This is a genomic window from Streptomyces sp. CT34 (assembly GCF_000805335.1).
GTDB lineage: Bacteria > Actinomycetota > Actinomycetes > Streptomycetales > Streptomycetaceae > Streptomyces.
On the sequence record NZ_KN708638.1, the window covers coordinates 2,086,402 to 2,142,712 of the forward strand.

Genomic DNA, 56,311 nt, shown 5'->3' on the forward strand with positions numbered 1-56,311 from the left:
GGGGGGGGGGCGCCCCGCCGGGCCGGGGCCGCGGGGCCCGCCGCCGAGGACGCGGTACGGGACGCCGTGGTGGTCGACGGGTATCCCTGGGCGGATCTGGCGCCCGAGGCCGTCGGGCTGGCGTTGGGCGCGTTCACCGCGGCCGGCGGCGATCCCGCCCGAGCGATGCTGACCGCGGTCAACATGGGGCGCGACGCGGACACCACCGGGGCGATCGCCGGCGCCCTGGCGGGGGCGCTGCGCGGGGCCGCGGCGATCCCCGCCGGCTGGGCCGCCGCGATCGGCCCGGCGCGCGGCAGCTGCCTGCCGTCGGGGGCGGGGTACCACGTGCTGGACGTAGCGGAGTTGCTGGTGGCGGCGGGTGGCGCGGTGGCGCTCACCGGGACCCGGGTGAGCGCCGGATGACGGGCGTCGGCGGTGCCCGGGTTCCGGTGCCGGGTGCCGGGGCCGGTGCCGCGGTGCCCACCCGCTCGCGGGTGGCGGGGCTGCTGCTCGGCCTGGCCGCCGGGGACGCCGCCGGGTGGCCCGCGGCGCGGCACCGGGCGGCCCTGCTGCCGGCCTGGACCCGGCGGCTGGCCCGCGAGCTGGACGACGTCGCCGAGCGGACCGCGACCACCGCGCTCCCGGTGCCGTTCGCGCTCAACCAGCGGCCCGCGCCGCTGCTGCTGGGCCCGTCCGACGATGCCGAATGGGCCGCGTTCACCGCGGAGTCGGTGCTCGCCGCGGGCGCCGGCCCCGGGCGGGCCCGCCGGGTCCGGGCCGCCCTCGACCGCGCCTGGCGGGCGCTGGCCGCGGAGCTGGAAGAAGCGGCACAGGCAGCAGAGGCGGCGGAGGGGACGGAAGGCGCGGCCGGCGCGGCCGGCGCGGCGCCCCCGCTGCGCGCCCGGATCTCGGTCCGCGCCGGGCTGGCCAACCTCGCCGCCGGGCTGCGTCCGCCCGCGGCGGGGCACGACAACCCGCACTTCTTCGACGACGCGGCCTGCGTCCGGGCCGCCGTGCTGGCCGCCGTCCACCCCGGCGAGCCGGTCGCCGCCGCCACGCTGGCCGAGTACGACGCGCGCCACACCCAGGACGGCGACGGGGTGCACGGCGCGCGGGCGCTGGCCGCCGCGGTCGCCGCCGCGCTGGGCGGGACGCCGGCCGCCGGCTGCGTCGCCGCGGCGCTCGCCCAGCTGCCGGAGGACACCGAGATCGGCCGCGCCGCCCGGCACGCGGTCCGGCTCGCGCGGCGCGCCGATGCGCCGCCCGGCCGCCCCGGTGCGGCGTTCGCGCTGGTGCCCGCGCTGGAGCACGAGATCGTCGACCACATCTACAGCTACGGCGTCGCCGCCGCCGACACCGTCCCCGTGGCGCTGGCGCTCGTCCTGGCGGCGGACGGGCGGATCACCGAGGCGGTACCGGCCGCCGTCTGCCTCTCCCGGGTCGCCGACTCCGCGCCCGCGCTGACCGGGGCGCTGGCCGGGGCGCTCGGCGGCGCCGGCGCCGTCCCCCGCGCCTGGCGCGACTCCTGCCGGGTGCTCGCCGGCTGCGCACTGCCGCGGCTGGCCGGGACGGACCTGGTGGCGCTGGCCGGCCGGCTCGCCGCGCGTGCCGCACCGGAGCCCGCGCGGGCGGCCGTCCCGGGCCCCCACCCGGCCGCCCCGCCCACCCCCACCGTGGAAGGACTCACCCGCACATGACGGACACGACGGACACCACGCCCGCCACGGCCCCGGCGCCCGGCCGGGAGCCCGCGGACCCGGCCGCCGCCCCGGGCGCCCCGGAGCCCCCGGGGCCGCGTGCCGCGGACGCCGGGCCCGACGTCGCGCCCCTGGAGGACCGGGCGGCCGGCGCCCTGGTCGGGGCCGCGGTCGGCGATGCGCTGGGCGGGCCGGTGGAGGGCTGGACGCCGGAGCAGATCGTGGCCCGGCACGGCGGCCGGGTCGAGGGGATCGTCGGGCCGTTCCACGAGGACTGGCGCACCGCCCGGCCGATCGCGCCGTACCACAAGGGCGACGGCCACGTCACCGACGACACCCTGATGACCCATGCCCTGGTCCGCGTCTACGAGACGGTGCGCGACCACCTCGACGCCTACGACGTCGCCGACCACCTGGTCCCGGACCTGATCGGCGTCCCCCGCTGGATCCCCGAACTGGAGGCCGAGGCGCTGCCGTTGCAGCGGATCTTCCTCGCCGAGAAGTGGATCGTGGCGCGGCTGCACTACGGGCACGCCGATCCGCGGGAGGCCGGTGTCGGCAACATCGTCAACTGCGGTGCGGCGATGTACATGGCGCCGGTCGGCATCGTCAACGCCGGCAACCCCGACCGGGCCTACGCCGAGGCGATCGACATCTCCGGTGCCCACCAGTGCTCTTACGGGCGGGAGGCGGCGGGCGTCTTCGCCGCCGCGGTGGCCGCCGCGTTCCTGCCGGACGCCACCCCCGCCTCGGTCGTCGGGCACGCGCTGCGGCTGGCGAAGGACGGTACCCGCGCGGCGATCGAGGCGGTCTGCGACGTCGCCGCGCCGCACACCGACTACGAGTCCGCGCTGGTGCCGCTGCGGGCGGCGGTCGCGCCGTTCGACACGGTCGGCCCGGACTACCGCAACCCCTCGCTGGGCGCCCGCCGCCCCTCCCGGCTGCACGCCGTCGAGGAACTCCCCATCGCGCTGGGCATGTTGCTGGTCGCCGACGGCGACTTCCGCGGCACCGTCCTCGGCTCGGTCAACTACGGCCGGGACGGCGACTCGATCGCCACGATGAGCGGTGCGCTCGCCGGTGCGCTGTCCGGCGCGTCCGCGGTACCGGAGGAGTGGAGCGGCGAGGTGGCCCGCGCCAGCCGGCTCGATCTGCACGCGCCGGCGACCGCGCTGGCCGCCGTCGCCCGCGAGGTCTTCGCCCGCGACCAGGCCCGCAACCTCCGGCACGAGCAGGCGTTCGGCGCGATCGCGGCCCGGGCGACGCGGGCGGAGGTGAGCGGGCGGTGACGGACGGTGGGGCGGGCGCGGCCGGCCCCATCGGCTCCGGGCCGGGGCTCCGGATCACCTGGGTGCAGCCCGAGGACCTGCTCGGGCACGAGCTGCGGCAGGCGGCCGAGGACGGGCGGGACGCGGCCGGGATCGCGCGCCGGTGGCGGGCGGCGGGCGGTGCGCCGGCCCCCGCGCGGGCGGGCGCCTCCCCGGGCCCGGCGGACCCCGCGCTGCGCGCCCTCGCCGGCCGGCTGCTCGACGAACTCGCGCTGCTGCCCTGCCCGTCGGCCGCCGACGAGCCGACCGACCTGGACGCGATCACGGCACTTTGCCCCCAACTCTCCGGGCCGGCGGAGGAGTTGCCACCGGAGATGCCGCCGGATCCGCCGGATCCGCCGGAGCTCGCTGACCTGACGGACCGTCTGGAAGCCGCCTGGCTCGGCCGGGCGGCCGGCTGCCTGCTCGGCAAACCCGTCGAGAAGCTGCCGCTCGCCGGCATCCGGGAGATCGCCCGGTCGACCGGGAACTGGCCGCTGGCCTCGTGGTTCACCGGGAAGGGGCTCGATCCGGCGGTCGCCGCCCGGTACCCGTGGAACCGCCGCAGCCGGGCCACCTCGCTCGCCGAGAACATCGACGGCATGCCCGAGGACGACGACCTCGACCATCCGCTGCTCGGCCTGCTCCTCCTCGAACGCCACGGGCCCGGCTTCGGCACCGCCGACGTGGCGCGGCTGTGGCTGGACGAGCTGCCCGCGGGCCGTACCTTCACCGCGGAGCGCGTCGCGTACCGCAACCTGCTGGACGGTATCGAGCCGCCCGCGACCGCCCGCCACCGCAACCCGTTCCGGGAGTGGATCGGCGCCCGGATCCGGGCGGACGTCCACGGCTGGACGCGGCCGGGCGACCCGGCGGGCGCCGCCGCCCAGGTCTGGCGGGACGCCACGCTCAGCCACACCGCGAACGGGGTGTACGACGCGATGTTCGTGGCCGCCGCGCTGGCCGCGGCGGGCGGCGGCAGCGACGTGCACGGCGCGCTGCGGGCCGGACTCGCGGTGATCCCCCCGGGGTCCCGGCTCGCCGCGGCGGTGCGCTGCGGCATCGCGGCGGCACACGACGAGCCGACCGGCGGCGCCGCCGGGTTCGCGGCCGTCGTGGACCGGCTGCACGACGCCTACGGGCACCACCACTGGGTGCACGCGGTGCCGAACGCGGCGCTGCTGGCCGCCGCGCTCACCCATGCCGACGGGGACTTCACCGGCTCCATCTGCCGTGCGGTGTCCGGTGGTTGGGACACCGACTCGAACGGCGCCACCGCCGGTTCGCTCGCCGGACTGCTCGCCGGCTCCCCCGCCGCGCTGCCCGCCCACTGGACCGCGCCGCTGCGCAACCGGCTCGCCACCGCGGTCGGCGGACAGGCCGGCATCGGCTTCGACACCCTCGCGCGCCGCACCGCCGCGCTCGCCGTACGCCACCGCGTCCCGCGGCACTCCCGCGGCCCCGCACGCCCGCGCTCCCCCCGTCACGCCCACCGACCGAAGGCCCCCGCACCATGACCGACCCGTTCCTCGCCGGCGGTGCGTCCGGGCCCGCCCCGGCCACCGCCGACGCGCCCGCCCCCGGCCCCCTGGCCGGACTGCGGGTGCTCGACCTGGCCACCCTGTTCGCCGGCCCGCTCGCCGCCACCCTGCTCGGGGACTTCGGCGCCGAGGTGATCAAGATCGAGCATCCGCGCCGGCCCGACCCGTCGCGCGGCCACGGCCCCGCCAAGGACGGCGTCGGACTGTGGTGGAAGCTGCTCGGCCGCAACAAGCGCGCCATGACGCTCGATCTGTCCCGGCCCGCCGGGCGCGACGTACTGCTCCGGCTCGCCGCCGGCGCCGATGTCGTCGTCGAGAACTTCCGCCCCGGCACGCTGGAGAAGTGGGACCTGGGCTGGGCAGAGCTGTCCGCCGCCAACCCGCGGCTGGTGCTCGCCCGGGTCACCGGCTTCGGCCAGTTCGGGCCGTACGCCCGGCGCCCCGGATTCGGCACCCTCGCCGAGGCGATGAGCGGATTCGCCGCGCTCACCGGCGAGCCGGACGGCCCGCCGACCCTGCCGCCGTTCGGCCTCGCCGACGCGATCGCCGCACTGACCACGGCGTACGCCGTGCTGGCCGCGCTGCGCGGCCGGGACGCCACCGGCCGCGGCCAGGTCGTCGACCTGGCGATCATCGAGCCGATGCTGACCGTCCTCGGCCCGCAGCCCCTCTGGTACGACCAGCTCGGCCACATCCAGCCGCGCACCGGCAACCGCTCCGCCAACAACGCGCCGCGCAACACCTACCGCACCGCCGACGGATCCTGGGTCGCGGTCTCCACCTCCGCCCAGTCCGTCGCCGAGCGGGTGCTGCGGCTGGTCGGCCGGCCCGAACTCGCCGCCGAGCCCTGGTTCGCGACCGGCGCCGGACGGGCCCGGCACGCCGACGAGCTGGACGCCGCGGTCGGCGGCTGGATCGCCCGGCGCGACCGGGCCGAGGTGCTGGCCGCCTTCGAGCGGGCGGAGGCGGCCGTCGCACCGGTCTACGACATCCGCGATGTGCTGGCGGACCCGCAGTACCGGGCGCTCGGCACGCTCACCGAGATCCCGGACGACGAGCTCGGCACCGTACGGATGCAGAACGTCCTCTTCCGGCTCTCCGAGACACCGGGCGCCATCCGCTGGGCGGGCCGCCCGCACGGCGCGGACACCGACGAGGTGCTGACCGGCCTCGGCATGACCGCCCCGGAGATCGCCGAGCTGCGCGCGGCGGGCGCGCTGTGAGGCCGCTGCCGGACCCCGGCGTCCCTCCGCTGACCTGGCTGTACGCGCCCGGCGACCGCCCTGACCTGGTCGCCGGGGCGCTCGTCTCCGGGGCCGGCGTGATCATCGTCGACCTGGAGGACGCGGTCGCCCCGGACCGCAAGGACTACGCGCTGGGCGCCACCGCCGAGCTGCTCAGCGATCCCGCGCCCGGCCCGGCCCCGGTGCACGTCCGGGTCAACGCGCTGGACGGCCCGCGCGCCGCGGCCGAGCTCCGCACCCTGGCCGGGCTGCCGGGGCTGGCCGGGCTGCGGCTGCCCAAGGTGCACGGTCCGGCGGACGTGCTGCGGGCGGCGGCCTGGGCGACGGGTCGGGCGCGGCCGGCCGAGCCGGCCGCCGCGGCAGCCGTGGGGACCACCCCGCCCGGCGCCACCGCCACCCGCACCCCGCCGGCCACCGCACCGGCGCCGGTCCCCGCGCTGTACGCCCTGCTCGAATCCGCGCTCGGCGTCGAGCACGCCTACGCCATCGCCACCGCGCACCCGGCGGTGCGCGGGATCGCGCTCGGCGAGGCCGATCTCCGCGCCGAACTGGGGGTGCGGGACGAGGCGGGGCTGGACTGGCCGCGCGGCCGGGCGGTGGTCGCGGCCCGTGCGGCGGGTCTGGGACCGCCGCCCCAGTCGGTGCATCCGGACGTCCGCGATCTCGACGGGCTGGCGCGGTCCTGCGCCCGGGGCCGGGCGCTGGGGTTCCTGGGCCGGGCCGCGATCCACCCCCGCCAGCTGCCGGTCATCGAGGCGGCGTACCGCCCTACACCGGAGGAGACCGAGGCGGCGGCGGAGATCGTCCGGGCCGCCGCGGCGTGGCCCGGGGCGCTGGCGCTCACGGACGGCCGGTTCGTGGACCCGGCCGTGGTGGCGGGCGCGCGGCGGGTGCTGGCCCTGGCCGGGCACATGACGAGGCGCCGGACGGACCCGGTGTGAACGAGTCCGGCCGGCGCGGTGACCGGACGACGGCCCCGAGCCGCCGCCGGCGACCCCACTCGTCAGGGGTCGGTCAGGACTTCTTGGTACCGCCGCCGCTTTCGGCGCGCCTGCCGGAGTCCTCCGCCGGTTCCCCGCCGCCCTGGGCCGCGGCGTTCCCCGCCCTGCCGTCCCCGGCATCGCCGCCGGTGCCCTTGGCGTCCTCGCCGCGCTCGGCCGGAGCGGTCTTCGCGGCCCCAACGCCGGCGGCGGCCTCGGCGCTTCCCTCGCTCTCCTCGCCCGCGGCGAGCTGCGCGCCCGGCTCGACGACCGCTTCGCGGCCCGGGGCCCTCTTCGCCGAGATCACCAGGTAGGCCACGGCCAGCAGGAAGACGATGCCCGAGGTCCAGTCGTTCAGCCGCAGGCCCAGGATGTGGTGCGCCTCGTCGACGCGCATGTACTCGATCCAGGCGCGGCCCACGCAGTAGGCGGCGACATAGAGGGCGAAGGCGCGGCCGTGGCCGAGCCGGAAGCGCCGGTCCGCCCAGATCACCAGCGCGGCGACGCCGATGCACCACAGGGACTCGTAGAGGAACGTGGGGTGGTAGGTGCCGCCGACGCGTCCGATGGCCGGGTCGGAGCTGATCTTCAGCGCCCACGGGACGTCGGTCGGCTTGCCGTACAGCTCCTGGTTGAACCAGTTGCCCCAGCGACCGATGGCCTGGCCCAGGGCGAGGCCCGGTGCCAGCGCGTCGGCGTAGGCGGGCATCGGGATGCCGCGGCGGCGGCAGCCGATCCAGGCGCCGACCGCGCCGAGGGCGACGGCGCCCCAGATGCCGAGGCCGCCCTGCCACACCTTGAGGGCGTCGAGGGGATGGCCGTTCTTGCCGAAGTACGGCTCGTACGTCGTGATGACGTGGTAGAGACGGCCGCCGACCAGTCCGAAGGGCACCGCCCAGACGGCGATGTCGGCGACGGTGCCGGAGCGGCCACCGCGCCGCACCCAGCGCTTGTTGCCGAGCCAGACGCCGACGAACACGCCGATGATGATGCAGAACGCGTAGCCACGCAGCGGGATCGGGCCGAGATGGACGACACCGGTCGAGGGGCTGGGAATGAATGCGAGGTCCATGGCAGGGTCGACGCTACCGCGCCGGGCAGGGTTGACGACAACCTGCCCGGCAACGGCTGCGTAACGTCCCCGCCGGGGCAGCGGCCCGTACACACCACCCGGGGCTAGCTCTTGCCGGACTGCTTGCCCTTGTTCGCGTCCTGGACCATCTGCTTCAGGCGGGCGGGGGTGACCTGGCCGTTCTTCTCGTTGGCGAGGTCCTTGCCGTTGAGCAGGACGGTCGGGGTGCCGTGGAAGCCGGCCTCGGTGAAGGCGGCGTGGGACTTCCGCACGAAGCCGTCGTACGTGCCGTCGTTCACGCACTTGGTGAACCGGGGGGTGACCAGTCCCGGCACCTTGCCGGCCAGCTGGATCAGGTACTTCTTGTCGCTGAAGCGGTCCTGCTGCTCCGGCGGCTGGTGGGAGTAGAGGACGTCGTGGAAGTCGCGGAACTTAGTCGCGTCCTGGGCGCAGAGGGCGGCGTTGGCGGCGGTCAGCGAGCCCGTGCCACCGGTGTTGCCGTCGATGAGGGTGGCGAGGTGGTACTCGGTCCTGAGCTGCCCGGAGTCCTCCAGCTCGTGGATCACCGGGCGGAAGCCGGTCTCGAACTGCTGGCAGGCCGGGCAGCGGAAGTCCTCCCAGACGACGAGGGTGGAGCGGGCCTTTGCCTCGCCTACCGGGATGGCGGGTTTGTCGCCGTCGCTGGCCTGCTTGGGCAGGGCGACCTCGTTGTCCGCGACGCTGCCGGACCCGCCGCCGGAGGAGACCCAGACCGCGATACCGCCGGCGACCACCAGCACCGCCACCACCGATCCGGCGACGATCGTCTGGCGGATCCGCCGGGTGCGGGTCTTCTCCTTGGCGCGCTGGGCCTGCAGCCGCTCGCGGGCGCTGCTCGTTTTGTCATGGTTCTCGTTCACGCCCCTGGACAACGAAGCGGAGGGGCGCTGCCGCACCCCTCCGCCGCGATGTTCGCCCCATCGGGGGATCTGCCCCCCGTGGGCGAGCCGCTACCGCCCGTTGCGGCGGACGCCCTCGCCCAGCCGTCCCGCCAGGGTGCGGACCGCCGTGAGCCCGGCGTCGAGGTCGCCCTCCGCGGCCAGCAGGCACTTGACGAAGGCCGAGCCGACGATCACCCCGTCCGCGAACCGGGCCACCTCGGCGGCCTGTTCGGCGTTGGAGACGCCGAGCCCCACGCAGACGGGGAGGCCGCGACGGGCACCGGGGGTGGCGCGGGTGCGGGCCACCAGGTCCTCGGCCTCGCGGCCGACGGACTCGCGGGTGCCGGTGACGCCCATGAGGGAAGCGGCGTAGACGAAGCCGCTGCCGGCCTCGGTGATCTTGGCGAGCCGCTCGTCCCGGCTGCTCGGGGCGACCACGAAGACGGTGGCCAGCCCGTGCTGCTCGGCGGCCTTCCGCCACACCTCGGACTCCTCGACCGGCAGGTCCGGCAGGATGCAGCCGGCGCCGCCCGCCTCGGCGAGATCGGCGGCGAACCGCTCGACGCCGTAGCGGTCGACCGGGTTCCAGTACGTCATGCAGAGCACCGGTGCGCCGGTGGCGGCGTGCACCTCGCGGACCGTGCGGATCACGTCGACGATCCTGATGCCGCCGCGCAGCGCGATGTCGTCGGCGGTCTGGATCACCGGGCCGTCCAGGACCGGGTCGCTGTGCGGGAGGCCGACCTCGACGATGTCGCAGCCGCCGTCGAGCATCTCGGTCATCGCCCGGACACCGCCGTCGACGGTGGGGAAGCCGGCCGGGAGGTAGCCGACCAGCGCCGCCCGGTCCTCCTTGCGGGCCTGGGCCAGCACGGACGTCAGCAGTTCGATGTTGCCCGCCATCACTTCTCCCCCTCGCCGGCCCGAGCCGGCTCGTCCGCGGTGTCGTACAGCCCGAAGTAGCGGGCGGCGGTGTCCATGTCCTTGTCGCCGCGGCCGGAGAGGTTCACCAACAGCAGCCCGTCGGGCCCCAGTTCGCGGCCGACGTCCAGGGCGCCGGCCAGCGCGTGGGCGCTCTCGATGGCCGGGATGATGCCCTCGGTCCGCGACAGCAGCCGCAGTGCCTGCATGGCCGCGTCGTCGGTGACCGCGCGGTACTCGGCGCGGCCGGCGTCCTTGAGGTAGGCGTGCTCGGGGCCGATGCCCGGGTAGTCCAGGCCGGCGGAGATCGAGTACGGCTCGGTGATCTGGCCGTCCTCGTCCTGGAGGACGTAGGAGCGCGAACCGTGCAGGATGCCGGGGGTGCCCTCGGTGAGGGTGGCGGCGTGCTCGCCGGTCTCGATGCCGTGGCCGCCGGGCTCGCAGCCGATCAGCCGGACGCCGGTGTCGGGCAGGAAGGCGTGGAACAGGCCGATGGCGTTGGAGCCGCCGCCGACGCAGGCCAGGGCGGCGTCCGGCAGCCGGCCGGCGCGCTGAAGGATCTGGCGGCGGGCCTCGACGCCGATGACCCGGTGGAAGTCGCGGACCAGGGCCGGGAAGGGGTGCGGTCCGGCGACCGTGCCGAAGAGGTAGTGGGTGCGGTCGACGTTGGCGACCCAGTCGCGGAACGCCTCGTTGATGGCGTCCTTGAGGGTGCGGCTGCCGGACGTCACGGCGATGACCTCGGCGCCGAGCATCCGCATCCGGGCGACGTTCAGCGCCTGCCGCTTCGTGTCGATCTCGCCCATGTAGATGGTGCATTCGAGGCCGAAGAGGGCGCAGGCGGTGGCGGTGGCGACGCCGTGCTGGCCGGCGCCGGTCTCGGCGATGACCCGGGTCTTGCCCATCCGCTTGGTGAGCAGCGCCTGACCCAGCACGTTGTTGATCTTGTGCGAGCCGGTGTGGTTGAGGTCCTCGCGCTTGAGGAACACCCGGGCCCCGCCGGCGTGTTCGGCGAACCGCGGCACCTCGGTGAGCGCGCTGGGGCGCCCGGTGTAGTTGACCATCAGGTCGTCGAGCTCGGCGGCGAACGCCGGGTCGGCCTTGGCCTTTTCGTACTCGGCGGCGACCTCGTCGACCGCGGCGACCAGCGCCTCGGGGATGAACTTGCCACCGAAGGCACCGAAGTAGCCCTGGACGCTGGGCACTTGGCCTTCCGGATCGGGAAGGAAGAAACGGGAACTGCCGGAGGACATCTGAGCACTCCTCGACCGGGGCCTACCGCCCCGGAGGTCCGGTATGTCGGGATGACGTGACGGGTGCTGCGCGCGGTGGCGCGCCGCCCCTACGGGGACGGACGCGTCAGCGCGCGGTCCCCGGGCGCCATCGCATCCCGTTGATCTGGCCCGGTTCGGAGCCGATGTGGTAGCGGACCCGGCGTCCGCGGACCCGCCGTGCCGGCGCCCGGCAGCCGCGGTGCCACGAGGGCAGCGCGGAGAACTCGGCCTCGGGGCGGCGGACGGCGGTCATCTCGGCGGTCCCTGTCTCCTCGGTCCGGCCGGTCAGTCCCGGCCGTGCCGGATCGCCGGGTGGGAGCCCGCCGCGACCAGGTCGGCGACCGCGGTCCTGGGGTCCTTGCCGGTGACCAGCGACTCGCCCACCAGCACGGCGTCGGCGCCCTCGTTGGCGTACGCGATCAGGTCGTGCGGCCCGCGCACCCCGGACTCGGCGACCTTGACGATGTGGTCGGGGATCTCGGGGGCGACCCGGGCGAAGGTGTTCCGGTCGACCTCAAGGGTCTTCAGGTTGCGGGCGTTGACCCCGATGATCCGGGCGCCGGCGTCCACCGCGCGGGCGACCTCTTCCTCGTCGTGCGCCTCGACCAGCGGCGTCAGCCCGATCGACTCGGCCCGCTCGATGAGCGAGACCAGCGCCTCCTGCTCCAGCGCGGCGACGATCAGCAGCACCAGGTCGGCACCGTAGGCGCGGGCCTCCCACAGCTGGTAGGCGGTGACGATGAAGTCCTTGCGCAGGATGGGGATGTCGACCTTGGCGCGGACCGCCTCCAGGTCGGCCAGCGAGCCTCCGAACCGGCGCTGCTCGGTGAGCACGGAGATGACCGCGGCGCCGCCCGCTTCGTAGTCGGCGGCCAGGCCCGCGGGGTCGGCGATCGCGGCGAGCGCGCCCTTGGACGGGCTGGAGCGCTTGACCTCGCAGATCACCGTGACGCTCTCGCCCTTCAGGGCGGCGACACCGTCCTTCGCCGGGCGCGCCTTGCGGGCCCGCTCCTTGAGCTCGTCGAGGCTGACGCGCGCCTGCCGCTCTGCGAGGTCGGCGCGGACTCCGTCGATGATCTCATCGAGCACGCTCACGCGAGCGGCCTCCTTCTTGAACGGTGGAGGGGACAGTGACCTGCGGGACTCAACCGCTGTCCCAGCTGGTTCTCCGATGGTATCCGTCGCGGGGGGCAGGTCCCGCATCCGGTGGACCGCGGTCCCACTACCTGGACATCTCCGGGATTCGCGGGGATTTGTCCCGGTGTGCGGATCACGGGTGCAGCCCGGCGCCGAAGGGGAGGTTGCGGACCGCGGTGAAGGCCAGCAGCAGCCCGCCCAGCGCCCACCAGTGGACGGGGCGCGGGCGCGGCCCGGCGGTCCGGCGTCCGCGTGCGGCGCGGGTGAGCCAGACCAGCCAGAAGAGTGCGAAGGCGGCGTAGCCGGCCACCGCGAGGGCGTTGGCCGCCAGGGCCGCGGCGAGGTCTCCGTGCGCCACGGCGTAGGCGCTGCGCAGGCCGCCGCAGGCCGGGCAGTAGACGCCGGTGAGGTGCAGCAGCGGGCAGACGGGATAGTGACCGGGTTCGTTGGGGTCGACGGTGCCGACCCCGGCGAAGGCGGCGGTGAGCGTCGCAAGGGTGGTCACCGGCGCGGCAAGACGGCGCAGCGGGCCGCGGCATCCGTCCGACCGCGCCGGGACCACAGGATCGCTCACGGTGCCGATGCTGCTACCGAATGCGCGAAGGCGCAGCTTCTCGGCCGCCATACGGGGGGCGGGCACGGGCGGCCGGTACGCCGTGGGCGGGCGTACGGGCCGGGAAGCGGCGCCTTCGTGGGGTGTCGAGCGGGGGTCAGCTCTCCTGCGGCTGCGCCTTGACCACCGGATTGGCCGCGCGCTTGGGCGCCTGGCCGAGGCCGGCCGCGCGCATCACGCCACCCACCACGGCACCGGCGCCGATCAGCACGATGCCCGCCCAGAAACCGGGCACGTTCGCCATCACCATGAAGGCTCCCGCGACGCAGAAGCCGATGAACGAGATGATGACGCCGGTCCAGGCGGCGGGGGTGTGTCCGTGGCCACTGCTCGACATTGAGTGCTCCTCGTTACTCGGTCGCGCCGGGGTACGGGCGCGGAAATCTCGTCGTCCATTGTCACCGATGGCGTACGGACCCCTTTTACCGGGTGGGGTCCTCACCGCGGTCCAGGGACTTCCAGATCTCCTCCGGGCGGTCCAGGTCCGGCGGCGCCGGGGCGCGCCGCGGTCCGCGGGCGCCGCCGGGGGTGCGCTCGTAACGGCCCGACATCGCCGGCCAGTAGCGCCCGTGGACCAGGGCCAGCACGCCGGCGAGCAGCAGCAGCAGACCGCCGGCGGCGCCGACCCACGGCCAGACGGTGTGTGTGACGTGATGCACATCGGCACCGGTCATCCCGACCGCGTCGGCGGCCTTCTCGCGGAGCGCGGAGGTGTCGGAGTCGCCGAGCGCCGCGGCGACGGCGACGCCCAGGCCGCTGAGCGCCAGCAGCGCGGCGACCGCCACCCGGCCGGCCCGGCGGACCGCGAAGACGGCGACCAGCGCGGCCAGCCCGACCACGGCCAGCGCGCCGGGCACGCCGGTGACGTCGGCGCCGGTCACGGTGCGCGGCAGCTCGCCCTGGGCCAGCACCGCGTTGCCCTGGGCCCAGGTGCGGCCGGACGCCAGCAGCGCCAGGCCCGCGCCGGCGGCGCCGAGGACCAGCGCGAGGGCGAGGCTGCGCATCGCGCTGCGCGCGGGCCGGGCGGACGCGGTCGCGGGCCCGGCGCCGGACTCGTGGGCGGACTCGCCGCCGGGCTCGGTGTCGGTACGGGACTGGGGTGCGGCACTCACGCCCACCACTATCGCCTACCGGCCGGTGCGGCCCGTCGCGCGGGGGTGCGCGAGGTCAGGTGCCCAGGTGGTTGGCGGTGTGCACGGCGCGCAGCACGGCCGCGGCCTTGTTGCGGCACTCGGTGTCCTCGGCGACCGGGTCGGAGTCGGCGACGATGCCGGCCCCGGCCTGGACGTAGGCGGTGCCGTCCCGCAGCAGGGCGGTGCGGATCGCGATGGCGGTGTCGGAGTTGCCGGCGAAGTCGAGGTAGCCGACGCAGCCGCCGTACAGCCCGCGCCGGGTCGGCTCCAGCTCCTCGATGATCTGGAGGGCGCGCGGCTTGGGGGCGCCGGAGAGGGTGCCGGCGGGGAAGCAGGCGGTGAGCACGTCGAAGGCGGTACGGCCCTCGGCGACCGTCCCGGTCACCGTCGAGACGATGTGCATGACGTGGCTGTAGCGCTCGACGGACATGAAGTCGACGACCTCGACGCTGCCCGGCTCGCAGACCCGGCCCAGGTCGTTGCGGCCCAGGTCGACCAGCATCAGGTGCTCGGCGCGCTCCTTGGGGTCGGCCATCAGCTCGTCGGCCAGCGTCTGGTCCTCCTGGACGGTCGCGCCGCGCGGGCGGGTGCCGGCGATCGGGTGCACCATCGCCCGGCCGTCCTCGACCTTCACCAGCGCCTCCGGGCTGGAGCCGACCACGTCGAAGGCGCCGCCGTCGCCGTCCTCGAAGCGGAAGAGGTACATGTACGGGCTGGGGTTGGTCGCCCGCAGCACCCGGTAGACGTCCAACGCGCTTGCCGTGCAGGGGGTTTCGAACCGCTGGGAGGGCACCACCTGGAAGGCCTCGCCGGCCCGGATGCGCTCCTTGATGTCCTCGACGGCGGCCATGAAGGCGTCGGCGCCCCACTCGCCGGTGTACGGGGGCACGGCGGACGGCGGCAGCGCGGCGGCGCTCGCGGGGGCGGGGCGGGCGAGGTCGTCGGCCATGGTGTCGAGGCGGGCCACCGCGTCCGCGTACGCCTCGTCGACGCCGGTGTCCTGGTCGTTGTGGTTGATCGCGTTCGCGATCAGCAGGACCGTGCCGCTCCAGTGGTCGAGGACCGCGAGGTCGGAGGCGAGGAGCATGGTCAGCTCGGGCAGCCGCAGGTCGTCGGTGGTGGAGTCGCCGATCCGCTCCAGGTGGCGCACGATGTCGTAGCCGAGGTAGCCGACCATGCCGCCGGTGAACGGGGGCAGCCCGGCGCCCTCGACGAGGTCCCGGGTGGGGGCACCTCCCACGCCGCGAGGCGTAGGGGGAGTGTGCAGGGCCTCGACGGTGGCGCGCAGCGCGACCAGCGGGTCGCCGCCGGTGGGCACGCCGACCGGCGGGGCGCCCAGCCACTGCGCCCGCCCGTCGCGGGCGGTCAGCGTCGCGGCGCTGCGGACGCCGATGAACGAGTACCGCGACCACGTACGGCCGTTCTCGGCGGATTCGAGGAGGAAGGTGCCGGGACGCTCGGCGGCGAGCTTGCGGTAGAGCCCGACCGGGGTGTCGCCGTCCGCCAGCAGGCGCCGGGTGACGGGGATGACCCGCCGGTCCTTGGCGAGTGCGCGGAAGGTGTCGAGGTCCGGATTGGCGGTGCCGGTGGTTCCCGTGGTCATGGCAGCGGAGCCTACTGGTCGCCGGCCGGCGCGCTCGCCAGTACGTCGGCATCGAAGCAGGTGCGGTCGCCGGTGTGGCAGGCCGCGCCGACCTGGTCGACCTTGACCAGCACGGTGTCGGCATCGCAGTCCAGGGCCACGGACTTGACGTACTGGACGTGACCGGAGGTGTCGCCCTTGACCCAGTACTCCTGGCGGCTGCGGGACCAGTACGTGCAGCGGCCGGTGGTGAGCGTGCGGTGCAGCGCCTCGTCGTCCATCCAGCCGAGCATCAGCACCTCGCCGGTGTCGTACTGCTGGGCGATGGCGGGGACCAGGCCGTCGGCGCCGCGCTTGAGGCGGGGGGCGATGGCGGGATCCAGGGCGGGGGTGGTGGGAGAGGAGGGGGCGGGGGTGGTGGGAGAAGAGGTGGGAGAACCGGTCATGTGTCCATTGTGCCGTGCGGCATGCTGCCGGTATGCATCAGCAGCCGTCGGCCGAGCCGCCGCCACCGCCGGACCCGGACCGTGTCGCGAGGGTCGCGGTGCGGGTGCTGGTGGCGGTGTTCGTGGCGGCGGCGGTGGCGGCCGTGCTGGTGGTGACGTGGGTGCTGCGGAGCTGACGGCCGGCGGGTGCGGCGGCCGGGGGCGGCGCCGTGGCAGGGGATGCCGGGCGGTCGTAGGGTGGCCGTATGTCGACCCATGCGAAGCGTGAACGGCTCCTTCTGGCCGACCTGTTGGAGAGCGCCGGGCCCGAGGCCGCGACGCTGTGCGAGAGCTGGACGGCGCGGGATCTGGCCGCGCACGTGGTGGTGCGCGAGCGGCGCGCCGACGCGTCCGCGGGGATCCTCGTCAAGCCGCTGGCGGCGCGGCTGGAGCGGGTGCAGGCGGAGTTCGCGGCGAAGCCGTACGAGGAGCTGATCCAGCTGATCAGGACCGGGCCGCCGAAGATGTCGCCGTTCGCGCTGAAGCCGATCGACGAGGCGTCCAACACGGTGGAGTTCTATGTGCACGCCGAGGACGTGCGGCGCGCCCAGCCGGACTGGTCGCCGCGCGAGCTGGACCCGGTCTTCTCGGACGCGCTGTGGGCGCGGCTGGAGCGGGCGGCCCGGGTGCTGGGCCGGAAGGCGCCGGTGGGGCTGGTGCTGCGGCGGCCGAACGGGCAGACGGCGGTGGCGCACCGGGGCACCCCGGTGGTGACGGTCACCGGCGAGCCGGGCGAGCTGACGCTGTTCGCGTTCGGGCGGCAGGACGCGGCGGACGTGGAGCTGGACGGGGACAAGGACGCGGTCGCCAAGGTGCTGGAGGCGAAGCTGGGCGTCTGACGCGCGCCCGCCGGCCGGGGCGTCAGGACGTCCCCAGGCCCAGGTGCTCCATCAGGATGCGCTCCAGCTCGCGGGCGGCCCGCGGCGGGGAGACGTCGCCGCGGTGCGCGACGGAGACCACCCGGTGCATGCCGGGGGTGGCGAACCGGGTGACGCGCAGCCCGGAGCGTTCGGCGACCATGCTGGGGACGACGGCGATGCCGAGCCCGGCGCGGACGAAGCCGAGGACGGCGTCCATCTCACCGCCCTCGACGGTGAAGGTGGGCTCGAAGCCGGCCGCCCGGCATGCCGCGGTGGTGAATTCCCGCAGGTCGTAGCCGCGGCGGAACATGGCCAGCGGCCGGCCGCGCAGGTCCTCGACGCGGATGCGGGTGCGCCGGCCGCCCACCGGGGCCGGGCGGCCCGGGGCGGAGACCACCACCAGCTCCTCGCGCAGCAGCTCGGCGGTGGCCAGCGCCGGGGCCTGCACCGGCAGCGGCGTGATGATCAGCGCCAGGTCCAGCTCGCCGTCGGCCAGCGCCCGTACGAGGTCCTGGGAGCCGTCCTCGGTGACGATCAGGTCGACACCCGGGTAGCTGGTGTGGAAGGCGCTCAGGACGTCGGGGACCAGGCTGGCGCAGAGGCTGGGCGGGGCCCCGAGGCGGAGCCGGCCGCGGCGCAGCCGGGCGACCTCCTGGACCTCGCGGCGGGCGGTCTCGGTGTCGGCGAGGATGCGCCGGGCCAGCGGCAGCAGGGTCTCGCCGGCGTCGGTGAGGGTGATGTGGCCGCGTGCGCGGTGGAACAGCTCGGCGCCCAACTCCCGTTCCAGGGACCGGATCTGCTGGGACAGGGAGGGCTGGGCGACGTGTTCGCGTTCGGCGGCGCGGGTGAAGTGGCGGGTGTCGGCCACGGCGGTGAAGTAGCGGAGCTGCTGTAGCTGCATGAGGGGAATATAAGGCAGCGATAGGCGCAGCCTATGGAGATGAGCCGCACCATGTCTTGGACTGATCGGCGGCACCGTCCCTACCGTCGGGACCCATGGCACTGGACACAAGGACGGATCGACGGCCGTCCGTCACGGGCGTTCTGTGGCGCTCGACCGTCGGCAAGAAGACGGCGATGGCGGTCAGCGGCATCGTGATGCTGCTGTACCTGGTCGTCCACATGCTGGGCAACCTCAAGATCTTCTTCGGATCCCCGGACTTCAACGCCTATGCCGCCTGGCTGCGCACCATCGGCGAGCCCTTCCTGCACCACGAGTGGTTCCTGTGGCTCGCCCGGGTGGTGCTGGTCGTCGCGGTCGTCACGCACGCGGTGGCCGCCTACCAGCTCAGCCGCCGGGACCTCGCCGCGCGCCCGGCGAAGTACGCCCACCCGTCGCCCGGCCGCCACCCCTGGCCGAGGCGCTTCGCGCCGCACCTCCTTCTGCGCCGCCGCGCGAGCTACGCCACCCGCACCATGCGCTGGGGCGGGATCATCCTCGGGCTGTTCATCGTCTGGCACATCCTGGACCTGACGACGCTGACGGTGAACCCGCGCGCCGAGGCCGGCCATCCGTACCAGAACGTGGTGGCGAGCTTCTCCACCTGGTACGGCGACGTGATCTACATCGTGGCGATGCTCGCGCTCGGCCTGCACATCCGGCACGGCTTCTGGAGCGCCGCGCAGACCCTGGGCGCCAACCGGCCCGGCCGCGACCGGCTGCTCAAGGGCCTGGCGAACGCCCTCGCCGCCACCCTGACCGCCGGCTTCATCGCCGTCCCCGTCTCCGTGATGACCGGAGTAGTGAGCTGACATGAGTACGTACACCCACTACGCGACCGGCGCGCCGGTCGCCGACACCAAGGCGCCGGCCGGGCCGGTCCACGAGCGCTGGGACACCCGCCGCTTCGAGGCGAAGCTGGTCAACCCGGCCAACCGCCGCAAGCACACGGTGATCGTCGTCGGCACCGGCCTGGCGGGCGGCGCGGCCGGCGCCACACTCGCCGAACAGGGCTACCACGTCGAGCAGTTCTGCTACCAGGACTCGCCGCGCCGGGCGCACTCCATCGCCGCGCAGGGCGGCATCAACGCCGCGAAGAACTACCGCAACGACGGCGACTCGGTCCACCGGCTGTTCTACGACACCGTCAAGGGCGGCGACTTCCGCGCCCGCGAGTCCAATGTGCACCGGCTCGCGCAGATCTCCGTCGAGATCATCGACCAGTGCGTGGCCCAGGGCGTGCCGTTCGCCCGGGAGTACGGCGGGCTGCTGGACACCCGCTCGTTCGGCGGCGTCCAGGTCTCCCGTACCTTCTACGCCCGCGGCCAGACGGGACAGCAGCTGCTGCTCGGCGCCTACCAGGCGCTCTCCCGGCAGATCGCGGCCGGCACCGTCCGGCTGCACGCCCGCACCGAGATGCTCGACCTGATCGTCGTCGACGGCCGGGCCCGCGGCATCGTCGCCCGCGACCTGGTCACCGGCGAGATCGGCTCGTACGTCGCGGACGCGGTGGTGCTGGCGTCCGGGGGCTACGGCAACGTCTTCTATCTGTCGACGAACGCCATGAACTCCAACGCCACCGCCGTCTGGCGAGCGCACCGCCGCGGCGCGTACTTCGCCAACCCCTGCTTCACGCAGATCCATCCGACCTGCATCCCGCGCACCGGCGACCACCAGTCCAAGCTGACGCTGATGAGCGAGTCGCTGCGCAACGACGGCCGCATCTGGGTGCCGAAGGCCAAGGGCGACACCCGCCCGCCGGCCGAGATCCCCGAGGACGAGCGGGACTACTACCTGGAGCGGATCTACCCGTCGTTCGGCAACCTCGTCCCGCGCGACATCGCCTCCCGCGCGGCGAAGAACGTCTGCGACGAGGGCCGCGGCGTCGGCCCCGGCGGCCAGGGCGTCTACCTGGACTTCGCCGACGCCATCGCACGGATGGGCCGCAAGGCGGTGGAGGCCAAGTACGGCAACCTCTTCGACATGTACGCCCGGATCACCGCCGAGGACCCGTACACGGTCCCGATGCGGATCTACCCGGCCGTGCACTACACCATGGGCGGGCTGTGGGTCGACTACGACCTCCAGACCACGATCCCGGGCCTGTTCGCGGTCGGCGAGGCCAACTTCTCCGACCACGGCGCCAACCGGCTGGGCGCGAGCGCGCTGATGCAGGGCCTGGCCGACGGCTACTTCGTCCTCCCGTCCACGATCAACGACTACCTGGCGCGCCACCCGCGCCGGGCCGTCGACGACGAGGTCACCGCCGACCACCCGGTGGTCCGGGAGGTGCTGGCCGAGACCGAGGACCGGCTGCGCCTGCTGCTCGCCGCCGACGGCGACCGCACCCCCGACTCCTTCCACCACGAGATCGGCGAACTCATGTGGGAGTACTGCGGGATGGCCCGCACCGACCACGGGCTGCGCAAGGCGCTCGACCGGATACCGCAGATCCGCGAGGAGTTCTGGCGCCGCATCAAGGTGCCCGGCACCGGCGCGGAGTTCAACCAGTCGCTGGAGAAGGCGAACCGCGTCGTCGACTACCTGGAGCTCGCCGAGCTGATGTGCCTCGACGCCCTGCACCGCGCCGAGTCCTGCGGCGGCCACTTCCGCGAGGAGTCGCAGACCCCGGACGGCGAGGCCGCCCGCGACGACGAGGCGTTCTGCTACGCCGCCGCCTGGGAGTTCACCGGGACCGGCACGGCCCCCACCCTCCACAAGGAAGACCTGGTCTTCGAGTACGTCCACCCCACTCAGCGGAGCTACGCATGAGGCTCACCCTGCGCGTCTGGCGCCAGAAGAACGCCGACGCCCCCGGCACCATGACCCCCTACGACGTCGACGGCGTCTCGCCCGACATGTCGTTCCTCGAAATGCTCGACACCCTCAACGAGCGGCTGATCCTGGACGGTGACGATCCGGTCGCCTTCGACCACGACTGCCGCGAGGGCATCTGCGGCGCGTGCAGCCTGGTCATCAACGGCGACGCCCACGGGCCCGAGCGGACCACCACCTGCCAGCTGCACATGCGGTCGTTCGCCGACGGCGACACCATCGACATCGAGCCCTGGCGCGCCGCGGCCTTCCCGGTCGTCAAGGACCTGGTCGTGGACCGCTCCGCCTTCGACCGGATCATCCAGTCCGGCGGCTACATCACCGCGCCCACCGGCTCCGCCCCCGAGGCGCACGCCACCGCCGTCCCCAAGCCGGTGGCCGACACCGCCTTCGAGCACGCCGAGTGCATCGGCTGCGGCGCGTGCGTGGCGGCCTGCCCCAACGGCTCGGCGATGCTCTTCACCTCCGCCAAGGTCGTCCATCTCAACTCGCTGCCGCAGGGCGCCCCGGAGCGGGAGTCCCGGGTCCTGGACATGGTCGGCCGGATGGACGCCGAGGGCTTCGGCGGCTGCACCAACACCGGCGAGTGCGCCACCGCCTGCCCGAAGGGCATCCCGCTCTTCAGCATCGCGACGATGAACCGGGAGTTCGTCCGGGCGGCCCGGAAGCGCTGAGCGACGGGGCCGGGCCGGGGCCGGACGGCCCGGCCCGGGGCCCTCAGCGGACCGGGTGCCCCGCCTCGCGCAGGGCCTCCTTGACCTGGCCGATGCGCAGGTCGCCGAAGTGGAAGACGGAGGCGGCCAGCACCGCGTCGGCGCCGGCGGCGACCGCCGGGGCGAAGTCGCCGAGCTTGCCGGCGCCGCCGGAGGCGATCACCGGCACCGAGACGTGCTTGCGCACCGCCTCGATCATCTCCACGTCGTAGCCGTCCTTGGTGCCGTCGGCGTCCATGGAGTTGAGCAGGATCTCGCCGGCGCCCAGCTCGGCGGCGCGGTGCGCCCACTCGACGGCGTCGATACCGGCAGAGCGGCGACCGCCGTGGGTGGTCACCTCGAAGGAGGAGCCGGAAGAGCCGCCGCGGGAGGGGATGCGGCGGGCGTCGACGGAGAGCACCAGCACCTGGCTGCCGAACCGTTCGGCGATCTCCCGGATCAGGTCGGGGCGGGCGATCGCGGCGGTGTTGACGCCGACCTTGTCGGCGCCGGCGCGCAGCAGCCGGTCGACGTCCTCGGCGGTGCGCACGCCGCCGCCGACGGTCAGCGGGATGAAGACCTGCTCGGCGGTGCGCCGGACCACGTCGTAGGTCGTCTCGCGGTTGCCGGAGGAGGCGGTGATGTCGAGGAAGGTGAGCTCGTCGGCGCCCTCCTGGCCGTAGACCTTCGCCATCTCGACGGGGTCGCCCGCATCGCGCAGGTTCCGGAAGTTGACACCCTTGACGACGCGGCCGTTGTCGACGTCCAGGCAGGGAATGACGCGGACCGCCAGGGTCATGTCGGTTCAGCCCTCTCTGACAGTTTCCCGGGACGGGTCCCGGAAGGCTTCTAGTTCTACTTCGACGAGTACGCGGGAGTCGACGAAGCCGGAGACCACGAGCACGGTCGCGGCGGGCGGCGCGGCCTCGAAGAGCTCGCGGTGGGCGCGGCCGGCCGCGTCCACATCGCGCAGGTGGGTCAGGTACACACGGGTGCGCAGCACGTCGGCGGCGCCCAGGCCGAAGGGTTTCAGCGCCGCCAGCGCGTTGCCGAAGGCGACCCTGGTCTGGACGTAGGGATCGCCCTCCCCCTGGAGGACGCCGCCGACCAGCGGCAGGGTGCCGGCGACCAGGACCCGGTCACCGGCCGCCACGGCGCGCGCGAAGCCAATGGTCTCTTCCCAGGGACTGTCGGTCCGTACGCGCTCGATGGTCATCACGCCGCCTTCCCGTTGACCGTTACGACACTGCCTTCAGTGCCTCTTCCAGGGTGAACGCCTTCGCGTAGAGCGCCTTGCCGACGATGGCGCCCTCGACACCTTCCGGCACCAGGGTCGCGATCGCCCGCAGGTCGTCCAGGGAGGAGACGCCGCCGGAGGCGACGACCGGGCGGTCGGTGGCCGCGCAGACGTTCTTGAGGAGTTCCAGGTTGGGGCCCTGGAGGGTGCCGTCCTTGTTGATGTCGGTGACGACGTAGCGGGCGCAGCCCTCGGAGTCCAGGCGGGCCAGCGTCTCGTAGAGGTCGCCGCCGTCGCGGGTCCAGCCGCGCCCGCGCAGGGTCGTGCCGCGCACGTCCAGGCCGACCGCGATCCGGTCGCCGTGCTCGGCGATGATCCTGGCCACCCAGTCGGGGTTCTCCAGCGCCGCGGTGCCGATGTTGACGCGGGTGCAGCCGGTCGCCAGGGCGGCGGCCAGCGAGGCGTCGTCGCGGATGCCGCCGGACAGCTCCACCTTGATGTCCATGGAGCGGGCGACCTCGGCGATCTGCGCGCGGTTGTCGCCGGTGCCGAAGGCGGCGTCCAGGTCGACCAGGTGCAGCCATTCGGCACCGGCCCGCTGCCAGGTGAGAGCGGCCTGGAGCGGGTCGCCGTAGGAGGTCTCGGAGCCGGACTCGCCGTGCACCAGGCGGACCGCCTGGCCGTCGCGGACGTCCACGGCGGGGAGGAGTTCGAGCTGCTTCGCGGAGGGGGACATCACAGGGTCTCGATCCAATTGGTCAGGAGCTGGGCGCCGGCGTCGCCGGACTTCTCGGGGTGGAACTGGGTGGCCCACAGCGGGCCGTTCTCGACCGCGGCCACGAACGGCTCGCCGTGGGTGGCCCAGGTGACCTTCGGTGCGGTGATGTTGGTGTTGCCCACCTCCAGCTCCCAGTCGTGCACCGCGTAGGAGTGCACGAAGTAGTAGCGGGCATCGGCGGGCAGCCCGGCGAAGAGCCGCGAGCCCTCGGCGGCGCGGACGGTGTTCCAGCCCATGTGCGGGACGACCTCGGCCCGGAGCGGGCCGACCGTGCCGGGCCACTCGTCCAGGCCCTCGGTCTCCACCCCGTGCTCGATACCGCGGCCGAAGAGGATCTGCATCCCGACGCAGATGCCCATCACCGGCCGGCCGCCGGACAGCCGACGGCCCACGATCCAGTCACCGCGGGCCTCCTTGAGGCCGCGCATGCAGGCGGCGAACGCGCCGACGCCGGGGACCAGCAGCCCGTCGGCCTTCATGGCCGTGTCGTAGTCGCGGGTGACCTCCACCTCCGCGCCGACGTGGGCCAGGGCGCGCTCGGCGGAGCGGATGTTGCCGAAGCCGTAGTCGAAGACGACGACCTTCTTACGGGGTGCCGAGGCGGTCAATTCCACACCTCCAGCCGCATCACACCGGCGACCAGGCACATCGCGGAGGCGATGGCCATGAGGGTGATCACGCTCCTGGGCAGCTTCTGCTTCCAGAAGGAGTAGACACCGCCGACGAGGAAGAGGCCCACGAGGATGAAGACGGTGGACAGACCGTTCATCAGAGCGCGCCCTTCGTGGAGGGCAGAATGCCGGCCGCGCGCGGGTCGCGCTCGCTGGCGTAGCGCAGGGCGCGGGCCAGCGCCTTGAACTGGCACTCCACGATGTGGTGGGCGTTGCGGCCGTAGGGGACGTGGATGTGCAGCGCGATCTGCGCCTGGGCGACGAAGGACTCGAAGATGTGCCGGGTCATCGTCGTGTCGTAGGTGCCGATCATCGGCGCCATGTTCTCCGGCTCGGTGTGCACCAGGTACGGGCGCCCCGAGAGGTCGACGGTGACCTGGGCGAGCGACTCGTCCAGCGGGACGGTGCAGTTGCCGAAGCGGTAGATGCCGACCTTGTCGCCGAGGGCCTGCTTGAAGGCGGCACCCAGCGCGAGGGCGGTGTCCTCGATGGTGTGGTGGGTGTCGATGTGCAGATCGCCGTCGGTCTTGACCTTGAGGTCGAAGAGGCCGTGCCGGCCGAGCTGGTCGAGCATGTGGTCGTAGAAGCCGACGCCGGTCGACACGTCGACCTGGCCGGTGCCGTCGAGGTCGATCTCGACCAGCACCGTCGTCTCCTTGGTGGTGCGCTCCACGCGCCCCACGCGGGCGGTGGCCCCGCTCATCGCTTGTTCTCCTTCGGGATGCGTTCTTTCCACACCGTGCGAACCGCGTCGAGGAACGCATCGTTCTCGGCCGGGGTGCCGGCGGTGACCCGCAGCCAGCCCGGTACGCCGTTGTCACGGACGAGTACGCCGTGGTCGAGGAGCGCCTGCCAGACGGCGTGCGCGTCGTCGAACAGGCCGAACTGGACGAAGTTGGCGTCCGAGGCGACGACCTGGCAGCCGATCGCCCGCAGTGCGGTGACCAGCCGGTCCCGCTCGCTCTTGAGCTGCTCGACGTACTTCAGGAGCGTGTCGGTGTGCTCCAGGGCGGCGAGCGCGGTGGCCTGGGTGACGGACGAGAGGTGGTACGGCAGCCGGACCAGCTGGACGGCGTCGACCACGGCGGGGTCGGCGGCCAGGTAGCCCAGCCGCAGCCCGGCGGCGCCGAACGCCTTGGACATCGTCCGGGACAGCACCAGGTTCGGCCGGCCCTCGATCAGCGGCAGCAGCGAGGGCCGGTGGCTGAACTCGCCGTACGCCTCGTCGACCACCACCAGCGCCCCCGCGGAGTCCGCCCGGGCGGCCTGCGCTGCCTCGTACAGCGCCAGGACGGTGTCCGCCTCGACGGCGGTGCCGGTCGGGTTGTTCGGCGAGCAGATGAAGACCACGTCGGGCCGCCGCTCGGCGATGGCCGCCTCGGCCGCCTCGACGTCGATGGTGAAGTCTTCGTTGCGCGGGCCGGAGATCCAGCCGGTGCCGGTGCCGCGCGAGATCAGCGCGTGCATGGAGTACGAGGGCTCGAACCCGATGGCGGTGCGGCCGGGGCCGCCGAAGGTCTGGAGCAGCTGCTGGATGATCTCGTTGGAGCCGTTGGCGGCCCAGACCTGGGCGGCGGTGACCTCATGGCCGGCGGTGCGGGTGAGGTAGCCGGCCAGCGCGGTGCGCAGCTCGACGGCGTCCCGGTCGGGGTAGCGGTTCAGCTGCCGGGCGGCCTCGGTGACCCGCTCGGCGATCCGCCGGACCAGCGGTTCGGGGAGCGGGTAGGGGTTCTCGTTGGTGTTCAGGCGCACCGGGACGTCCAACTGCGGTGCGCCGTAAGGGGACTTGCCGCGCAGCTCGTCCCGGATGGGGAGCTCGTCGATCCTGGACACGGGGGAGTTCTTGGTCACGTACGTGCTCACTTGCTCTGGGGGACCGTCCAGCCGAACCTCGCCTTGACCGCCGCGCCGTGGGCCGGGAGGTCCTCGGCCTCGGCGAGGGTCACCACATGGTGGGCGACCTCGGCCAGCGCCTCGCGCGAGTAGTCCACGACGTGGATGCCGCGCAGGAAGGACTGGACCGACAGCCCGGAGGAGTGGCAGGCGCAGCCGCCGGTGGGCAGGACGTGGTTGGAGCCGGCGCAGTAGTCGCCGAGCGACACCGGGGCGTACGGGCCGACGAAGATCGCGCCGGCGTTGCGGACCCGGGCGGCGACCGCGGCGGCGTTCTCGGTCTGGATCTCCAGGTGCTCGGCGCCGTACGCGTCCACCACCTTCAGGCCGGCGTCCAGGCCGTCGACGAGGACGATCGCGGACTGCCGGCCGGAGAGCGCCGGCACGATCCGGTCCTCGGTGTGCTTGGTGGCCGCGATCTGCGGCCGGAGCTCCTTCTCGGTGCGCTCGGCCAGCTCCGCGGAGTCGGTGACCAGCACGGCGGCGGCCATCGGGTCGTGCTCGGCCTGGCTGATCAGGTCGGCGGCGAGGTGCACCGGGTCGGCGGTCTCGTCGGCGAGGATCGCGATCTCGGTGGGCCCGGCCTCGGAGTCGATGCCGATACGGCCCTTGAGGAGGCGCTTGGCGGCGGCGACGTAGATGTTGCCGGGGCCGGTGACGAGGTTGACCGGGGCGCACTCGTCGGTGCCGTAGGCGAACATCGCGACGGCCTGGGCGCCGCCGGCGGCGTAGACCTCGTCCACGCCGAGGAGGGCGCAGGCGGCCAGGATCGTCGGGTGCGGCAGGCCGCCGAACTCCACCTGCGGCGGGGAGGCCACGGCCAGCGCGTCGACGCCCGCCTCCTGCGCGGGGACCACGTTCATGACGACGGAGGAGGGGTAGACCGACCGGCCGCCGGGGACGTACAGCCCGACCCGCTCGACCGGGACCCAGCGCTCGGTGACCGTGCCGCCGGGGACGACCCGGGTCGTGACGTCGCCGCGACGCTGCTCGCGGTGGACGATCCGGGCGCGTCGGATCGACTCCTCCAGGGCGGCGCGGACGTCCGGGTCCAGCGCGTCGAGGGCCTTGGTGAGCGCCTCGGCCGGCACCTTCACCCGCTCGATCTCGACCCCGTCGAACCGCCGCGCGTACTCGATCAGCGCCGCGGTGCCGCGATGGCGTACGTCCTCGCAGATGGGCCGCACCTTCTCCAGGGCGGCTTCCACGTCGAACTCGGCACGGGGCAGCAGGTCGCGCAGGGCGCCGCCCTCGGGAAGGGCGTCACCGCGCAGATCGATTCGGGAGATCACCCCACCAGTGTCTCAGACCCGCTCTCGGGGCCGAGCGGCCGTATCACTCAGTGATACGCAGTCACGCACGGCCCGGACGACCGCGGCCCGGCCCCGCGAAAGTTGACCGGAGTTGGCCCTGACCACACGTGTTCAACCGGTCACAGGACGGGCAAGGGGACGGTGCGGGCGTACGGGGGCATCCGTGGGGCGGGCGGGAAGACGGCCCGCCGGGATGCGTCCGAACAGGTAGCCCGACGCCGCGGGGCCGCATCGCGGCGCGCGGCACGGCACACACCGGTACCGCACGGCACACCGACACGCACAGCAAGGGGGATCCACCGTGACCGGAGCCAGGGACGGCGACGCGCCCGCCGACCTGCGACTGACCTCGGCGGAATGGAGCATGTGGCAGGCGTTCCGCAACGGCAGCACCTGCGATCTGCACGGCGGCGAGGCGTCCCGCGACGATCCGCACGGGCAGCATCTGTGGGGCCCGGAGCGCCGGGTCCGGGCCCGGATCCTGGCGCTGCTGCTGCTCGACGGGCCGCCGGCGCAGCCCGGCCGGGTCTCCGCGCTCAAGCTGACCGGGGCGTACATCACGGACACTCTCGACCTTGCGGGCGGCAGGATCAAGCCATTCGTTGAGCTGCGGGACTGCCGCTTCGAGGCCGAGGTGGTGCTGCCGGAGAGCCGGTTCACCACGCTGCGGATGGTGAACTGCGCGATACCCCGGCTGGAGGCGGCCCGGCTGCACACCGAGGGCGATCTGCACCTGCCGCGCTGTGTGGTGCAGTCCGGGGTCCGGCTGACGGACGCGCACATCGGCACCGACCTGATGCTCAACCAGGCCGTGGTGCACAAGGACCGGCAGGGCCGCTCGATCACGGCGGACGGGATGACCGTCGGCCAGGACCTCCAGGCCGAGATGCTGGAGTCGCACGGCGAGCTGTCGTTGCGCGGCGCCACCGTCGGGGTGTCGCTGAGCCTGCGCGGCAGCCATCTGAGCAATCCGTTCGGCCGCCGGGCGCTGAACGCCCCCCAGCTGACCGTCGAGCGCACCCTGTACCTGACCGCCGCCGGCCTGGCCAACTCCCCGTTCTCCAGCAGCGCCACACCCCCGTACGGCATCACCCACACCCCGGCGCGCGGCACGCGGATGCAGCGCTTCGAGTGCGAGGGCGGGGTGCGGCTGGACGACGGGCGGTTCGGGGACGCGGTGGACCTGGAGCACGCCCGGTTCGTGATGGAGTCCGACCAGGAGCTGTCGCTGCGCCGCATCCACACGCCGGAGCTGCGGTTCCTGAGCGAGCGCCCGCAGCGCGGCCGGGTGATCCTCTCCGGCGCCCGGGTCGTCAACCTCGTCGACAAGTCGGCGAGCTGGCCGGGGCTGGGCGGGCTGATGATGGCCGGCTTCTCCTACGAGACGCTGATCCCGCGCGGCCACTTCCCGCTCGCGCTGCGGCTCCAGTGGGTGGCCGCGGCGACCCCCGAGTACGCGCCCGAGCCGTACGAGATGCTGGCCTCCTCGCTGCGCGCGATGGGCGAGGACGCGGACGCCCGGGAGGTGCTGCTGGCCAAGCAGCGGCGGCGCCGCGAGACGCTGCCGCTGGCGGCGAAGGCGTGGGGGTTCCTCCAGGACTGGACGGTGGCCTACGGCTACCGGCCGGGGCGGGCCGCGCTGTGGATGGCGGTCCTGTGGGCGATCGGCACCGCGTACTTCTCGGCCTGTCCGCCGCCGCTCCTCAAGCACGACGAGATGCCGCACTGGAACCCGTACCTCTACTCGCTGGATCTGCTGCTGCCACTGGTGGATCTCCATCAGAGCGAGGTCTGGGCGCCGGCCGGCGTCGCCCAGTGGGTGGCGGCGGTGATGATCCTGGCGGGGTGGGTGCTGGCGACGACCATGGCGACCGGTGCGTCCCGGCTGCTGCAACGGCAATAGCACCGGTACGGGGACGGGGTGGTGGCCCGCGCCGCCGCAGGCTCTAGGCTTACCGGCTGTGACCTCCGTTCGCCTGCCGCTCTTCCCCCTCAACTCGGTGCTGTTCCCGGGACTGGTGCTCCCGCTGAACGTCTTCGAGGCGCGGTACCGGGCGATGATGCGCGATCTGCGGGCGGCGCCCGAGGAAGACCGCCGGTTCGCGGTGATCGCCATCCGGGACGGCCGCGAGGTGGCGCCCACCGCGCCCGGACTGCCGGACGCCACCCTGCCGGCCGGCGACGGCCCGGCCGCGGGCTTCGGCGACGACCCGATCCGGGCGTTCCACGCCGTCGGCTGCATCGCGGACGCCGCCACCATCCGGGAGAAGTCCTCCGGCTCGGGGTCCGACTCCGGCTACGAGGTCCTGGCCACCGGCACCACCCGCTTCCGGCTGCACTCGGTCGACGCCTCCGGGCCGTACCTGACGGCCGAGCTGACGGAGCTGGCGGAGGACCAGGGCGAGGGCGCGGGCGCGCTGGCGTCGGGCGTCGTCCGGGCCTTCCGCACGTACCAGAAGCGGCTGGCCTGGGCGCACGAGCGGACCCTGTCCAGCGGCCAGGACCTGCCCGCCGACCCGTCGGTGCTGTCGTACCTGGTCGCCGCGGCGGCCGTCCTGGACGTGCCCGCCAAGCAGCGGCTGCTGGAGGCGCCGGACACCGCGGCCCGGCTCGGGCAGGAGCTGAAGCTGCTTCGTCACGAGTCGGCGCTGCTCGATAAGCTCCCGTCGCTGCCGGCCGTGGACCTGACCCGGCAGCCGAACAGCCCCAACTGACCTGCGGCGGCCGGGAGTCCGGACGCCGGCACGGCGCGGCCGGCCGGTCGCCCGCTCCCGGGTCCGGGTTCCGTACGAGTGAGGCGATGCCGCGGTGGCGAAGAAGACGAAGCAGGGCAGGAAGGGCGGCCAGCAGTCCGGCGGCACCCCGGCGACGGTGGCGCTGGCCGCGTCCGGGGTCCCGTTCACGGTCCATGCCTACGAGCACGACCCGGCCGCCGCGTCGTACGGCGAGGAGGCCGCCGAGGCGCTCGGGGTCGGTCCCGACCAGGTGTTCAAGACGCTGCTCGCGGATGTCGACGGCACGCTCACGGTCGCCGTGGTGCCGGTCTCCGGCTCGCTCGATCTGAAGGCGCTGGCCGCCGCGGTGGGCGGCAAGCGGGCCGCGATGGCCGATCCGGCGGCGGCCGAGCGCAGCACCGGCTACGTCCTGGGCGGGATCTCGCCGCTCGGCCAGCGCAGGCGGCTGCGCACGGTCGTGGACGCCTCGGCGCAGGGCCGGCCGACGGTGTGCGTCTCGGCGGGGCGGCGCGGCCTGGAGGTCGAGCTGGCGCCGGCCGACCTGGTCGCGCTGACCGGCGCACGGATCGCGCCGATCGCCCGCGGCTGACCGCCGCCCGGCATGGCCGGCGCACGCCCTTTACGGCACTGCCTTCCTCGGCTATTCCTCGGCTACGACCGGGGAGGAGGTACGCCATGTCGAAGAGGACCCGCAAGCGGAAGTGGCGCATCAGGAAGGGCCGGGCCAATCACGGGCGCCGGCCGTCCTGAGGCACGGCGGCCACGTCCTGAAGAAGGGACCCACCGGCCGGGCGTCAGTCGCCGGCCGGTGGCTCCTGCTGCGGCCGGGCGGACCACTCCGGCCACTCCGGCTCCGGGTCGCGCGGCCCGAACAGCCCGACCAGCGCCAGCAGCGTCAGCATCGACGCGATCGGCCAGGCCAGCAGCGCGCCCTTCGCCTGGAGCCGCAGCGGGCCGTCGAAGACCACCCCGGGCCCGACCTGCCGGGCGTGCGCGACCACGTCCGGGGTGGGCCCCAGCCACATCCCGACCAGCCAGCCGAGCGCGGCGCCCAGCAGTCCGCCGGCGGCCAGCGAGACCACCAGCGGGATGCCGCCGCGCCGCCGGAAGAAGAACACCGCGGCGGCGGTCACCACGCCGAAGGCCAGGCCCAGCAGGACGAAGGTGCCGTCCGCGCCGATCGCCTCCTCGCCCTCGGTGTTCTTGAGGTAGACGTTGTGGGTGTCCGCGATCAGCGGGATGCGCGGTGCCAGCCAGGCCCACAGCACCCCCAGCAGCGCCCCGCTCAGCGCCACCAGCAGCGCGATCAGCACGCCCTCGCGCAGCTCGCGGGCGCGTTCGGGGCCGCCGCCGTCCGGTGCGGCGTCGGGGGCCGGATCGGACGGGTGCGGATCGGACGGGTGCGGTTCTTCGGGCGGCTGGCCGTCGGGGGGCGTCTGCGGTGCGGTCACCCCGTCATCGTGCCAGGTCCGCGCGGTGGCCCCGGCAGCAGGACGCCCGGTCGGGCCGGTCACGCCGGTCACCGGGCCGCCGCCCGGCGGTACGCCCAGGTCGCGACGGTCAGCGAGAGCACCCCGACGGCGGCGCAGACGCCCAGGTCGGCGCAGACCACGAACCAGTCGGGGCGCGGCGCGAAGCTGTGCGCCAGCGCCTCCACCCCGTAGGTCGAGGGCAGCAGATCGCGCGCCCAGCCGATCGCCTCGGGCATCCGGCCGGCCGGCAGCACGCCCAGCAGCAGCGCCGCCGACATGCCCAACTGGCCGCAGAGGGTGGCGAGTTCCTGGCGCGGTGCGAGCAGCCCGAGGGCCGCGCCGAGACCGGAGAGCGCCGCGCCGGACAGCGGGACGACGGCCGCCAGCACCCATAGATGAGCCATCGGCAGCTGGAAGAGCAGCGAGCCGACGACCGCGGTGGCCACCGTCCCCGGCACCGTGAACGAGGCGTAGGCGCCGGCCGCCCCGAGCACCACGGCGGCCGGCGGCACCGGCAGCGTCGCGTAGTGGTCGAGCCCGCCGCCGGCCCGCAGCTGACCGAAGTACTGCGCCAGCAGGTTGAGCGCCACGAAGGCGACGACCAGTACGGCGGAGCCGGAGACCACCGACCGGGCCGGGTCGCCGCCGCTGACCACACCGCGCAGCAGCACCATGATCCCGACGGACTGGAAGGTGGCGACGAACAGCAGCGGTATCCGGGCGACCCGGGCCCGGGAGAGCTGGGCGCGGTAGACGGCGCCCAGCGAGGGCAGCAGCCGGGCCCGCGGCGCCAGCGGGGCGGCGGCGCCGTCGTCCGGCCCTGCCCCGGACGCGGCCACCGCCCGGGCGGGAACCACACTCACGTCGTCACCCGGCTCTCGTGGTCGTCTCGTCGTCCCGACATCGCCGCCGGGGGCCAGGACCGCGCGCCGCCGCGCCCCGCGCCGCTCACGCCTTCACCAGCCCCGCCGCGCGCCCGCCCAGCGCCGGACTGCCATCCCCCGGGGGCAACCCCCGGACCCCCGGCCGGTACCCGACTGCCCCTCACGCCTTCACCAGACCCTCCGCGCGCCCGCCCAGCGCCAGGTACACGTCCTCCAGGCTCGGCGTGGCCAGGGTGAAGTCGTCGAGGGCCGCGAAGGCGGGGCCCGCGGTGACCGCGGTGACCGCGGAGCGGGCCTGGTCGGCGGGGAGGCGCAGGGTCCAGCGACGGCCGGCGGCGCGGGCGGCGGCGCCGAGGGCGGCGACTTCGGGGACGTCGAGCGGGGGGCGGTCCCGCCAGACCAGCTCCAGCCGGACCTCCTCCCCCACCAGCTCCTTCAGGCCGCCGGGCGTGTCACAGGCGATGACCCGGCCGCGGTCGATCACCGCGACCCGGTCCAGCACGCTCTCGGCCTCCAGGACGTTGTGGGTGACCAGGAGGACGGTGGCGCCGCGCTCGGCCCGGCGGCGGTCCACCGCGGCCCACACGGCGCGCCGGGCGACCGGGTCCATCCCGGTGGTCGGCTCGTCCAGCACCAGCAGCGGCCGTTCGCCGATCAGCGCGGTGGCGAAGCAGGCCAGCCGCCGCTGCCCGCCGGACAGCTTCTTCAGCGCCCGCCCGGCGAGGTCCGCCAGGCCCAGCTCGTCGATCACCGCGTCCCGTTCGGCGCGCGCCTCGCGGGCGCCCAGGCCGCGCAGCCGGCCGGTGGTCTCCACGGCCAGGGCGACGGTCAGTTCGTCGAGCGCGGTGGACTCCTGTCCCAGGTAGCCGAGCAGCCGGGCGGCCCGCTCGGGGTGGCGGACCAGATCGTGGCCGAGTACGGAGATGCTCCCGGAGTCCGGGCGCAGCAGCCCGGTCAGCTGGCGGACCAGGGTGGACTTGCCGGCGCCGTTGGGGCCGAGCAGCCCGAAGATCTCGCCGCGCCGGACGTCGAGGGTGATGCCGTCACTGGCGCGTACCGGGGGCGCCTGCGCCGCCCCGCGCCGCCCGCGCAGCGCGGGGTAGGTCTTGACCAGGTCCCGCACGGCGCACACCGGTACGCCGCGCTCCACCTGTGTTGCGCCCGTCTTCACGAGCTATGAGGGTACGCCGCCCCGCCCGCCGCCCCGCCCGCGGGGCCGGGCGGCGCGGGCGCCGGGCGCACCGGTCAGTCCGCGGCCGGGGCGTGTTCCGCGGCCGTGCGGAGGTCGACCTCGCGCCAGAAACCGGCCCGGATCGCGTACCGGTCGTGCTCGTCGATCTGGTCGTCCTTGTGCGCGAGCAGCCCGAACCGGGCGGCGTAGCGCAGCAGTTCGCCGTCGATGCGGTGCGGGATGCGCGGGTACTCCGTCGAGAGCTGCTGGAGGTGGGCGGTCTCGGAGAGCCGCTCGGTCCAGCGGCGGGCGAAGACCTGGCCGACCTCGAAGGGGTCGCCGCTGACCGCGGTGATGTCCTCCTCCCGGTCGGCCCAGCGCTGCTCGGCGCTGGTCAGCTGGGCGAGGGTGGGCAACAGGGCGGTCTCGGAGGGCTCCCCGAGCGGGCCGCCGCGCTCGACCCAGCCCTTGTCGGAGGACCAGCGCAGCGTCGCGGCGGGGGTGGCGGCGGGCTGGCCGCCGTTGCCGGCGGGGCCCTGGCCCGCGGCGTGCGCCCGGCCGAGTCCGGCCAGGTCCTTGGGGGTGGGCACGCCCCGCGAGGCACCGGAGCCCGCCTCGCCGGCCGGGTCGTCGCGCCCGTCGCCGGGAGCGGGGCGGGCCGTGCCGTTGGTCCCGCCGTGGCCGCCGGTGTCGGGGTCCGGGCCGGGCCCGGCCGCGGCGGCTGCCGCGGCCACCGCGGACTCGGGCAGCGGGGCGGAGAGGATCGCGGCGATCTCGGGGCGCGGGGCGGGCGGCGGGGCGCACGGGCCGCCGAGCTCCTTGGGGCGGACCGCGCGGGTGATCCAGGCCCGGTCCAGTACGCGCCGCTCGTCGGCCTCGGCGACCAGGTCCTCCGACTGGTTGTAGTCCCCGTCGGCGGCCTGCACGGCCCAGAGGTGGACGGCGACGCCGTGCTCCTTGGCGGACATCAGTCCGGGCAGCAGGTCGCCGTCGCCGGTGACCAGCACGATGTCGGAGCAGGCGCGGTTGCGGGCGAGCTCGGTCAGCTCGGCGTGCATGGCGGCGTCCACCCCCTTCTGCGCCCAGCGCCCGTCGCTGCGGGTCAGGGCGCCCAGCCGGACGGTGACCCGGGGCATCACCCGCAGCCGGCGGTGCTCGGGCTGCGGGACGCGGTCGGGGGCGCCGTCGAACCAGTAGATCCTCAGCAGCGGCCGTTCGGTGTCCGCCTCGGCGCGCTGGCGCAGGCCCTGGATGAGGGCGGCGTGGTCGACGGTGATCCGGGAACGGGCGGGTTCTCCGGCGAGCAGGCTGGCGGCGGCACCGAGCAAATACCCGGCGTCCACCAGGACGACGCAGCGGTCCACGTTCCACCCTCTTCCCTGAGGTGCTGAAGTCCGGTCGCCCCCCGGCTCGGCCCGTGGCACGAGTTCTCTTCGGCTTCCTTCGAGTCTGCCCGACCAAACGGGGGTTATCTGCGCGAACTCGATCATCGGCGTGGCGGATTCGGCGGTGATTCCGCGTACGGCGCGTAACTGTCGTTATTACGCAGGGTAATTGCCCGAAATGCAGGGATCTGTCCGGCGTGTAAGTCTGATTCCGGCCGATCCCAGGATCCCCCTCAGGAGGCACGATCATGGCCAAGAACAAGAAGGACCGGAAGCAACCCAAGGCGAGCGAGGCCGAACGCGGCCAGCAGCAGTCGGAGAAGTCGACCATCGAGGCCATCTCCCACTCGCAAGCCCAGGGAAGCCCGGCGGACGTCGCACGCAAGCACCAGCGGCGGTTCGGTCACAACTGACACCGCGGCGCCGGTCGACGTCCCAACTGACGTATGCCGCAGGCGACGTGAGGGGCGCGCCCGCATCGCGCGGGCGCGCCCCTCAGTGCACGGGCCGGGCCGAACGCGGCCCGCGGCGGATCAGCCCGCCAGGCAGGACGGGCCCAGCAGCACCTTCAGATCGCCGAACAGCGACGGGTCGGGCGTGACCCGATGACGGTCCAGGCGGAGCACCGTGGTCTTGCGGGCGCCCAGGAGTTTGATGCGCACCTCCGTCGAACCGCGGTGGCTGCTCAGCACCTCGCCCAGCTTCTCCACCATCGGCGGGGTGACCTTCACCGTCGGAATGGTGATCGTCACCGGGGCGTTGGTGCCCGCCTCCGAGAGGTCGGGGACCATCATCTCCATGGCGACCAGCCGCGGCACGTCCTCCCGCTTGTCGAGCCGGCCCTTGACGAACACCACGGTGTCCTCGACGAGTTGGGTGGACACCAGCTGGTACGTCGCCGGGAAGAACATGCAGTCGATGGAGCCGGCCAGGTCCTCGACGGTGGCGATCGCCCAGGCGTTGCCCTGCTTGGTCATCTTGCGCTGGAGGCCGGAGATGATGCCGCCGATGGTGACGATCGAGCCGTCCGCGTAGTCGCCGCCGGTCAGTTGGGCGATGGCGGCGTCGGCCTTGTCGCTGAGCACGTGCTCCAGGCCGAACAGCGGGTGGTCGGAGACATAGAGACCGAGCATCTCGCGCTCCTGGGCGAGGAGATAGGTCTTGTCCCACTCGACGTCCGAGAACTCCACGTCCAGCCCGAAGCCGGGCCCGTCGGAAGCGCCGTCGCCGGAGTCGCCCATCCCGCCGAAGAGGTCGAACTGCCCCTCGGCTTCCTTGCGCTTGACCTGGACGACGTTGTCGATCATCGCCTCGTAGTGCGCCGTCAGCCCCTTGCGGGTGTGGCCCATCTCGTCGAAGGCGCCCGCCTTGATGAGCGACTCGGTGGTGCGCTTGTTGCAGACGACCGCGTCGACCTTGTCGAGGTAGTCGGGGAACGAGGCGTACTTCCCCTTGGCCTTGCGGCAGCGGATGATCGAGTCGACCACGTTCTGGCCGACGTTGCGCACCGCGGTGAGGCCGAAGAGGATGACGTCGTCGCCCTGGGCGGCGAAGTTCGCCTCGGACTCATTGACGTTCGGCGGGAGCACCTTGATGCCCATGCGGCGGCACTCGTTCAGATAGACCGCGGACTTGTCCTTGTCGTCGCGCACCGAGGTGAGCAGCGCGGACATGTACTCGGCCGGGTAGTTGGCCTTGAGGTAGGCGGTCCAGTAGGTGACCAGGCCGTACGCGGAGGAGTGCGCCTTGTTGAAGGCGTAGCCGGCGAACGGGACCAGGACGTCCCACAGCGCCTGGATGGCCTCGTCGGAGAAGCCCTTCTTCTTCGCGCCCTCCTGGAAGAGCACGAAGTTCTTCGCCAGCTCCTCGGGCTTCTTCTTGCCCATGACGCGGCGGAGGATGTCGGCCTCGCCGAGGGAGTACCCGGCGATGATCTGGGCGGCCTTCTGCACCTGCTCCTGGTAGACGATCAGGCCGTAGGTCAGTCCCAGGGTCTCCTTCAGGGGCTCTTCGAGCTCCTTGTGGATCGGGGTGATCTCCTGGCGGCCGTTCTTCCGCTCCGCGTAGTTGATGTGCGAGTTCATGCCCATCGGGCCCGGCCGGTACAGGGCCGAGACGGCGGAGATGTCCTCGAAGTTGTCGGGCTGCATCTGGCGCAGCAGCGAACGCATCGGGCCGCCGTCGAACTGGAAGACGCCGAGGGTGTCGCCGCGGCAGAGGAGTTCGAAGGTCTTGGGGTCGTCGAGCGGTACGGAGAGCAGCTCCAGCTCGATGCCCTTGTTGGCCTTCACCATCTTGACGGCGTCGTCCATGATCGTGAGGTTGCGCAGGCCCAGGAAGTCCATCTTGAGCAGGCCGAGCGACTCGCACTGTGGGTAGTCCCACTGCGTGATGGTCACGCCGTCGGTGTGCCGCGTCCAGAGCGGGGCGTGGTCGACGATGGGCTCGCTGGACATGATCACGCCGGCGGCGTGCACGCCCATCTGGCGCACCAGGCCCTCGACGCCCTTGGCGGTGTCGATGACCTTCTTGACGTCCGGCTCGCTCTCGTACATCCCCCGGATCTCGCCGGCTTCGCTGTAGCGGGGGTGCTCGGGGTTGGTGATGCCGTCCAGGTCGATGCCCTTGCCGAGGACGTCGGCGGGCATCGCCTTGGTGAGGCGGTCGCCCATGGCGTACGGGTAGCCCAGGACGCGGGCGGAGTCCTTGATGGCGTTCTTGGCCTTGATCTTGCCGTAGGTGCCGATCATGGCGACCTTGTCGGCGCCGTACTTCTCCGTCACGTACCTGATCACCTCGACGCGCCTGCGCTCGTCGAAGTCGATGTCGACGTCGGGCATCGAGACGCGCTCGGGGTTGAGGAACCGCTCGAAGATCAGCCCGTGCTCGATCGGGTCGAGGTCGGTGATGCCCATCGCGTAGGCGACGATCGAACCGGCCGCCGAGCCGCGGCCGGGGCCCACCGCGATGCCGTTGTTCTTGGCCCACATGATGAAGTCGGCGACCACGAGGAAGTAGCCCGGGAACCCCATCTGGATGATGACGTCCATCTCGTACTCGGCCTGCTTCTGGCGGTCCTCGGGAACGCCGCCCGGGAACCGGCGCTGCATGCCGACCCGGACCTCCTCCTGGAACCAGGTGACCTCGGTGAAGCCCTCCGGGATCTCGAACTTCGGCATCAGGTCGCGCTTCTCGAACATGCCGGTCGTGTCGACCTGCTCGGCGACCAGGAGGGTGTTGCGGCAGCCCTCCTGCCAGGCGTCCGAGGAGTCGATGGCGTACATCTCGTCGGTGGACTTGAGGTAGTAGCCGGTGCCGTCGAACTTGAAGCGGTCCGGGTCGGAGAGGTTCTTGCCGGTCTGGATGCACAGCAGCGCGTCGTGCGCGGTCGCCTCATGGGCGTAGGTGTAGTGCGAGTCGTTGGTGACCAGCGGGGGGATGCCGAGCTTCTTGCCGATGTCCAGGAGGCCGTCGCGCACCCGGCGCTCGATCTCGATCCCGTGGTCCATCAGCTCCAGGAAATACCGGTCCTTGCCGAAGATCTCCTGGTATTCGGCGGCCGACTTCAGCGCCTCGTCGTACTGGCCCAGGCGCAGCCGGGTCTGCAGCTCGCCCGAGGGGCAGCCGGTGGAGGCGATCAGGCCCTCGGACCACTGGGAGAGGGTCTCCTTGTCCATCCGCGGCCACTTCTGGAGCCAGCCCTCGGCGTACGCGTCCGAGGACAGCCGGAAGAGGTTGTGCAGACCCGTCTTGTCGGCCGCCCAGATGGTCTTGTGGGTGTAACCACCCGAACCGGAGACGTCATCGCGCTTCTGGTGCGGCTGGCCCCACTGGATCTTGCGCTTGTTGCGCCGGGACTCCGGGGCCACGTACGCCTCGATGCCGATGATCGGCGTCACCCCGGCCTTCTGCGCGCTGTGGAAGAAGTCGTAGGCGCCGTGGAGATTGCCGTGGTCGGACATGGCGATGTGCGTCATGCCCATCTCGTTGCACGCGTTGAACATGTCCTTCAACCGCGCCGCACCGTCCAGCAGCGAGTACTGCGTGTGGACGTGCAGGTGCGTGAAAGGGGGCCTGGACGAGGGGGCCACGGCGCTGAACCTCCGGGAAAGCAGTGCGCAGGGGGATGGATGGGGCGGTGTTGAAGTCTACGGCGCCGGACCGACAGTCAGCCTCGCTCCGGGCGACCGCGCACCCCCGCGGGACACCCGGAGAAGCCCCGCGGAGCCGCCCCACCGGGGCCCGGCTCCCCGCGCCGCCAGCCGATCCGGAAAGGTGCGCGAACGGTCACCTGCCATTCATCCCCTTTCTCCCCTACACACCGCTTCACCCCCTCTTAGCAGCCGCTCGGCCCGACGCATGGCACACTCGCTACCAATGGACATCTCGGCGGCACATCTGCGGACGCTGCGCGCGGCGCTCTTCGCGGCGCTGTGCGTGACGCTGTCCGCGGCGTCCCACGTGCTGCTGTCCCGTATGCCGCTGCCCCCGGCCACCGTCGCCGGGCTCTTCGCCGCCGTGTTCGCACTCGCCTACGCACTGGCCGGCCGCGAGCGCGGCTACTGGCGGATCGCCGCGCTGCTGCTCCCCCTGGAGCTGGCCGCCGACGTCGTCTTCAGCATCGGCCAGCACACCTGCTACGGACCGGACGGCGCCCCGACGGGCGGCCCCTTCTCCCTGGGCATGGGGCTGCTGTGCGGCGGCGGCCCGGTCGGCACCCCGCTGGCGCGGCTGGCCCGGGAGGGCGCCGCCCCGGCCCCGGCCTGGCTGCTGCTGCTCGCCGTCCACCTGGCCGTCGGGCTGCTGGCGGCCGGCTGGCTGCGCCGCGGCGAGGCCGCGCTGACGCAGCTGCTGGGCGCGGTGGCCGGCTTCGCCTTCCGCCCGCTGCTGATCGCGGTCGCGGTCATCGGCCGGGCCGCCGCCCCGCGCCGCGCGGTGCCCGCCCCCGTACGGACCTCCCGCCCGGCTCGCGCCGTCCCCCTGCTCGTGCACTCCGTGGTGCGCCGCGGCCCGCCCTGCGCGCTCGCTGCCTGAGGCCCCGGCCCGGCAGCGCGCGGAGCGGCCCTCGGGCGCATCCGCCGCCGACAGCACGCACCCCGTCCCCCTGGACCACGGACCCCACGGAGCAGGAACAGTCATGAGCAACCGCAACAACCAGGCCAACAAGCAGGCAGCCCGCGAGCGGCTGCGCGCCGAGCGCGAGCGGCAGGCCAAGAAGGAGAAGACCCGCCGGCAGCTGATCGTCGGCGGCGCGGTCGTCGCCGTGCTGGCGGTGGCCGGCGGCATCGGCTTCGCCGTCGCCAACTCCGGCGGCGACAGCGGCTCCGGCGGCTCGGCGGCCGACGTCTGGGCGAAGGCCGCCAAGGCGAAGGCGGTGCCGCCCGCCCACACCAGCGGCCCCGACGGCACCACCGTCGTCATCGGCAAGCCCGACGCCAAGAACACCCTCGACGTCTTCGAGGACCCGCGCTGCCCCGGCTGCGCCGCCTTCGAGGAGAACGTCGGCACGACCGTCGAGAAGGACATCAACGACGGCAAGTACAAGGCGTCGTACCACATCGGCACCTTCCTGGACGGCAACCTCCAGGGCACCGGCTCCAAGAACGCGCTGAGCGCCCTGGGCGCCGCGCTGAACGTCTCCACCGACGCCTTCCTGAAGTACAAGTACGCACTGTTCTCGAAGCAGTTCCACCCGGAGGAGACCGGCCCGGACAAGTTCGCCGACAGCAGCTACCTGCTGAAGGTCGCCGACACCGTCCCGGCACTCAAGGGCAACGCCGCCTTCCAGAAGGACGTCAAGTCCGGCAAGTTCAACGCGTGGGCGATGGCGATGTCCAACGCCTTCAACTCCCACAAGGACGTCACCAGCACCCCGACGCTGAAGATGAACGGCACGACGCTGGGTACGGACAGCCCGCAGGGCAAGGTCGCGCCGTCCACGGTCGCCGACTTCAACTCCATGGTCGACAAGAACCTCAAGTCCTGAAACAGGTCGACAGGTCCCGAAACAGGTCGACAGGTCCTGAATCCGGCACGCTGACCCGGGAGTTGTGAGCCCGGGGCGGCAGGTGCCGGGGCACCGCCCCGGCACCCCGGCCGGTGTGCCGGGCACACCGGCCGATGCCAAATCTTGACCCGGCGTTCCGTCGTGGCCGTGGCAGACTCCCGACCGTGCAGGCGACGGGAGTCCGTCCGGCGGCCCGGCCCGGGGCCCGGTCCGGGGACCGGCTCAGGGCGGTGCGCGCGGCGCCGTGTACCGCGCCGTGCGCCACCGCGACCGCCCAAGTCCCGCTCCCCCGCGCCCCGTTACCGCCCGCGCCGCCCGCCGCGGTCCGCGCCGGCGTCCGCACCGCGGCGTCCGCACGTTCCGGCCGCACCCCCGGCCGCGGGCGGACCGCCGCGCCGCCGCTCCCCCTGGAGCGGGCCGCCCACCCCGCCGGCCCGCTGCCGCCGGCCCCTCCTCAGTGGGCCGCCCCCCGGCCGCCGAGCGCCGGGCATCCCGCCGCCGCCCCGGCCCCCGCCGGCCCGCCGCACCCGCTGCCGACGGCCCGCCCACTCTCCGTCCTCGCGCCCGGCGCACCGCGCCGCGGCCCGCCCGCCCCGGCAGCCCTCTGAAGCACCCGTGCCGCCATCGGCCGGCGCAGCTCCGCAGGAACCCAAGGAAACGGACACCCCCCATGAGCAACCCCGACAACCAGGTCAGCAGGCAGGCGGCCCGCGAGCGGATCCGCGCCGAGCGCGAGCGCGAGAAGAAGCGGGCCCGGCTGCGCCGCCAACTCGTCGTGGCCGCCTCGGTCATCGGCGTCCTCGCGGTCGCCGGCGGCGTCGGCTTCGCGGTGGTCAAGGCGAACCAGCCGACCGGCTGGGAGGCCGCCAAGGAGGCCAAGCTGGTCACCCCGGCGCACACCCAGGGCAAGAACGGCACCGAGATCCTGCTCGGCGACAGGAACGCCAAGGAGACCCTGGAGGTCTTCGAGGACGTCCGCTGCCCGGCGTGCGCGGCCTTCGAGCAGAGCGCCGGCAAGGAGCTGCTCAAGGACCTCGGCGAGGGCCGGTTCAAGGTCCGCTACACCATGTACACCTTCATCGACGGCGCGTCCGGCGGCGAGGGCTCCAAGAAGGCGCTGAGCGCGCTGGGCGCGGCGCTGAACGTCGGCCCGGACGCGTTCCTGAAGTACAAGTCCGCGCTGTACTCGGCCAAGTACCACCCCGACGAGCGCGAGGACCTCTACGCCAAGGACTCCGAGCTGCTCAAGGTCGCGGCCGACGTCCCGGAGCTGAAGGGCAACAAGGCGTTCGAGGCGGCCGTCAGGAACGGCACGTACAACCGCTGGGCGATGGAGATGACGGCGCTCTTCGGCCGCAAGGGCGTCCGAGGCACCCCCACGTTCATGCACGGCGACAAGAAGCTGGTACTGCCCGAGATCCCGCCGCAGCAGATGACGCAGGAGCAGTACAACCAGCTCGCGCGGGCCAACTTCCGCAAGATGATCGACAAGGAGTTCGGCCCGGCGAGGAACGGCGGCCAGAACGGCGCGCAGAACGGCGGCGGCCAGGGCATCGCCCCGGGCGAGAAGGACCCGACGAGCGGCAGCTGAGCGCCGTGCCGGGACGGTAGCGGAAGACCGGGACGGCAGCGGAAGAGGAGAAGAGGACCCGGGCGGGCGTTTTCCCGGGGCGCACCGGACGCCCGCCCGGTCCGGGCTCAGAGCCCGGCCAGGAATCCCAGCGCCACCTTCCAGGCGCTCTCCGCCGCCTCCGCGTCGTGGTCCGGCAGCTCGGGGTCGGTGAAGAGGTGGCCGGCGCCGGCGTAGCGGAACACCTCGACGTCCGCGCCCGCCCGGCGCATCTGGAGGTACCAGGCGTTTTGCCAGTCGTGCGGCTCGTACGGGTCCGGGTCGGCGACGTGCAGCTGCACCGGCAGGTCGTCGGCCACCGTGCCCTCGGCGATGTCGGAGGTGCCGTGCAGCAGGAGCAGCCCGCGGGTCTTCTCGTCGCCCAGCGCCAGGTTCTGCGCGACCGCGCCGCCGAAGGAGAACCCGGCGTAGACCAGCCCGCGGTCGGAATACGGGGCGACGGCCGTGATGGCGCGCCTGAGGAGCTCCTCCTTGCCGATCTCGTCCTTGATCAGGATGCCGTCCGGGACCGAGTCCGCGGTCCGCCCGTCGAACAGGTCGGGCACGATCACCTCATGGCCCGCGGCACGCAACCGGTCCGCGCCGGCGTGCACCGCGGGGCGCAGCCCGCACACCGAATGAAACAGCACGATGGTGGAGGAACCGCTGGTCGCGGGCTCGGTGGAGGCGGGCACTGACATCACTTCCCTGGGGTTGGATCGCTCTTCCCCCATCGTGCCAGCTACCGTCGAGGAGACCGGCACGAGCACACCGCACCGGCCCGCGGAGCACTCCGCGCGGCGCACCGGCACCGAGGAGGTCCCGTGTCCCTGGAGGACGTGCTGCGCCCGATCGCCGTCATCGGCGGCTCGATCGTGGTCACGCTCATCGTGGTCTGGATCATCGACCGCACCCTGCACCGGATCGACGCCCGGCACCCGGAGACCCCGTTGTGGGGGCTGCTGCGGCGCTGCCGGATACCGCTCCAAGTCGTGCTGTGCACGGCCCTGTTGCGCGGGGCGTACGACGAGACCCGGCTCCCGTTCGTCGAAGACCACACGGTCGGCATCGGCCGGGCGCTGACCCTGGTGCTGATCGCGGCCACCGCCTGGCTGGCCATACGGGCGGCGGCGGCGATCGTGGAGTCCTCGTACTCCCGCTACGCGGCGCGCGGGCACGACGCGGCGCGGGTGCGGCGGGTGCGGACCCAGGTGACGGTGATCCAGCGGGTGGTCACCGCCGTGCTGGTCGTCGTCGCGGCGGCCTCGATGCTGCTGACGTTCCCGGAGATGCGCGCGGTCGGCACGTCGGTGCTGGCGTCGGCCGGGCTGATCGGCGTCGTCGCCGGTGTCGCCGCCCAGTCCACCCTCGGCAATCTCTTCGCCGGGCTCCAGATCGCGTTCGGCGACATGGTGCGCATCGGGGACACCGTGGTGGTGAACGGCCAGTGGGGCACGGTCGAGGAGATCACCCTGACGTTCCTGAGCGTCCGGACCTGGGACGAGCGCCGGATCACCATGCCGGTCTCGTACTTCACCAGCAAGCCGTTCGAGAACTGGTCGCGCGGCGGCTCCCAGATGACCGGTGCGGTCTTCTTCCACCTCGACCACTCCGCGCCCGTGGAGAAGATGCGGCAGCGGCTGCACGAGATCCTCCAGGAGTGCCCGGAGTGGGACGGCCGGTCCTGGAGCCTGGTGGTCACCGACACCACGCCGTCCACCATCGTGGTGCGCGCCCTGGTCACCGCCCGGGACTCGGACCACATCTGGACGGTGCGCTGCCAGGTCCGCGAGCGGATGATCGAGTGGCTGCGCACCGAGCACGCCTACGCGCTGCCGCGGATCGCCACCGCCCCCGCGCCGTCCGCCCACGAGACGCTGCACGCCGTCCGGCCGGACCCGCGGGCCGACGACGGGCCGGAGCGCTGACGCCGGGTCCCGCCGCCGGCCTCATGGAGTCCCGCGCAGGCTCCGTATGTCCAGGTGGCGCAGCACCCGGTCGACGATCTCCGGGTCCGCGCCCGGCTCGCTGCGCGCCGCCAGCACCTCGTGCCGCGCCGCCGACAGCATCTCGCCCTGGATGCGCTGCACCCTCTTCATCCGCGAGATGCGCTTCTCGAACAGCTCGCGCCGCTCGTCGTCGACGATGTCCGGCGCGATCCGGGCCCCGATGTCGTACGCCCTGCGGGACAGCTGGTCGGCGACCTCCTCGGGCACCTCCTCGACCTCCAGGATCTCCCGCAGCCGCCGCTTGGACGCCTTGATCACCCGCAGTGCCAGCTCCCGTTCCAGCGCGTCCTCGGCGTCGGTGTCGGCCCGCACCCGCAGCCGGCGCACCAGCCAGGGCAGCGTCAGCCCCTGGACGAGCAGCGTGGCGAGCACCACCGCGAAGGCGATGAAGAGGATCTCGTCGCGGGCCGGGAAGGGGCCGCCGTCCACCCCGTACGGAATGGCCAGCGCCAGCGCCACCGAGGCCACCCCGCGCATCCCCGACCACCACATGATGACCGTCTCGCGCCAGCTCATCGGGATGTCCTCGTCGATGTCGCGGCGCCGGTGCATCCGCTTGGCCAGCCAGGCGGCGGGCAGCAGCCACACCAGGCGCACCGCCACCACCACCGCGACGACCGCCGCCCCCGCGCCGAGCATCTGGCCCCAACGGCCGGACGCCGCCCCGAAGATGTTGTGCAGCTCCAGGCCGATCAGCCCGAAGGCGACCCCGGTGACGAGGGTGTCGACGACCTCCCAGAAGGTGTAGCCGGCGAGCCGGCCCAGCACGTCGTCGGCGTCGACCGCGTACTCCGCCAGGAAGAGCGCGCAGACCAGCACCGCCAGCACACCCGACCCGCGGAACTCCTCGGCCAGCACGTACGCCACGAACGGCACCAGCAGCGTCAGCCCGATCTGGAGCGTCGGATCGCCCAGCAGTCCCATCAGCTTGTTGGCCACCCAGCCGAGCGCCAGCCCGACCGCCGTCGCGACGACCGCGGACAGCACCAGCGAGCCCACCGCCCCGGGCACCGAGAACGTGCCGCTGAGCACCGCGGCGAGCGCGACGTGGTAGAGCACGATGGCGGTGACGTCGTTGAACAGCCCCTCGCCCTCCAGGATGGAGACCATCCGGCGGGGCAGCCCGAGCTTGCCGGCGACCGCGGTCGCGGCGACCGGGTCCGGCGGGGCGACCAGCGCGCCGAGCACCACCGCGGCGGCCAGCGGCATCCCGGGCACCACCGCCTGCGCGACCGCCGCCACCGCCGCCGTGGTGGCGAACACCAGCAGCACGGCGAGCAGGAAGATCGGCCGGATGTTGGCGGTGAACTGCCGCCAGGAGGTGCGCTGGACGGCCGCGTAGAGCAGCGGCGGCAGCACGATGGGCAGGATGAACTCCGGCGGCACCTGGACGTTGGGCACGAACGGCAGCAGCGCCAGCACCGCACCGCCGAGCGTCATCAGCACCGGCGACGGGAGCCCCAGCCGGTCGCCGACCGGAACCATGACCACGGCTCCGAGCAGCAGGACGAAGATCAGGGCCAGCTGGTCCACGGTGGCGACGCTCCGGGGTCGTTTTCGATCACATTCCGACCCAAGCCTGCCACGAAGCGGACGTATGCCCGCTTTGCCGGTCGCTCGTCCCTCAGTAGCTCTCGTCCCGGACCGTGTCCAGCGCGTGCTGGAGGTCGTCCGGATACGCGCTCTCGAACTCGACCCGGCGCCCGTCCGAGGGGTGCTCGAACCCCAGCCGCACCGCGTGCAGCCACTGCCGCCCGACGCCCAGCCGCTTGGCGAGGGTGGGGTCCGCCCCGTAGGTCAGGTCGCCCACGCAGGGGTGCCGGTGCGCGGCCATGTGCACCCGGATCTGGTGCGTGCGCCCGGTCTCCAGCTTGATGTCCAGCAGACTGGCCGCCCGGAACGCCTCGATGAGGTCGTAGTGCGTCACCGACGCCTTGCCGTCGGCGGTGACCGCCCACTTGTAGTCGTGCTGCGGGTGCCGCCCGATGGGGGCGTCGATGGTGCCGCTCATCGGGTCCGGGTGCCCCTGGACCAGCGCGTGGTAGCGCTTGTCGACGGTGCGCTCCCGGAACTGCTGCTTGAGCAGGGTGTACGCGCGCTCCGACTTCGCGACCACCATCAGGCCCGACGTCCCGACGTCGAGGCGGTGCACGATGCCCTGCCGCTCGGCCGCCCCGGAGGTGGAGATGCGGTAACCGGCCGCGGCCAGACCGCCGATGACGGTGGTGCCGGTCCAGCCCGGGCTGGGGTGCGCGGCGACCCCCACGGGCTTGACGATCACGACGATGTCGTCGTCGTCGTGCACGATCTCCATGCCCTCGACGGGCTCCGCGACGATCTCCACCGGCGGCGCGGCCTGCGGCATCTCGACTTCCAGCCAGGCGCCCCCGCGGACCCGCTCGGACTTCATCACCTCGGAGCCGTCCACCCGCACCTTGCCGGCCGCGGCCAGCTCGGCCGCCTTCGTACGGGAGAAGCCGAACATGCGGGCCAGCGCGGCGTCCACGCGCTCGCCCTCCAGGCCGTCCGGTACGGGCAGGGTGCGGATCTCGGGAAGGGTGCTCACCCCACGAGTATGTCAGCCCCGCGACGGTGCCCTGTTCCGGCGGCGGGCACCCGGTCCCGGTCCCCGGACGCCCGGGGCCCGCTCCCCCGCCGCTCAGTTCTTGTGCACGGTCCCGTCGGGGTCCAGCCCCCGGAAGGAGAGCAGCACGATCAGCACGCCGCCGCAGACGATCGCGGAGTCGGCGAGGTTGAAGACCGCGAAGTGCGCCGGGGCGATGAAGTCCACGACGGCGCCCTGGAAGACGCCCGGCGAGCGGAAGATCCGGTCCGTGAGATTGCCGAACGCACCGCCCAGCAGCAGCCCGAGCGCGATCGCCCAGGGGAGGCTGTAGAGCTTGCGGGCGATCCGGAAGATCACCACGATCACCACGGTCGCGATGATGCTGAGGAAGATCGTCAGCGCCTCGCCGATGGAGAACGCCGCGCCGCGGTTGCGGATCACCTCGAACTGCAACAGCGTCCCGATGACCTCGACCGGCTGATGGTGCTCCAGCCTGGCGACCACCGCCAGTTTGCTGCCCAGATCGAGCAGGTAGACGATCGCGGCCACCACGAGCAGCGCGGCGATCCGCCGCTTGCCGCGCCCGGCGCCCCGCGCGCCCTCCGCCGGCCGTCCCCCTTCGGATCCCGCCGCGGGTTCCGCCCCGGAACCCGGCTCGGATTCCGGCGTACCGGTGATGCGTTCCGCCTCTGCCACGTGTGAGTCCCTAGCCCGTCGAGTCCACAACCGGGCCGTGCCCGGCTGACCACGAGAGTACGGCACCCGCATACGGCAGCGGGCGGGATGGGCCCCGCCCGCCACGAGCCGCTCCCGGGTCAGGTCAGCGCCGCTCCTGCTGCTGTTTGCACTCCACGCACAGCGTCGCCCGCGGGAACGCCTGCATCCGGGCCTTGCCGATCGGCCTGCCGCAGTTCTCGCACAGGCCGTACGTGCCCGCGTCCAGCCGGCCCAGGGCGCGCTCGGTCTGTTGCAGCATCTCGCGGGCGTTGGAGGCCAGTGCCAGCTCGTGCTCGCGGGTGATGTTCTTGGTGCCGGTGTCGGCCTCGTCGTCGCCGGCGCCGTCGCCGGAGTCCCGCATCAGCCCGGCGATGGCGTCCTCGGCGGCGACGATCTCGGCCCGCAGCCGGCCCACCTCCCCCATCAGCTCGGTCCGCGCCTCGGCCACCTCCGCGGGCGTCCAGGGGTCCTCACCCGGCCGTACGGCGAGCTCGCCGGGGGCCGCGGCGGTACGCACCGACGGCACCGCGGACTCCCCGCCGTGCTCCTCGGCGGACGTGGCCGCCGTCCTCTTCGCCACCACGGTCTCGGCTCCCGTCTTCTTCGCCACCGCCGCGGCCTTCCCGGCCGGCGCATGGTCCACGGCCTTCTTCCCCGCGGCCGTCTTCTTGGCCGTGGCCTTCTTGGCCACGGTCTTCTTGGCCACGGTCTTCTTCGCCACGGTCTTCTTGGCCACGGTCTTCTTCGCCGCAGCCTTCTTTGTCGCGGCCTTCTTCGCCGCGGCCTTCTTGGTCGCAGTCTTCTTCGCCGCGGCCTTGGCGGGCGCCGTCTTCCTCGCCGCCGTCTTCTTCGGGGCGGCCTTCTCGGGAGCCGCCGGCTGCCGGGCCGCCTTCTTGTGGGCGGGCTGCCGCGCGACGGCCTCGTCGGCGAGTTCGGCAGGCGTCGTGCTCTTCCCCGCGGCGGTCTTTTTCGCCACCATGGCCGCGACCCCTTCACATATGTGATCTTGTTCGCGAATCGTGACGGGAACGATAAATCGCCTCACGGCACGCGGCAACGGGACGCACCGCCCGACCGCCCCGCCACCGGACCCGGAAAGTCCGGTCTGCCTCGGTTGTGCCCCGCTCCCCGCCCCGTAATCCGCCCGCGAGCCCCGGAGCCCCGCGTATCGCCATTCGGGTCACCCGCCGGGCGGCGGGGCGGGGCGGGCGGGCGGGGGCCGTCCGGGGAAATCCGGTCGGCCGCTGTCGGCGCGGCCCCGTACACTGGGCGGAGCGAAAGGCATTGATGGGACGAGTAGCGTCATACGCAGCCTGCAGCGACCCGGGGACGGTGCGAGCCCGGGGGCGTGCATGACGTGAAGATCACCCCGGAGCCGCCGGAAGAAAGCTTGGGACAGTGGGCCCGCCCACGGGCCGCGGATCGTCCCCGGCGAGTAGACCCGGCAGCGCGACCCCAATGAGGGGGCGGTGCAGCCGCACCGCCAAGGAGGGTGGTACCGCGGGAGCCAGGGCTCTCGTCCCTCCGGACGGAGAACGCAGCAGCTGTCCGCCGGAGGAAGCCCGATGAGTCCGCAGCCCCGGTACCGCCAGGTACCCGCACAGGTAGACCTGCCCGCCCTTGAGCACGCGGTGCTCGACTTCTGGCGGGAGCAGAAGGTCTTCGCCCGTACCCTCCAGCAGTCCGAGGGCCGCCCCGAGTGGGTCTTCTACGAGGGCCCCCCGACGGCCAACGGCATGCCCGGCGCCCACCACATCGAGGCCCGCGTCTTCAAGGACGTCTTCCCCCGGTTCCGCACGATGCAGGGCTACCACGTCGACCGCAAGGCCGGCTGGGACTGCCACGGCCTCCCGGTCGAGCTGGCCGTGGAGAAGGAGCTGGGCTTCAACGGCAAGAAGGACATCGAGGCGTACGGCATCGCCGAGTTCAACGCCAGGTGCCGCGAGTCGGTGACCCGGCACACCGACGCCTTCGCCGAGCTGACGACGCGGATGGGCTACTGGACCGACCTGGACGCCCCGTACCGCACCATGGACCCCGACTACATCGAGTCGGTGTGGTGGTCGCTGAAGGAGATCTTCACCAAGGGCCTGCTGGTCCAGGACCACCGCGTCGCCCCCTGGTGCCCCCGCTGCGGCACCGGTCTGTCGGACCACGAGCTGGCGCAGGGCTACGAGACGGTCGTCGACCCCTCGGTCTTCGTCCGGCTCCCGCTGACCTCCGGCCCGCTGGCCGGCCGGGCCGCCCTGCTGGTCTGGACGACCACCCCCTGGACCCTGGTCTCCAACACCGCCGTCGCCGCCCACCCCGACGTCAGGTACGTCGTCGCCACCGACGGCACCGAGCACCTGGTCGTCGCCGAGCCGCTGCTGGAGAAGGCGCTGGGTGAGGGCTGGACGGCCACCGGCGAGTCCTTCACCGGCCGCGAGATGGAGCGCTGGGCCTACGAGCGCCCCTTCCGGCTCGTCGACCTCGACGGCGCCAACTTCGTCGTCAACGCCGAGTACGTCACCACCGACGACGGCACCGGCCTCGTCCACCAGGCCCCCGCCTTCGGTGAGGACGACCTCAGGACCTGCCGGGCGTACGGCCTCCCGGTGGTCAACCCGGTCCGCCCGGACGGCACCTTCGAGGAGCAACTCCCGCTCGTCGGCGGCCAGTTCTTCAAGAAGGCCGACGAGGCCCTGGTCGCCGACCTGGACGCCCGCGGTCTGCTCTTCCGCCACCTCGCCTACGAGCACAGCTACCCGCACTGCTGGCGCTGCCACACCGCGCTGCTCTACTACGCCCAGCCGTCCTGGTACATCCGCACCACCGCGGTCAAGGACGCCCTGCTGCGGGAGAACGAGAACACCAACTGGTTCCCGGAGTCGGTCAAGCACGGCCGGTTCGGCGACTGGCTCAACAACAACATCGACTGGGCGCTGTCCCGCAACCGCTACTGGGGCACCCCGCTGCCCATCTGGCGCTGCGCGGAGGGCCACCTCACCTGCGTCGGCTCGCTCACCGAGCTGTCCGAGCTGACCGGCACCGACCAGTCCGGCCTGGACCCGCACCGCCCGTTCATCGACGAGATCACCTTCGCCTGCACCCACGAGAGCTGCGCGCTCACCGCCACCCGCGTCCCGGAGGTCATCGACGCCTGGTACGACTCGGGCTCGATGCCGTTCGCGCAGTGGGGCTATCCGTACCGCAACAAGGAGCTCTTCGAGAAGCGGTACCCGGCCCAGTTCATCTCCGAGGCCATCGACCAGACCCGCGGCTGGTTCTACACGCTGATGGCCGTCGGCACGCTCGTCTTCGACAAGTCGTCGTACGAGAACGTGGTCTGCCTCGGCCACATCCTCGCCGAGGACGGCCGGAAGATGTCCAAGCACCTGGGCAACATCCTCCAGCCGATCCCGCTCATGGACCAGCACGGCGCCGACGCGGTCCGCTGGTTCATGGCCGCCGGCGGCTCGCCGTGGTCGGCCCGCCGGGTGGGCCACAACACCATCCAGGAAGTCGTCCGCAAGACGCTGCTGACGTACTGGAACACCGTCGCCTTCCAGGCGCTGTACGCCCGCACCTCCAACTGGGCGCCGTCCGCGGCCGATCCGGCCCCGGCCGACCGCCCGCTGCTGGACCGCTGGCTGCTCGGCGAGCTGAACACCCTGGTCGAGGGGGTCACCGACGCCCTGGAGGGCTTCGACACCCAGCGCGCCGGCAAGCTGCTCTCCGCCTTCGTCGACGACCTCTCCAACTGGTACGTGCGCCGTTCCCGCCGCCGCTTCTGGCAGGGCGACCCGGCCGCGCTGCGCACCCTCCACGAGGTCGTCGAGACGGTGACCCGCCTGATGGCCCCGCTCACCCCGTTCATCACCGAGCGGGTCTGGCAGGACCTGGTCGTCCCGGTCACCCCGGACGCCCCGGACTCGGTCCACCTCTCCTCCTGGCCGGTCGCCGACCAGGCGGCCGTCGACCCGGCGCTCTCCGACCAGATGCAGCTGGTCCGCCGGCTGGTCGAACTGGGCCGCGCCACCCGCGCCGAGTCCGGGGTGAAGACCCGCCAGCCGCTCTCCCGCGCGCTGGTCGGCGCCCATGGTTTCGCGGACCTCTCCGAGGACCTGCGCGCCCAGATCGCCGAGGAACTGAACGTCAGCTCGCTGGCTTCCCTCTCCGAGGTGGGCGGCTCCCTGGTGGACACCACCGCCAAGGCCAACTTCCGGGCACTGGGCAAGCGGTTCGGCAAGGGCGTCCAGGCCGTCGCCAAGGCCATCGCCGGGGCGGACGCCGCGGCCCTCTCGCTCGCACTGCGCCAGGGCACGGCGAGCGTCGAGGTCGACAGCGAGACCGTCAGCCTCGCCCCCGACGAGGTCATCATCACCGAGACCCCGCGCGAGGGCTGGTCGGTGGCCTCCGACTCGGGCGCCACCGTCGCCCTCGACCTGGAGATCACCCCGGAGCTGCGCCGTGCGGGCCTGGCCCGGGACGCGATCCGGCTGATCCAGGAGGCCCGCAAGAACAGCGGCCTCGACGTCGCCGACCGGATCGCACTGCGCTGGCGGACCGCCGACGAGGACGTGCGCACGGCGCTGACCGACCACGCCGCCCTGATCGCCGACGAGGTACTGGCCACCGACTTCGCCGCCGGTGAGCCGGACGCGTCGTACGGCCCGGCGTTCAGCGACGAGTCGCTGTCCCTGACGTTCCACCTCCGCAAGGAGTAACGCAGCACTCCCGGGCCCCGGCCCGCATCGCATGCCCCGGCGCACTCCGCGCCGGGGCATGCGCTCTTGTCCGCCCCCCGCGCACCACCGCCGCGCCCCCCACACGTGCGACCCCACCGCACCGGGCCCGCGCCGCACCGGCAGCACGAAACAGGGCCGGGCCCCGAGGAGAGATCCTCGGGGCCCGGCCCTGATTGCCGACTACGCGCGCCGCTCGGGCGTCAGTTGTCGTCCTCGTCGATGAGGAAGCCGCGCATCGGCGACGGCGTCTGCTGCATCGGCGACGGGCCCTGGGGCCGCACCGGTGCCATCGGCTGCGTCATCGCCGGCGACATCTGCTGCTGCCCGCCGTAGGACGGACCGCCGCTGGACGGGCTGCTCATCGAGTGGTTGCCGCCCAGGGACTGGCCGCCACCCATGGTGTGGTTGCCGCCCATGGTGCCCGCACCGGCCGACGCCATCGACGGGGACGGCGGCAGCGAAGCGGTCGCCGGGGTCCGCGGCGGGGCCAGCGAGTCGTCGGCCTGGTTCTCCAGCTGGCGCAGCTGGCTCTCCAGGTACGACTTCAGGCGGGTGCGGTACTCGCGCTCGAAGCCGCGCAGGTCCTCGACCTTGCGCTCCAGCGTCGCGCGGGCCGACTCCAGCGACCCCATCGCCACGCGGTGCTTCTCCTGCGCGTCCCGCTCCAGCGCGTCGGCCTTGGCGCGGGCGTCCCGCTCCAGGCCCTCGGCACGGCTGCGCGCCTCGCCGACGATCTTGTTGGCCTCGGAACGGGCCTCCGCGATCGCCTGGTCGGCGGTCTGCTGTGCCAGCGACAGCACGCGCGCCGCGCTGTCACCGCCGGGGCCGCCCTGCTGCTGGGCCGCCTGCGGCAGCTGCTGCGGTCCGCCGGGGCCGCCCAGCGGGCCACCCATCGGACCGTTGGGGCCCATCGGACCAGGACCGTGCGGGCCCTGCGGGCCGTGGCCACCGGGACCGGGCGGCAGCTGCGGTGCACCACCGGGCAGTTGGGGCGGGCCACCCATCCCCTGCTGCTGCGGCGGGACCGGCTGCGGACCGGATATGGCGGCGGGCACCGGAGCCCCCGGCCGCTGCTGCTGCTCCTGCTGCTGGTCGGGGCCCTTGCGCAGACCCTGCTGCTGGTTCTGCGCGGCGGCACGAGTGGCGGCGGCCAGCTTGGCGCGCAGGTCCTCGTTCTCCCGCAGCAGGCGGGTCAGTTCGGCTTCGACCTCGTCGAGGAAGGCATCGACCTCGTCCTCGTCATAGCCTTCTCGGAGGCGGACGGTCGTGAACTGCTTGTTCCGCACGTCCTCGGGGGTCAACGGCATCTCTACTTCACCTCAACGTAGTCGTCGGCAATCGGCAAGACCGTATCGTTCACACCAACAACACCGACCTCACGACGGTGATCAGGATGTAGACGATGATCATCAATACGAAGAAGGACAGGTCGAGCGCCACGCCCCCGAGACGCAGCGGCGGAATGACCCGCCGCAGAAGCTTGAGTGGCGGATCGGTGACAGTGTAGGTGGCCTCAAGAATCACCACCATCGCCTTGCCGGGTTGCCATGAACGGGCGAACTGGAACACATAGTCCATCACCAGCCGGAAGATCAGCACGATCAGGAAGCAGTACAGCGCGATATAGATCACCTGACCAGCGATACTCATCTCGCGCGTCCCTCTCCCCTTGCTCCTGTGCTGACCTTATGGCCTCGGTGTGCCCGGTGTTGCGTCTCAGCTCTGGTTGAAGAACCCGCCCTCTGCGATACGGGCCTTGTCCTCCGCCGTGACATCGACGTTAGCAGGCGACAACAGGAACACCTTCTGCGTCACCCGCTCAATACTGCCGTGCAGTCCGAAGACCAGACCGGCCGCAAAGTCGACAAGTCGCTTCGCGTCGGTGTCGTCCATCTCCGTGAGATTCATGATCACCGGAGTGCCCTCACGGAAGTGTTCCCCGATGGTACGGGCTTCGTTGTAGGTCCGGGGGTGCAGTGTGGTGATGCGGTACGGCTCCCGCTCGGACACAACCTTGGGCATGATCACCGGTGCGTTCTTCTCCAGATTCGGACGGTCGGGTGTGATGGACGCCACGGGGGCGATACGCGCGGGTCGTCCGCTTTCCGCGGCGAGCGGGGCGGGTTCACGCTGCGCAGGAGGCGTGACGGCGCGGACCGGTTCCTCCCGTTCCGGGCGCGTTTCGGCGGGTACTTGATGCTGTTGCCGCCGCCCCCGATCGGGCTCCGGGTCAAGCTCGGGCTCGAACTCGTCGTCGGGGTCGAACCCCCGGCCGTCGTACCCATCGTCCTCCACGAGGCCGAGGTAGACCGCCATCTTGCGCATCGCGCCGGCCATTCTCTGCGTCCTCCGCTCTGTGGTGGATCGCCTCCGTAACCGGGGGCCTTGGATCCACTCGGCCTGCCCGCTTTCTGCGGGAATGACCATATTTTGTGCTGTGGTCCGACTTGCTTGGCGACGTTACCCGAGCCGTGGTCGGACTCCGAGTACCGCAGTGCCGACGCGCACATGTGTCGCTCCGGCCGCAACGGCGTCTTCGAGGTCCGCGCTCATACCTGCTGACACCATGTTGGCAGCAGGATGGGTTGCGCGCAGGTCGGATGAGATTTCCATCAACCGCTCGAAAGCGGCGAGTTGGCGGCCCGCATACGGGCCGGCCAGCGGTGCGACCGTCATCACACCGTCCAGTCGCAGCCCTTGGGCCGCCGCGATCGCGTCGCCGAGCTCGGCCACACCTTCCGGTGCCACGCCGCCGCGTTCGGCGGTGTCCCGTCCGGTCCGGTTCGGCCTGGCGTCCAGTGCCACCTGGATCAGGCAGCCCAGCTCCCGCTCGGCGCGTACCGCCTCCCGGGACAGTGCGGTGACGAGCCGAAGCCGGTCGACCGACTGGACAATCCCGGCGTAACGGGCCACGGACCGTACCTTGTTGGTCTGCAATTGACCAACAAAGTGCCAAGTCAGCGGCAAATCAGCGCATTCAGCGGCTTTGCCTGCCGCCTCCTGATCGCGGTTTTCCGCGACCTGACGCACCCCCAGCTCCGCGAGCAGCCGGACGTCGCTCGCGGGGTAGGTCTTGGTGACGACGATCAGCGTCACCTCGTCGCGCGGCCGGCCGGCCTTGGCGCAGGCTGTGGAGATACGATCCTCCACCCGCGCCAGGTTGTCGGCCAGCTGCGTTCTCCGGTCGTCCGTCACAGCGCGGCCCCTCCCGGCCTCGGGCCGGGGCCGTCCCCGAGCCATACGTAGCTCGCGAGCCGCCCCGTCGTACGGTCCCGCCGATAAGAGAAGTGGTCCGCCGACTCCCGGGTGCAGATGTGGGAATCCTCACGCAACCGCACGCCGGCGGTGGCGAGTTGGGCCCGGACACCCGCGGTGACGTCCACCGACGGAGTCCCCCAGCTGGTCGTCGCCCATGCTTCCGGGACCACCGAGGCGACCTCCGCGCGCATCGCCTCCGGCACCTCGTAACAGCGCCCGCAGACCGCCGGCCCGGTGTACGCGAGCATCCGGGACGGCTCGGCGCCCAGCTCGGCCATCGCCGCGACGGCCGCCGGGACGACCCCGGCGACCAGGCCCGGCCGACCTGCATGCGCGGCGCCCGCGACCCCGGCGACCGGGTCGGCGAGCAGGACCGGGGTGCAGTCGGCGGTCAGCACGGCCAGCGCGAGACCCCGACGCGTGGTCACCACCGCGTCCACGCACGGGATGTCGGCATCCCGCCAGGGGCCGTCGACCACCGCCACGTCCCGGCCGTGGACCTGGTTCATCCAGACCACCGCGGCCGGGTCGAGGCCGAGTTCCTTCGCCGCGCGTTCGCGGTTGGCGCGTACCGCGGCGGGGTCGTCGCCGACCGCGCCGCCCAGATTGAGCTGCTCATACGGAGCGGCGCTCACCCCGCCCCACCTGTCGGTGAAGGCGA

56 protein-coding genes (1 of these 56 cut by a window edge) are annotated in these 56,311 nt (G+C 73.1%); 21 read left to right on the top strand and 35 right to left on the bottom strand.

The features are described from left to right. From RZ84_RS39595 to RZ84_RS09310, 6 genes are all read left to right on the top strand, one after another. The coding region (locus RZ84_RS39595) for an ADP-ribosylglycohydrolase family protein (protein WP_198539958.1) at positions 1-405 on the top strand (405 nt) is incomplete at its 5' end. Next, positions 402-1,679, top strand: a complete 1,278-nt coding sequence (locus tag RZ84_RS09290) for an ADP-ribosylglycohydrolase family protein (RefSeq protein ID WP_043263901.1) — start codon at positions 402-404, stop codon at positions 1,677-1,679. The genes RZ84_RS39595 and RZ84_RS09290, both read left to right, overlap by 4 nt. Further along, complete coding sequence (locus RZ84_RS09295) at positions 1,676-2,968, top strand: ADP-ribosylglycohydrolase family protein (protein WP_043263902.1); 1,293 nt, start codon at positions 1,676-1,678, stop codon at positions 2,966-2,968. The genes RZ84_RS09290 and RZ84_RS09295 overlap by 4 nt, the downstream gene beginning before the upstream one ends. Continuing rightward, a complete protein-coding gene (locus RZ84_RS09300; protein WP_241777634.1) occupies positions 2,965-4,503 on the top strand; it encodes an ADP-ribosylglycohydrolase family protein in 1,539 nt (512 codons plus the stop codon). Before RZ84_RS09295 ends, RZ84_RS09300 begins: the two co-directional genes overlap by 4 nt. Further along, on the top strand, positions 4,500-5,750 hold the full coding sequence (locus tag RZ84_RS09305) for a CaiB/BaiF CoA transferase family protein (protein ID WP_043263903.1): 1,251 nt from the start codon (positions 4,500-4,502) through the stop codon (positions 5,748-5,750). Before RZ84_RS09300 ends, RZ84_RS09305 begins: the two co-directional genes overlap by 4 nt. Next, positions 5,747-6,712 carry an HpcH/HpaI aldolase/citrate lyase family protein gene (locus RZ84_RS09310; RefSeq protein WP_078893650.1) on the top strand — a complete coding sequence of 322 codons (966 nt, stop codon included), beginning with the start codon at positions 5,747-5,749 and terminating at the stop codon, positions 6,710-6,712. Before RZ84_RS09305 ends, RZ84_RS09310 begins: the two co-directional genes overlap by 4 nt. Positions 6,713-6,785: 73 nt before the next feature. Here RZ84_RS09310 and lgt read toward each other — a convergent pair whose 3' ends face one another. The 11 genes from lgt to hisI form a co-directional block, all read right to left on the bottom strand. Continuing rightward, complete coding sequence (lgt, locus tag RZ84_RS09315) at positions 6,786-7,823, bottom strand: prolipoprotein diacylglyceryl transferase (RefSeq protein WP_043263904.1); 1,038 nt, start codon at positions 7,821-7,823, stop codon at positions 6,786-6,788. A gap of 104 nt (positions 7,824-7,927) precedes the next feature. Continuing rightward, positions 7,928-8,722, bottom strand: a complete 795-nt coding sequence (locus tag RZ84_RS09320) for a DsbA family protein (protein WP_043263905.1) — start codon at positions 8,720-8,722, stop codon at positions 7,928-7,930. A gap of 90 nt (positions 8,723-8,812) precedes the next feature. Next, positions 8,813-9,646: a tryptophan synthase subunit alpha gene (gene trpA / locus RZ84_RS09325; RefSeq protein ID WP_043263906.1), complete on the bottom strand. Its 834-nt coding sequence runs from the start codon at positions 9,644-9,646 to the stop codon at positions 8,813-8,815. Continuing rightward, positions 9,646-10,917 (bottom strand): tryptophan synthase subunit beta, encoded by a 1,272-nt coding sequence (gene trpB, locus RZ84_RS09330; RefSeq protein WP_043263907.1) that lies wholly within the window; start codon positions 10,915-10,917, stop codon positions 9,646-9,648. Before trpB ends, trpA begins: the two co-directional genes overlap by 1 nt. A 106-nt stretch (positions 10,918-11,023) precedes the next feature. Continuing rightward, positions 11,024-11,191 carry a tryptophan biosynthesis modulator TrpM gene (locus tag RZ84_RS39600; protein WP_198539959.1) on the bottom strand — a complete coding sequence of 56 codons (168 nt, stop codon included), beginning with the start codon at positions 11,189-11,191 and terminating at the stop codon, positions 11,024-11,026. A 32-nt stretch (positions 11,192-11,223) separates the two neighbouring features. Beyond that, on the bottom strand, positions 11,224-12,033 hold the full coding sequence (trpC, locus tag RZ84_RS09335) for an indole-3-glycerol phosphate synthase TrpC (RefSeq protein ID WP_043263908.1): 810 nt from the start codon (positions 12,031-12,033) through the stop codon (positions 11,224-11,226). Between the two features lie 175 nt (positions 12,034-12,208). Continuing rightward, complete coding sequence (locus RZ84_RS09340) at positions 12,209-12,649, bottom strand: DUF2752 domain-containing protein (RefSeq protein ID WP_241777635.1); 441 nt, start codon at positions 12,647-12,649, stop codon at positions 12,209-12,211. Positions 12,650-12,785: 136 nt separating this feature from the next. Beyond that, the gene (locus RZ84_RS09345; protein ID WP_043263909.1) at positions 12,786-13,025 is read right to left on the bottom strand and encodes an HGxxPAAW family protein; all 240 of its coding nucleotides are present in this window, start codon (positions 13,023-13,025) and stop codon (positions 12,786-12,788) included. A gap of 85 nt (positions 13,026-13,110) precedes the next feature. After that, positions 13,111-13,800: a TIGR02234 family membrane protein gene (locus tag RZ84_RS09350; protein ID WP_043269470.1), complete on the bottom strand. Its 690-nt coding sequence runs from the start codon at positions 13,798-13,800 to the stop codon at positions 13,111-13,113. A gap of 55 nt (positions 13,801-13,855) precedes the next feature. Next, positions 13,856-15,424 carry an anthranilate synthase component I gene (locus RZ84_RS09355; protein WP_043263910.1) on the bottom strand — a complete coding sequence of 523 codons (1,569 nt, stop codon included), beginning with the start codon at positions 15,422-15,424 and terminating at the stop codon, positions 13,856-13,858. 11 nt (positions 15,425-15,435) lie between these two features. Further along, positions 15,436-15,849, bottom strand: a complete 414-nt coding sequence (hisI, locus tag RZ84_RS09360) for a phosphoribosyl-AMP cyclohydrolase (RefSeq protein ID WP_043263911.1) — start codon at positions 15,847-15,849, stop codon at positions 15,436-15,438. A 32-nt stretch (positions 15,850-15,881) separates the two neighbouring features. On the opposite strand from hisI, the gene RZ84_RS38835 reads away from it, so the two are divergent. Continuing rightward, entirely contained in the window at positions 15,882-16,025 is a 144-nt protein-coding gene (locus RZ84_RS38835) for a hypothetical protein (RefSeq protein WP_157878790.1), read from the top strand. A gap of 69 nt (positions 16,026-16,094) precedes the next feature. After that, positions 16,095-16,727 carry a TIGR03085 family metal-binding protein gene (locus RZ84_RS09365; RefSeq protein ID WP_043263912.1) on the top strand — a complete coding sequence of 211 codons (633 nt, stop codon included), beginning with the start codon at positions 16,095-16,097 and terminating at the stop codon, positions 16,725-16,727. Between the two features lie 22 nt (positions 16,728-16,749). Here the strand turns inward: RZ84_RS09365 and RZ84_RS09370 are convergent, their stop codons facing one another. Further along, the gene (locus RZ84_RS09370) at positions 16,750-17,649 is read right to left on the bottom strand and encodes a LysR family transcriptional regulator (RefSeq protein ID WP_043263913.1); all 900 of its coding nucleotides are present in this window, start codon (positions 17,647-17,649) and stop codon (positions 16,750-16,752) included. A 95-nt stretch (positions 17,650-17,744) separates the two neighbouring features. Between RZ84_RS09370 and RZ84_RS09375 the strand changes: the two genes are divergently transcribed. The 3 genes from RZ84_RS09375 to RZ84_RS09385 are packed head-to-tail and all read left to right on the top strand — an operon-like array spanning position 17,745 to position 21,197. Beyond that, the gene (locus RZ84_RS09375) at positions 17,745-18,500 is read left to right on the top strand and encodes a succinate dehydrogenase (RefSeq protein WP_043263914.1); all 756 of its coding nucleotides are present in this window, start codon (positions 17,745-17,747) and stop codon (positions 18,498-18,500) included. Position 18,501: 1 nt separating this feature from the next. After that, entirely contained in the window at positions 18,502-20,460 is a 1,959-nt protein-coding gene (locus tag RZ84_RS09380; protein ID WP_043263915.1) for a fumarate reductase/succinate dehydrogenase flavoprotein subunit, read from the top strand. Further along, positions 20,457-21,197 carry a succinate dehydrogenase/fumarate reductase iron-sulfur subunit gene (locus RZ84_RS09385; RefSeq protein ID WP_043263916.1) on the top strand — a complete coding sequence of 247 codons (741 nt, stop codon included), beginning with the start codon at positions 20,457-20,459 and terminating at the stop codon, positions 21,195-21,197. Before RZ84_RS09380 ends, RZ84_RS09385 begins: the two co-directional genes overlap by 4 nt. A 43-nt stretch (positions 21,198-21,240) precedes the next feature. Here RZ84_RS09385 and hisF read toward each other — a convergent pair whose 3' ends face one another. The 8 genes from hisF to hisD are packed head-to-tail and all read right to left on the bottom strand — an operon-like array spanning position 21,241 to position 27,086. Further along, a complete protein-coding gene (gene hisF, locus RZ84_RS09390; RefSeq protein WP_043263917.1) occupies positions 21,241-22,014 on the bottom strand; it encodes an imidazole glycerol phosphate synthase subunit HisF in 774 nt (257 codons plus the stop codon). Positions 22,015-22,020: 6 nt separating this feature from the next. After that, positions 22,021-22,431: a Rid family hydrolase gene (locus tag RZ84_RS09395; protein WP_043263918.1), complete on the bottom strand. Its 411-nt coding sequence runs from the start codon at positions 22,429-22,431 to the stop codon at positions 22,021-22,023. 22 nt (positions 22,432-22,453) lie between these two features. Further along, positions 22,454-23,188, bottom strand: a complete 735-nt coding sequence (priA, locus tag RZ84_RS09400) for a bifunctional 1-(5-phosphoribosyl)-5-((5-phosphoribosylamino)methylideneamino)imidazole-4-carboxamide isomerase/phosphoribosylanthranilate isomerase PriA (RefSeq protein ID WP_043263919.1) — start codon at positions 23,186-23,188, stop codon at positions 22,454-22,456. Continuing rightward, positions 23,188-23,844, bottom strand: a complete 657-nt coding sequence (gene hisH, locus RZ84_RS09405; RefSeq protein ID WP_078893653.1) for an imidazole glycerol phosphate synthase subunit HisH — start codon at positions 23,842-23,844, stop codon at positions 23,188-23,190. Before hisH ends, priA begins: the two co-directional genes overlap by 1 nt. Further along, positions 23,835-23,999, bottom strand: a complete 165-nt coding sequence (locus tag RZ84_RS39605; protein WP_043263921.1) for a hypothetical protein — start codon at positions 23,997-23,999, stop codon at positions 23,835-23,837. The genes hisH and RZ84_RS39605 overlap by 10 nt, the downstream gene beginning before the upstream one ends. Continuing rightward, positions 23,999-24,604: an imidazoleglycerol-phosphate dehydratase HisB gene (gene hisB, locus RZ84_RS09415; protein ID WP_043263922.1), complete on the bottom strand. Its 606-nt coding sequence runs from the start codon at positions 24,602-24,604 to the stop codon at positions 23,999-24,001. The genes RZ84_RS39605 and hisB overlap by 1 nt, the downstream gene beginning before the upstream one ends. Further along, complete coding sequence (locus tag RZ84_RS09420; protein WP_043269472.1) at positions 24,601-25,734, bottom strand: histidinol-phosphate transaminase; 1,134 nt, start codon at positions 25,732-25,734, stop codon at positions 24,601-24,603. The genes hisB and RZ84_RS09420 overlap by 4 nt, the downstream gene beginning before the upstream one ends. A gap of 26 nt (positions 25,735-25,760) precedes the next feature. Continuing rightward, positions 25,761-27,086, bottom strand: coding sequence for a histidinol dehydrogenase (gene hisD, locus RZ84_RS09425; protein WP_043263923.1), 1,326 nt, complete (start codon positions 27,084-27,086; stop codon positions 25,761-25,763). Positions 27,087-27,408: 322 nt separating this feature from the next. Here hisD and RZ84_RS09430 point away from each other — a divergent pair, with 322 nt between their 5' ends. The 3 genes from RZ84_RS09430 (at position 27,409) to ybaK (ending at position 30,431) form a co-directional block, all read left to right on the top strand. Beyond that, on the top strand, positions 27,409-29,010 hold the full coding sequence (locus RZ84_RS09430) for a hypothetical protein (RefSeq protein ID WP_043263924.1): 1,602 nt from the start codon (positions 27,409-27,411) through the stop codon (positions 29,008-29,010). Between the two features lie 58 nt (positions 29,011-29,068). Next, complete coding sequence (locus RZ84_RS09435) at positions 29,069-29,821, top strand: LON peptidase substrate-binding domain-containing protein (protein ID WP_043263925.1); 753 nt, start codon at positions 29,069-29,071, stop codon at positions 29,819-29,821. Between the two features lie 94 nt (positions 29,822-29,915). Continuing rightward, a complete protein-coding gene (ybaK, locus tag RZ84_RS09440) occupies positions 29,916-30,431 on the top strand; it encodes a Cys-tRNA(Pro) deacylase (protein ID WP_043263926.1) in 516 nt (171 codons plus the stop codon). A gap of 205 nt (positions 30,432-30,636) precedes the next feature. Here ybaK and RZ84_RS09445 read toward each other — a convergent pair whose 3' ends face one another. From RZ84_RS09445 to RZ84_RS09460, 4 genes are all read right to left on the bottom strand, one after another. After that, positions 30,637-31,293: a DUF2567 domain-containing protein gene (locus tag RZ84_RS09445; protein WP_043263927.1), complete on the bottom strand. Its 657-nt coding sequence runs from the start codon at positions 31,291-31,293 to the stop codon at positions 30,637-30,639. 68 nt (positions 31,294-31,361) lie between these two features. After that, positions 31,362-32,171, bottom strand: coding sequence for an ABC transporter permease (locus RZ84_RS09450; RefSeq protein WP_107068098.1), 810 nt, complete (start codon positions 32,169-32,171; stop codon positions 31,362-31,364). Between the two features lie 187 nt (positions 32,172-32,358). After that, positions 32,359-33,348, bottom strand: a complete 990-nt coding sequence (locus RZ84_RS09455; RefSeq protein WP_043263928.1) for an ABC transporter ATP-binding protein — start codon at positions 33,346-33,348, stop codon at positions 32,359-32,361. A 95-nt stretch (positions 33,349-33,443) separates the two neighbouring features. Continuing rightward, a complete protein-coding gene (locus RZ84_RS09460) occupies positions 33,444-34,733 on the bottom strand; it encodes an NYN domain-containing protein (protein ID WP_043263929.1) in 1,290 nt (429 codons plus the stop codon). 269 nt (positions 34,734-35,002) lie between these two features. Here RZ84_RS09460 and RZ84_RS39610 point away from each other — a divergent pair, with 269 nt between their 5' ends. Beyond that, on the top strand, positions 35,003-35,167 hold the full coding sequence (locus tag RZ84_RS39610; RefSeq protein ID WP_198539960.1) for a hypothetical protein: 165 nt from the start codon (positions 35,003-35,005) through the stop codon (positions 35,165-35,167). Between the two features lie 120 nt (positions 35,168-35,287). Here RZ84_RS39610 and dnaE read toward each other — a convergent pair whose 3' ends face one another. Next, the gene (gene dnaE, locus RZ84_RS09465; protein WP_043263930.1) at positions 35,288-38,845 is read right to left on the bottom strand and encodes a DNA polymerase III subunit alpha; all 3,558 of its coding nucleotides are present in this window, start codon (positions 38,843-38,845) and stop codon (positions 35,288-35,290) included. Positions 38,846-39,131: 286 nt separating this feature from the next. Here dnaE and RZ84_RS09470 point away from each other — a divergent pair, with 286 nt between their 5' ends. From RZ84_RS09470 to RZ84_RS09485, 4 genes are all read left to right on the top strand, one after another. After that, the gene (locus RZ84_RS09470) at positions 39,132-39,788 is read left to right on the top strand and encodes a hypothetical protein (protein WP_043263931.1); all 657 of its coding nucleotides are present in this window, start codon (positions 39,132-39,134) and stop codon (positions 39,786-39,788) included. A 103-nt stretch (positions 39,789-39,891) separates the two neighbouring features. Beyond that, positions 39,892-40,740 carry a thioredoxin domain-containing protein gene (locus RZ84_RS09475; RefSeq protein ID WP_043263932.1) on the top strand — a complete coding sequence of 283 codons (849 nt, stop codon included), beginning with the start codon at positions 39,892-39,894 and terminating at the stop codon, positions 40,738-40,740. A 185-nt stretch (positions 40,741-40,925) separates the two neighbouring features. Then, positions 40,926-41,369, top strand: a complete 444-nt coding sequence (locus RZ84_RS38005; protein ID WP_107068099.1) for a hypothetical protein — start codon at positions 40,926-40,928, stop codon at positions 41,367-41,369. A 62-nt stretch (positions 41,370-41,431) separates the two neighbouring features. Further along, on the top strand, positions 41,432-42,352 hold the full coding sequence (locus RZ84_RS09485) for a thioredoxin domain-containing protein (protein ID WP_043263934.1): 921 nt from the start codon (positions 41,432-41,434) through the stop codon (positions 42,350-42,352). 107 nt (positions 42,353-42,459) lie between these two features. Here the strand turns inward: RZ84_RS09485 and RZ84_RS09490 are convergent, their stop codons facing one another. Next, positions 42,460-43,065, bottom strand: a complete 606-nt coding sequence (locus RZ84_RS09490) for a dienelactone hydrolase family protein (protein WP_043263935.1) — start codon at positions 43,063-43,065, stop codon at positions 42,460-42,462. A 135-nt stretch (positions 43,066-43,200) separates the two neighbouring features. Between RZ84_RS09490 and RZ84_RS09495 the strand changes: the two genes are divergently transcribed. Beyond that, a complete protein-coding gene (locus tag RZ84_RS09495; RefSeq protein ID WP_052230453.1) occupies positions 43,201-44,298 on the top strand; it encodes a mechanosensitive ion channel family protein in 1,098 nt (365 codons plus the stop codon). 21 nt (positions 44,299-44,319) lie between these two features. Here the strand turns inward: RZ84_RS09495 and RZ84_RS09500 are convergent, their stop codons facing one another. The 4 genes from RZ84_RS09500 to RZ84_RS36355 form a co-directional block, all read right to left on the bottom strand. Then, positions 44,320-45,912, bottom strand: a complete 1,593-nt coding sequence (locus RZ84_RS09500; RefSeq protein WP_043263936.1) for a Na+/H+ antiporter — start codon at positions 45,910-45,912, stop codon at positions 44,320-44,322. A 91-nt stretch (positions 45,913-46,003) separates the two neighbouring features. Further along, a complete protein-coding gene (locus RZ84_RS09505; RefSeq protein ID WP_043263937.1) occupies positions 46,004-46,945 on the bottom strand; it encodes an RluA family pseudouridine synthase in 942 nt (313 codons plus the stop codon). Positions 46,946-47,038: 93 nt separating this feature from the next. Next, a complete protein-coding gene (lspA, locus tag RZ84_RS09510) occupies positions 47,039-47,641 on the bottom strand; it encodes a signal peptidase II (protein ID WP_043263938.1) in 603 nt (200 codons plus the stop codon). Between the two features lie 124 nt (positions 47,642-47,765). After that, positions 47,766-48,641 (bottom strand): TraR/DksA family transcriptional regulator, encoded by an 876-nt coding sequence (locus tag RZ84_RS36355; protein ID WP_078893655.1) that lies wholly within the window; start codon positions 48,639-48,641, stop codon positions 47,766-47,768. A gap of 586 nt (positions 48,642-49,227) precedes the next feature. Between RZ84_RS36355 and ileS the strand changes: the two genes are divergently transcribed. Then, positions 49,228-52,371 (top strand): isoleucine--tRNA ligase, encoded by a 3,144-nt coding sequence (gene ileS / locus RZ84_RS09525; protein WP_043263941.1) that lies wholly within the window; start codon positions 49,228-49,230, stop codon positions 52,369-52,371. A gap of 221 nt (positions 52,372-52,592) precedes the next feature. Here ileS and RZ84_RS09530 read toward each other — a convergent pair whose 3' ends face one another. From RZ84_RS09530 to pgeF, 5 genes are all read right to left on the bottom strand, one after another. Then, positions 52,593-53,699, bottom strand: coding sequence for a DivIVA domain-containing protein (locus RZ84_RS09530; protein ID WP_043263942.1), 1,107 nt, complete (start codon positions 53,697-53,699; stop codon positions 52,593-52,595). A 49-nt stretch (positions 53,700-53,748) separates the two neighbouring features. Next, positions 53,749-54,042: a YggT family protein gene (locus tag RZ84_RS09535; protein WP_043263943.1), complete on the bottom strand. Its 294-nt coding sequence runs from the start codon at positions 54,040-54,042 to the stop codon at positions 53,749-53,751. Between the two features lie 66 nt (positions 54,043-54,108). Next, positions 54,109-54,729, bottom strand: a complete 621-nt coding sequence (gene sepF, locus RZ84_RS09540; RefSeq protein ID WP_043263944.1) for a cell division protein SepF — start codon at positions 54,727-54,729, stop codon at positions 54,109-54,111. A gap of 123 nt (positions 54,730-54,852) precedes the next feature. Beyond that, positions 54,853-55,587: a YggS family pyridoxal phosphate-dependent enzyme gene (locus RZ84_RS09545; RefSeq protein WP_043263945.1), complete on the bottom strand. Its 735-nt coding sequence runs from the start codon at positions 55,585-55,587 to the stop codon at positions 54,853-54,855. After that, a protein-coding gene (gene pgeF / locus RZ84_RS09550; RefSeq protein WP_078893656.1) for a peptidoglycan editing factor PgeF crosses the window boundary here: on the bottom strand, positions 55,584-56,311 show its 3' portion. The gene runs 37 nt beyond the window's last position; the window shows 728 of its 765 coding nt (coding positions 38-765); its start codon lies beyond the right edge, outside the window — the gene reads right to left on this strand; it ends in the stop codon at positions 55,584-55,586. Before pgeF ends, RZ84_RS09545 begins: the two co-directional genes overlap by 4 nt.

Coding starts and splice junctions, on each gene's coding strand:
- RZ84_RS09290 (WP_043263901.1), top strand. CDS start 402: ATGACGGGCGTCGGCGGTGCCCGGGTTCCGGTGCCGGGTGCCGGGGCC.
- RZ84_RS09295 (WP_043263902.1), top strand. CDS start 1,676: ATGACGGACACGACGGACACCACGCCCGCCACGGCCCCGGCGCCCGGC.
- RZ84_RS09305 (WP_043263903.1), top strand. CDS start 4,500: ATGACCGACCCGTTCCTCGCCGGCGGTGCGTCCGGGCCCGCCCCGGCC.
- lgt (WP_043263904.1), bottom strand. CDS start 7,823: ATGGACCTCGCATTCATTCCCAGCCCCTCGACCGGTGTCGTCCATCTC.
- trpA (WP_043263906.1), bottom strand. CDS start 9,646: ATGGCGGGCAACATCGAACTGCTGACGTCCGTGCTGGCCCAGGCCCGC.
- trpB (WP_043263907.1), bottom strand. CDS start 10,917: ATGTCCTCCGGCAGTTCCCGTTTCTTCCTTCCCGATCCGGAAGGCCAA.
- RZ84_RS39600 (WP_198539959.1), bottom strand. CDS start 11,191: ATGACCGCCGTCCGCCGCCCCGAGGCCGAGTTCTCCGCGCTGCCCTCG.
- RZ84_RS09345 (WP_043263909.1), bottom strand. CDS start 13,025: ATGTCGAGCAGTGGCCACGGACACACCCCCGCCGCCTGGACCGGCGTC.
- RZ84_RS09355 (WP_043263910.1), bottom strand. CDS start 15,424: ATGACCACGGGAACCACCGGCACCGCCAATCCGGACCTCGACACCTTC.
- hisI (WP_043263911.1), bottom strand. CDS start 15,849: ATGACCGGTTCTCCCACCTCTTCTCCCACCACCCCCGCCCCCTCCTCT.
- RZ84_RS38835 (WP_157878790.1), top strand. CDS start 15,882: ATGCATCAGCAGCCGTCGGCCGAGCCGCCGCCACCGCCGGACCCGGAC.
- RZ84_RS09365 (WP_043263912.1), top strand. CDS start 16,095: ATGTCGACCCATGCGAAGCGTGAACGGCTCCTTCTGGCCGACCTGTTG.
- RZ84_RS09370 (WP_043263913.1), bottom strand. CDS start 17,649: ATGCAGCTACAGCAGCTCCGCTACTTCACCGCCGTGGCCGACACCCGC.
- RZ84_RS09375 (WP_043263914.1), top strand. CDS start 17,745: ATGGCACTGGACACAAGGACGGATCGACGGCCGTCCGTCACGGGCGTT.
- RZ84_RS09380 (WP_043263915.1), top strand. CDS start 18,502: ATGAGTACGTACACCCACTACGCGACCGGCGCGCCGGTCGCCGACACC.
- RZ84_RS09385 (WP_043263916.1), top strand. CDS start 20,457: ATGAGGCTCACCCTGCGCGTCTGGCGCCAGAAGAACGCCGACGCCCCC.
- hisF (WP_043263917.1), bottom strand. CDS start 22,014: ATGACCCTGGCGGTCCGCGTCATTCCCTGCCTGGACGTCGACAACGGC.
- RZ84_RS09395 (WP_043263918.1), bottom strand. CDS start 22,431: ATGACCATCGAGCGCGTACGGACCGACAGTCCCTGGGAAGAGACCATT.
- priA (WP_043263919.1), bottom strand. CDS start 23,188: ATGTCCCCCTCCGCGAAGCAGCTCGAACTCCTCCCCGCCGTGGACGTC.
- RZ84_RS39605 (WP_043263921.1), bottom strand. CDS start 23,999: ATGAACGGTCTGTCCACCGTCTTCATCCTCGTGGGCCTCTTCCTCGTC.
- hisB (WP_043263922.1), bottom strand. CDS start 24,604: ATGAGCGGGGCCACCGCCCGCGTGGGGCGCGTGGAGCGCACCACCAAG.
- RZ84_RS39610 (WP_198539960.1), top strand. CDS start 35,003: ATGGCCAAGAACAAGAAGGACCGGAAGCAACCCAAGGCGAGCGAGGCC.
- RZ84_RS09470 (WP_043263931.1), top strand. CDS start 39,132: ATGGACATCTCGGCGGCACATCTGCGGACGCTGCGCGCGGCGCTCTTC.
- RZ84_RS09475 (WP_043263932.1), top strand. CDS start 39,892: ATGAGCAACCGCAACAACCAGGCCAACAAGCAGGCAGCCCGCGAGCGG.
- RZ84_RS09485 (WP_043263934.1), top strand. CDS start 41,432: ATGAGCAACCCCGACAACCAGGTCAGCAGGCAGGCGGCCCGCGAGCGG.
- RZ84_RS36355 (WP_078893655.1), bottom strand. CDS start 48,641: ATGGTGGCGAAAAAGACCGCCGCGGGGAAGAGCACGACGCCTGCCGAA.
- ileS (WP_043263941.1), top strand. CDS start 49,228: ATGAGTCCGCAGCCCCGGTACCGCCAGGTACCCGCACAGGTAGACCTG.
- RZ84_RS09530 (WP_043263942.1), bottom strand. CDS start 53,699: ATGCCGTTGACCCCCGAGGACGTGCGGAACAAGCAGTTCACGACCGTC.
- RZ84_RS09535 (WP_043263943.1), bottom strand. CDS start 54,042: ATGAGTATCGCTGGTCAGGTGATCTATATCGCGCTGTACTGCTTCCTG.
- sepF (WP_043263944.1), bottom strand. CDS start 54,729: ATGGCCGGCGCGATGCGCAAGATGGCGGTCTACCTCGGCCTCGTGGAG.